This is a genomic window from Shewanella sp. SM95, from assembly GCF_025653595.1.
GTDB classification, from domain to species: Bacteria; Pseudomonadota; Gammaproteobacteria; order Enterobacterales; family Shewanellaceae; genus Shewanella; species Shewanella oncorhynchi.
The window spans coordinates 519,045-564,958 of sequence record NZ_JAKKSE010000002.1; the positions used below are offsets into that span (position 1 = coordinate 519,045).

Consider the following 45,914-nt stretch of genomic DNA (forward strand, 5'->3'; position numbering starts at 1 on the left):
ACAATGTACCAAGAGTCGATTGTCAATCCTGAAGGTTTCTGGAGAGAACACGGCAAGCGTATTGATTGGATAAAACCCTATACCAAAATTAAAAAAACCTCTTTTGATGATCATAATTTATCGATCAACTGGTTTTACGACGGCACCCTAAATGCTTCTGCCAACTGTTTAGATCGTCACTTAGCCGAGCACAGTGATCGCGTGGCGATTATTTGGGAAGGCGACAACGCCAGCGAACAACGCAAAATTACCTACGGTGAATTACATGCAGATGTGTGTAAATTCGCTAACGCATTACGCAGCCAAGGCGTGCGCCGCGGTGACATAGTCACGATTTACATGCCTATGGTGCCAGAAGCCGCAGTGGCTATGCTCGCCTGTGCCCGTATCGGCGCTGTGCACTCTGTGGTCTTCGGTGGTTTCTCACCGGATTCTATCGCCTCTCGCGTGATTGATGGCAAATCAAAAGTCATTATTACCTCAGATGAAGGTATGCGCGGTGGCCGTGCTATCCCATTGAAACGCAACATCGATGATGCCTTAAAAAACCCTGATGTCACTACTGTTGAAAAAGTCATAGTGCTTAAACGCACGGGCGGCAAAGTGGATTGGGTAGAAGGCCGAGATGTGTGGTGGCACTCACTGATGGAAACCGCATCTGAGTACTGTCAACCAGAGGAAATGGACGCAGAAGCGCCGTTATTCCTGCTGTATACCTCAGGTTCAACCGGTAATCCCAAGGGCGTATTGCACACCACTGGTGGCTACATGGTTTATGCGTCTATGACCCATGAATATGTGTTCGACTACAAAGCGGGCGAAGTGTACTGGTGTACCGCCGATGTGGGTTGGATCACTGGTCACTCTTATATGGTTTACGGCCCACTCGCCAATGGTGCGACTGTGCTTATCCATGAAGGCGTACCGAATCATCCAAGCCCTGCCCGTTTAGGCGAAATGATTGACCGCCATAAAGTGAGCATTCTTTACACGGCACCAACCTTAATTCGCGCGCTGATGGCCGAAGGTAAGCAACACTTCGATAAGTTCGATGGCAGCAGCTTGAGGATCATGGGCTCAGTAGGCGAACCCATCAACCCAGAAGCATGGCGTTGGTACCATGAGGTCATAGGTCATGAACATTGCCCTATCGTCGATACTTGGTGGCAAACTGAAACTGGCGGTATTTTGATCACGCCGCTACCAGGGGCGACCGACACTAAACCAGGCTCAGCGACCCGTCCATTCTTTGGTGTTCAACCCGCCTTAGTCGATAACATGGGGAATATTTTAGAGGGTGAGAACGAAGGTAACTTAGTGTTACTCGACTCTTGGCCGGGCCAAATGCGGACTGTGTATGGCGACCACGAACGATTCGTGCTGACCTACTTTAAAACTTTCCGCGGCATGTATTTTACCGGTGACGGTGCCCGCCGCGATGAAGATGGTTACTACTGGATAACAGGCCGCGTCGATGACGTAATCAACGTATCCGGCCATAGATTAGGTACGGCAGAGGTCGAAAGTGCGCTGGTATCACACGAACTGGTTGCAGAAGCTGCGGTAGTTGGCTACCCACACGATATTAAAGGCCAAGGTATTTATGCGTATGTCACGCTAACCCGCGGCACTGAAGAAACCGAAGAGCTACGTCAAGAACTGCGTCAATGGGTTCGTAAAGAAATTGGTGCGCTAGCCACCCCAGATCTCATCCAATGGGCAACGGGCTTACCTAAGACACGTTCGGGCAAGATCATGCGCCGCTTCCTGCGTAAGATTGCCGCTAACGAAGTGACCAACTTAGGGGATGCATCAACCTTGGCCGATCCAGCTGTGATCGAGACCTTGATTGAATCACGCTTGAATCGTACTGAGTAATATCCGAGTTACGAACAACGTCCACAACGCTTAGTCTATGCCCAATAGGCTAAGCGTAACCTGAACCTCCCTTTTGAAACCTCAGGTTAAAAGTGAACCCTGTTGAGAGAGTGTGTGTGATTGCTCCTTTCTCTAGCTTGCCCCTCCAACCAGGGGCATTTTTTTTACCTGTTATGTTAAGCTTGCGACCTCACTTTTATTCAGCATAGATTTTTTATCAGCGTGTCAGTCAAACTCAGAGACTATCAACAGCAAGCGGTTAATGCCGCCATCGCCCATTTTAGGCAAAGCCAAGCTTCCGCCGTACTCGTATTGCCCACAGGCGCCGGCAAAAGCATAGTGATCGCCGAATTGGCGCGCATCGCCAAAGGCAGGGTCTTAGTGCTCACCCACGTGAAAGAATTAGTCGCGCAAAATGCTGAGAAAGTCGGCCTACTCACGGCACAAGCCAGTATCTATGCGGCGGGACTCAATCAAAAAGCCACTGAGGGGAAAACCGTCGTCGCCAGCATTCAATCGGCGGCGCGGAGGTTAACCCAGTTCGATCAGCCGTTCTCATTAGTGATTATTGATGAATGCCACAGAGTCAGCCTTGAGAAAACCAGCCAGTATCAACAAGTGCTCAATCATTTACGCACGAAAAATCCCCAACTAAGATTGCTCGGCCTCACCGCTACGCCCTATCGCCTTGGCACTGGCTGGATTTACCAGCAGCACTATCACGGCAAAGTAGGATCTCCCGAACATGCAGTGTTCGAACATTGTGTGTTCGAGCTACCCATCAGGCCACTCATTAAGCAAGGTTACCTCACAGCACCAACGCTGTTTGATGGCCTCAGTGCCCAGTACGACTTCAGCCAACTTAAAGCAAACGAGAATGGCGAATATGCCGAAGCCGAGGTTAACGATTTACTGGGACATTACGGCCGCGCGACCACTGCGATTGTGAAACAACTCATTGAACTGAGCCAACATAGAAAAGGCATTATCATTTTTGCGGCAACGGTGCGCCACGCTAATGAGATTTTTGGCCTACTCAACCAAGCTCACGCTGCACAAAGTGCCATTATCACAGCACAAACGCACGACAATGAACGTGACGCGACGATTGAACGCTTTAAAGCCCAAGAGCTTAAGTTTTTAGTCAACGTTGCTGTGTTGACGACAGGCTTCGACGCGCCCCATGTGGATTTGATTGCAATTTTGCGCCCTACCGCCTCAGTCAGTCTGTTTCAACAAATGATCGGCCGTGGATTGCGAATCGCTGAAGGCAAAAAAGATTGTCTTATCATCGACTATGCAGCCAATGGTTATGACTTGTATTTCCCCGAGGTCGGCCAAGCTAAACCCAACAGTAAATCGGTACCTGTGCAAGTGCATTGCCCTGTATGCGATTTTGCCAATATATTCTGGGGACTCACAGACGACGATGGCGACATTATCGAACACTTTGGTCGCCGCTGTCAGGGCATAGTCGAACAGCAAGGTAAAAAGCTGCAGTGCGACTTTCGATTTAGATCTAAATCTTGCCCTGATTGCGGCGAAGAGAATGATATCGCGGCGCGCATTTGCCAGCACTGCCAATCGACCCTCATCGATCCCGATAAACGCCTACGCCAAGTGCTCAGCCAGCAGCACCATCATTTATTCCGCTGCCAGCATATGAGCCTCATCGACGATGACGGCAATCTGAAAGTGCAGTACCTCGATATCGACGGTAATGAATTCAATCGCCGCTTTAAATTACAAACACCGGCCCAGTGGCGAGCCCTATATGCCTTATTCATCTTTCCCCATAGCCGTACACCGGGATTAAAACCGAAAAAATACACTAAGGTGACAGAGTTAATCAGCGACGCGGATAAATTCCGCATGCCCGATCTCTTGCTGCTGAAGAAACATAAAAAAGGCTGGGATCTGCTCGAAAGCTATTTTGATTATCAAGGTCGCTATCAAACTGAAAATAAACGCGGCTGACATTATCAATTCACTTAGGCCTATGGTATAAAACGACTAAAGTAATCCTAAGGAGCTATTATGTTCGTTGTTATTTTTGGCCGTCCAGGCTGTCCTTATTGCGTTCGTGCTGTGCAATTATCTGAGCAACTCGTTGAAAAGCGTGATGACTTTAAGTTCAGATATGTCGATATCCATGCAGAAGGCATCTCTAAAGCAGATTTAGAAAAAACTGTCGGTAAGCCAGTTGAAACAGTACCGCAGATTTTTGTTGATGAGAAGCACATAGGTGGCTGCACAGATTTCGAGCAATATGTTCGTGAAAACAATCTGTTAGATTAAGCGCTATAGATATGTAATCCGCTTAATGCAAAAAGGAGACCTAAGGTCTCCTTTTTAGTCTTTATCACAACCCTGTGGGATTAGAGCTTTCCATAAGATAGTGCTCGGTATAAAACTGCCTAGAAAGCCCCCCCTGAATCCAGCGCACCGTTGTCATCATCACTGCACATAATGTCAGCTTTAATATAATCACCAAACTCAAGATACGTTTCTTTTTAAAGATGCAGCATTAGTCGAACTTGCTAATGCCAATAATTATGTTAGAAAAATATTTTGCAGTGGAATAAGTAAAAATGAAGATATTAAATTCGGTACTCAGTATTGGAGTTTAACGAGGGACATTCAGGAGGAAATTTGAGAGAGATACAGCTGAAAAAATAAGTGGTGGGTCGTGAAGGATTCGAACCTTCGACCAATTGGTTAAAAGCCAACTGCTCTACCGACTGAGCTAACGACCCATCTAGTGTTGCACTGATTTATGCACTTTCAGTAAAGTGGTGTGTCATTAAGGATTAGAACCATTCGACTGATTGGTTAAAAGCCAACTGCCCTCGCTTTATAAAAAATGCGACTGAGCTAACGACTAATCTAAGTATTGCGATAAAACGATTCACTTAGTGTGGCATTCATAATGCAGATAATAAGTGGTGGGTCGTGAAGGATTCGAACCTTCGACCAATTGGTTAAAAGCCAACTGCTCTACCGACTGAGCTAACGACCCATCGAGGTATAACGCTGATTTATGCACTTTCAGTAAAGTGGTGTGTCATTAAGGATTAGAACCATTCGACTGATTGGTTAAAAGCCAACTGCCCTAGCTTTATAAAAAAAGCGACTGAGCTAACGACCCATCTGGTGTTGCGCTGATTTATACACTTTCAGTAAAGTGGTGGGTCGTGAAGGATTCGAACCTTCGACCAATTGGTTAAAAGCCAACTGCTCTACCGACTGAGCTAACGACCCATCGAGGTATAACGCTGATTTATGCACTTTCAGTAAAGTGGTGGGTCGTGAAGGATTCGAACCTTCGACCAATTGGTTAAAAGCCAACTGCTCTACCGACTGAGCTAACGACCCATCGAGGTATAACGCTGATTTATGCACTTTCAGTAAAGTGGTGTGTCATTAAGGATTAGAACCATTCGACTGATTGGTTAAAAGCCAACTGCCCTCGCTTTATAAAAAAAGCGACTGAGCTAACGACCCATCTGGTGTTGCGCTGATTTATGCACTTTCAGTAAAGTGGTGGGTCGTGAAGGATTCGAACCTTCGACCAATTGGTTAAAAGCCAACTGCTCTACCGACTGAGCTAACGACCCATCTAGGTATTACGATAAAAATGTTCACTTATTTTGGCATCAGCAATGCGAATAATAAGTGGTGGGTCGTGAAGGATTCGAACCTTCGACCAATTGGTTAAAAGCCAACTGCTCTACCGACTGAGCTAACGACCCATCTGGTGTTGCGCTGATTTATGCACTTTCAGTAAAGTGGTGTGTCATTAAGGATTAGAACCATTCGACTGATTGGTTAAAAGCCAACTGCCCTAGCTTTATAAAAAAGCGACTGAGCTAACGACCCATTGTACCACTGACTATCTCATTAAATACCACTAACTTATTCTATTCATTAGAGTAAGTGGTGGGTCGTGAAGGATTCGAACCTTCGACCAATTGGTTAAAAGCCAACTGCTCTACCGACTGAGCTAACGACCCATTTACTGGTATTTCACGCCCCGAACGACCTCGCCGCTCTGAGGGCGCCTATAATACCTTTTTCATCTTCTCATGCAAGCGCAAATTCCCAATTTTTTGTCGTTTGCATGAAAAACAGACTAAGAGTATGTTTTTTAGTTAATTACGCTTTAATTGCAGCCAGTTGCTGCTGTGCAATGCGTGCTGCGGCGCTGTTTGCGTAATCTTTGACAACTTGTTGGTAGTATTGCATCGCACCAGCTTTATCACCGGTTTTCTCGGCGATCATGCCAAGCTTCACTAAACTATCGCCACGTTTATTAGAATCACTAAAACGATCAACCACAGTTTTGAAGGCTTGTTTGGCTTCTGCAAATTCGCTCTTATTAAATAATAGCTGTCCTAACCAATAGTTCGCATTCGCGGCATACACAGAGTCTGGGTATTGTTTGATAAAAGCACGGAAGGCAGGAATGGCATCGTCATACTTACGCTCTTTTAAGACTAAGTTAACGGCATTTTCATAACTTGCAGTTTCACTTAAACTACTTGCGGCAGCATTGGTCGATACCACAGAGGGGATAGATGTCGCTGCAGCTGCAGGTGCGGCAGATGCCTTTGAGGATAAATTAGCAAGCTCATCATATAACTGACGCTGACGCTCTTGCATCTGCTCAATCTGATAATTCTGTTGTTCGGTTAAACCGCGTAAATCGAGAACTTCCTGCTGCAGTGTATCAAGACGACGTTGCATCTCGAGCTCACTTTGTTGTCTCGATTTTACAATACGTTCGATACGAGCAAGTCTGTCATCACCCGAACCACCAGCAATATCTTCCACAGGAGCAGGCGCTGCAACTGCAGCGCCCGCACCAAGGAACATTGCCGTAATTAAGACGGCACGTTTCATTGTGTTACTCTCCGAGATTCAATCTTAGTAAACTAAAACTGCACGACGGTTTTTGCCAAAACCTTCATCAGTGCGAGAAAAATCAAGTGGTTTTTCTTCGCCATAGCTGACTACGCTCATTTGGCTTGGCTGTACGCCCATACCTTGTAGGTATTTAGCAACGGCTTTAGCACGACGTTCACCCAGAGCAATGTTGTACTCAGGAGTGCCACGCTCGTCCGCATGACCTTCAATCAGTACGCGCACACTTGGGTGCTCAACTAAGTAAGTACCATGAGCTTCTAATACAGCGGCGAATTCAGTTTGAACTTCACTGCGGTCGAAATCGAAGTAAATGATGTGTTCTTTTCTCAACTCTTCTAACTGCTGACGTTGCTGCTCTTCAGATGACAACATAGCACCCACACCACCAGTTTGAATGCCACCATTCAGTTCGCTACCTGAACCGTTTGTTGAGCCCATTGCATCAGTTTCTGATTCTGAAGTTGAGCTACATGCACTAATAGCCATAATTGGAAGTGCTACCAACATAGCTTTTAACAACTTATTCAGATCCATTACGTGTTCCTTATAAAATTAAATGTGATTAAATCAAGGTATAACATTAGAGAAACGGAGACCAAGAAGGTGATTTCACCTCGCCTTGACCCACGGGTAATCTCGCTTTAAAGCGTCCATCCGTAGAAACAGCTGCTAATACTTGCTTACCTTGGTGTGTAGTGCCATATATGACCATAGTACCATTAGGCGCCACACTTGGGGATTCATCCAAGCGTGTAGAGGTTAGCACCTGCATAAAACGCGTATTTAAATCCATACGCGCAATATTAAACTTACCGTTAGTACGGTTAACAAAAATCATACTACGTCCATCTGGCGTAATTGAACCGCCAAGGTTCCATTCACCTTCAAATGTTTCACGACTCACTTTACCTGAACTTAACTCTACGCGATAAATTTGCGGTCTACCACCACGTTCAGAGGTGAAAATCAACGACTTCCCATCAGGATACCATGATGGTTCAGTATCGATAGCATAGTGATTGGTAATACGCTTAATCGCTTTTGTCGCAATATCGATAACATAGATCTCAGGCTGACCATCCTTAGACAGCGTCACAGCCAAAGATTTGCCATCAGGAGAGAAAGCCGGCGCACCGTTAATACCAGGGAAAGAGCTCACTTTAGTGCGCACTTGGGTATAAAGGTCTTGTACGAAAATTTCTGCTTTTTTATTTTCAAAGCTAACATACGCCAAACGACGTCCATCAGGCGACCAAGTAGGTGACATTAATGGCTCAGGTGAGCGCAGTAACATTTGCTCGTTAAAACCATCATAGTCCGCAACCATCAACTGATAAGGTGCTTTTTGAGTATGATTGACCACGACGTAGGAGATCCGCGTTAAGAATGCACCGCGAATACCGGTTAACTTTTCATAAACGATATCGCTAATTCTATGACCATATTGACGAAATTGCGCTGCTGAAATCACAGTTTGGCGACTATCCATCAAAAATTCTGTAGCGCTGACTGAGCCTTTCAATGCTTGGTTTTGTGCTTTAACTAAATCGATTAAATCAAAGCTCACCAAATACTGATCGGTTCCGTAAGGTTTCACAGTACCTAACACCACAGCTTCTGCGCCAACGCTAGACCATGAACTAGGTTGAAACTGAGCCAAAGCACCAATATTGCGCTGAGGTAGTCCGAGCTCGTCTAAAGGTTTAAAGGTACCGCTACGAGCTAAGTCAGACATCACCACATCAGCAATCGCTTGTGGCGGTGCGCCAGGACCTTGCCATACAAAAGGCATCACAGCGATGGGACGCGCTGCGTCAACACCTTCTGTGATCACAATATCCAATGCCGCTTTCGCGGGGGTGGTGCACAGCAGAACTGCCAGTGCTAACCATTTTGCCAATATTTTCATGGTGCTCCTTTAATTAAACGTTGGTTCAACGATTAAGTTAATTTCTTTCATCAAGTTATAAACCGCAGGATCCGGAGACACAGGCAGTTTGCCCGCTTTCAAAATCGCCGCTTTTGCTGCACGACAAACGTTGGGATCACCACCTTTTGTTTGGCTGCTGATCACAAACCCATCATTCGCTAAACGCACAGAGACAGTACAAGTCTTTCCACGCATAGATTCATCCACTACCAAATTACGTTGAATAGTTGATTTTATCATTGCCTGATACTTACCGACTTCACTCTGCATCTGCTTATTCATGGTTTGCGACAGCGCCGCTTGCTCAGCCGCTAATGCATCAGCCATTTCCTGCTCTTGATCGGCAAGGGCTTTAGCATCCGCTTTAGCTTTAGCATCCGCTTTAGCTTTAGCATCCGCTTTAGCTTTGGCATCAGCTTTAGCTTTGGCATCAGCTTTAGCTTTGGCATCTGCTTTAGCTTTGGCATCAGCCTCCGCTTTAGCTTCCGCATCTGCTTTTTGCTTACGGTCAGTTTCAGCTTTCACTGCAGCAGCTTCTTCAACCTTGCGTTTTTCAGCGGCTTTTTGTGCGGCGTCTTCAGCAATCTTACGCTCCTGCTCTTTCAGCTTACGGTCAGCTTCGGCTTTGACCGCCTTTTCCTTTTCCTGCTGCTGTTTCACCTGGGCTAATTTGGTCGCTTCATTGGCTTTTTGAATCTCAATTTCCTGCTGCTTACGTTCTTGCTCTAGCTGTTTAATCTGAGCTTGTTCGCGCTCGCGTGCCTGTTTCGCTTCTTGAGCTTTGCGTTCAAGCTCGGCTTGACGTTCTTGCTCACGGCGTTCGGCATCACGCTTTTCTTGCTTAAGTTTCTCAACTTGATTAGCCACTTTTTGCTGATCAACCATAACAGCTTTGATTGCTGGTGCGCTAACTTGTTGCATAGGCTCAGGTTTGTGAGAAAAATCTATTCCTAATGCCAGAATAATTATCACGCCAATATGAATACCCGCTGAAATTGACAGAGGTAATGTTACATCTGACTTATCTGCCACCTATTTCTCCTTGGGTGAATCCGTCATCAAACCGACTGATGGCACACCAGCTTGCTGCAGTGTCACCATCAACTGAATCACTTTATCGTAAGGAATATTTCTATCGGCTTTAACCACAACAGGACGCTCAGGTTCAGTCACGATAAGTGCAGCCACTTCCGTTGCCAATTCTTCCAAATCCATAGGCACATTCGTTGAACCGCCTTTATTGAGGAAGTAATCACCGTCACCATCGATAGAAGCAACAATGGGCGGCTTACTGTCATTGGGTAACACTTCTGCCGCCCCTTGAGGCAGCTCCACTTTGACCCCTTGGGTCACTATGGGTGCTGTTACCATAAAAATAATTAACAGCACGAGCATGACGTCGATATAAGGCACCACGTTGATTTCAGCAACGGGGCGACGACGTTTGCGCTGATAAGCTGGTTGCATTATGCCCCTTCCTTCTCACTGTATGCTTGGCGATGCAAAATGCTGGAGAACTCTTCCATAAAGTTTGCGTAAGCCATTTCTAATTTATCGACTTGGGTCGAGAAACGGTTGTACGCAATTACCGCTGGAATTGCAGCAAATAAACCCATAGCCGTTGCAATCAAAGCTTCAGCAATACCGGGTGCAACCATAGCTAAGGTGGCATTTTCCATCGAACCAATAGCGATAAAAGAATTCATGATCCCCCATACCGTACCAAATAAACCGATATAAGGGCTAGTCGAACCAATCGTTGCTAATAACGGTAAGTTAGCTTCTAACTTTTCCATTTCGCGAGACAAGGTCACACGCATAGCTCGCGATGTACCATCCATGACGGCATCGGGCACTTTGCTATTTAATTTATTCAGGCGTGAATATTCCTTAAAGCCAGTCACAAATAATGACTCTAAACCGCTATTATCTGGACGGGATGATAATTCTTTATACAAACGGTTTAAATCAACACCTGACCAAAATTTGTCTTCAAACTTCGCCGATTTACTTTTTGCGGATGTCAGTAAGCTACGGCGTTGTAAAATCACCGTCCAAGACATCACCGACAAGCAAAGTAAAGTGAACATAACAAATTTCACTAATAAACTGGCTTGTAAAAATAACCCAACAATCGACATATCAGCTTGCACTGTCAAACTCCTGCACAATATTTAAGGGAATAGCTCGGGGACGCATACGTGATAGCGCAACACAAACAACCAGCACTGTGCCTTCACAATAACAGTCTCCCTGTTTATCGACCAAGCGTTGATGAAAGATCAACGAGGCCTTTTTCAACTCTATGACCTTAGTTTCAACAATAAGGTTCTGTTCAAAACGTGCTGCTTTGCGAAAATCGAGTTCCGCACGCTTTACGACAAAAGCAGTGTCGTCGGCTAATAACGCAGTCTGACTCACGCCAAGGGCTTTTAGCCACTCGGTTCGCGCGCGCTCAAAAAAGTTGAGGTAGTTCGAATGATAGACAACGCCACCAGCGTCGGTGTCTTCGTAATAGACTGAAATTGGCCAATGAAACATCATTTGAAAATAAGCAAATTTTGGTTGAAAAATTGACGCTTACTATACCTAGGGAAACAAGACTTGTGAATGACCCGATGAAGATATAGATAGGAATAGCGCGGGTTTCAGATGAATAGGGGCAATTGTAAAAGAGAATGGGGTCAAACGACCCCATTTTATTAACATAGTTAGTTATTTTGCGATAGCTTGTGGCAAGGTTAAGCCAAAACTCTGCCACAAGAAACTGTAGATGTCGGCAAATTCGTCGATCTTCATCGCCGTGGGCTTACCCGCTCCATGACCAGCATTTGACTCGATACGCATAATGACTGGTTTATTGCCCTGCTGTTTCTCCTGCAGCATGGCCGCAAACTTGAAACTGTGTAATGGCACAACACGATCATCATGATCCGCTGTCATTACCATAGTCGCAGGATAAGCTTGCGCTTTTACATTGTGATAGGGCGAATAAGCCAATAGCGCAGGGAATTGCTCTGCTTTATCGGCACTACCGTATTCACTCGTCCAAGCCCAACCAATAGTGAACTTGTGAAAACGCAGCATATCCAACACGCCCACGGCAGGTAATACGGCAGCAAAAAGTTCAGGACGTTGAGTCACAGCAGCGCCCATCAACAGACCACCATTACTGCGGCCATAGGCACCGAGTTTAGAGCTGTTGGTATATTTTTCGCTTACCAGATATTCAGCAGCAGCAAAATAGTCATCAAACACATTTTGCTTTTTGTCGAACATCCCCGCTTGATGCCAGCTTTCGCCATACTCAGCACCGCCACGTAAACTCGGCACGGCATAAATGCCACCCATGTCTAACCAAGCGATATTGGCAGGGCTAAAACGTGGTGTCATCGAAATGGCAAAACCACCATAGGCATAAAGTAATGTCGGATTTTGGCCGTTTTTCACTAAGCCCTTTTTATAGGAGAGCATCATAGGCACACGCGTACCGTCTTTGCTGCTATAGAAAACCTGTTCAGAAACATAGTCATCGGGATTAAACGAGACTTTGGGTTTAGCAATGACGGTTGAACCGCCAGTTTTAAAATCAAACTTATAGGTGGTTTCAGGCTGAATATAACTATTGAACACATAATAGAAATAATCTTTGCTGGCTTTACCAAAAGGCCCTGCCACATTGCCAAGACCAGGCAATGTCACATCTTGACGCTTCTGACCACCCATACTGTAAATCGATAATTGACCTAACACATCATGTAAATAACTCACCACTAAATGGTCATTAATAATGGCGACATTATTAATCGGATCTTTAGACTCAGGAATAATCGTTTGCCATTGCGATTTATCACTATTGCGGGTGTCAATCGCAATCACTTTACCATTAGGCGCCTCTAAATCGGTTTTGAAATAAAACACTGAACCATCATTACCGAGAAACTCATATTCAGCTTCTAATTTGAGGATCAATTCCACCACTTGGGATTTAGGCTCAAATAACGATTTATAGAAGAAACGATTACGCTTATCCGTACCTTGAGAAATCGACAGTAATAAGTATTCACCTTTCTCAGAGACATCAATACCAAAGCCCCAATCTTTATTCTGTGGACGCTCATAAATCAATAGATCTTGATGTTGGTCTGTGCCTAATTTGTGGTAATACACTTTTTGGTTAAAATTAACGTCAGCTAAGACATCCCCCCCTGCAGGGGCATCATAACGGGCGTAGAACACACCTTGGTTTTCTTTATCCCACACTGCGCTAGAAAATTTAATCCATTTCAGTTCATCGGCCAGTTTCTTACCGGTTGCAATATCAACGAACTGCCATTGTTGCCAATCTGAGCCAGAATTTGAAACGCCATAGGCTAAAATTTTACCGTCATTACTCACTGCCACGCCGGATAAGGCAACAGTGCCATCCGCAGACAGTTTATTTGGGTCAAGAACAGGCTTTTCAACACCATCTAAACCTTTAACATACAAAACCGATTGTGCCTGTAGGCCATCATTGCGGTAGTAAAATTGATTGTCGCCGTTTTCAAACGGAGCAGAGACTTTTTCGTAATTCCAAAGTTCTGTAATACGTTCGACCACAGCTTGTTTATTGGGGATCTTAGCGAGGTAGGCTTGACCAAAGTCTTGTTGTTCTTTTACCCACTCTTCAGTTTCAGGTGTATTGGCCTCCAGATGACGATAAGGGTCGGCCACCGCAACACCATGAATGGTTTCGACGAGGTCATCTTTTTCAGTGACAGGGTAAACGAGTTTAGTTGCGCTTGCCTGCTCAGTCGAATTTTGCTCAGGTGCATTGCCACTTTGGCAGGCACCGAGTGCCATCCCCAATGTGGCCACTAACAAACCTTGCTTTGCAAGGCGAAATCTTAATGCCATCGTGTTGTCGTCCTTCTTATGGTTTCGGGCTTAAGGCCTTTTCAGCAAGTACTATACAAGCAAAAAAAATCATGGCAATGGCGTAACTTAATATGAAGTTTTTTAAGCTGTATCGTGAATTTAACAAAATAGCAGCAAGGATAAACTTATTGAAGTGTATTATTATGCATTAATAGTGAGTTATAAGTTATTAATCAAGGTAAATAGTGACTTAAGTGATATAAATCACCTTTGTAGCCATTAGAATTACTAATGTTTATGGGCAATTTTTCTCGTTTGTTTTACAACGGGTTTCCCAATAGAATGTGCTTGTTTTCAGGAGATAACTGCTTGCAGATATCGAAAACAAAGAACTTTTAAACTGGTGTGTTCCCAACACTTCAGTTTCTTTTCTGGTTCTTATGCTTGACTTCCTTCCTTCAATTTGTTGATTGCAAATGCATTATTTTTGCGGCCCGCTTAGTTTAAGCGGGCTTTTTTTTAGCATTTCAAACACAATCCTGATTATTGCAACGGCCAAGTTTTATACTTCATCTATATTACTCGTACTTATCCCACTCTCGCTTTCTGCAGTACTTGTTGAGGTGGATATGTCATCACTACAAATTAAAAAATCTCATTATTTTTACCCATACGCGCAAATTGAGCGAATCATTCGATTAAAGTGGCATACTGCCTGAACTCTCCTTCTTTTAAAAACGACAATGCCAAGTCATAAACTTGGCATTGGAAAACACTTAAAACCTAGGTAAAACAAACACTACAAAGGTTTACTGATCCGTATAACAACACGACGGTTACGCGCCCTTTCATCCATATCATCATTGGAAGCCACGTGACGACGCTCACCATGCCCAAATGTGACAATACGATCTTGAGGAATACCACTGGCAACAAAGAACTCTTTTACCGACGCTGCTCGTGTATCCGACACTTTCTGGTTTACTGAACGGCCACCATAGCTGTCGGTATATGCATCCACCAGCACTAACTCTACCAAGGGATCATAGGCTAAATATTCTTGCACCCGAGACAGTTGTTGCTGGGAGAAACGAGTTAAATCGGTTCCGCCTTCATCGTAATTTAATACAGTAAAAGCGATATCTTCAAAGCTATAGGGCAATAAATGCGCTAGACAAGCTTTAAACTCAGTATATTTACGGCCAAAATTAGCTGAAGACAAACCCACAGCTATCTTATTCGACTCGTTATACCAATCAGCATAGTAAAACGTTGGTTCCATACCGCGACTCAACTCTGCCAACATAGACCAAGCTGCACGCTTAGGCACTTCACCGTTAAAGTACTTTTGATAATGTAATGAAGTGATCTCTTTTGATACCACACCAGGACGCCACTGCGGCGCGCGGCTAATTAATTTCGCCTGCGTCACTTGATCAGGTTTTACCCACATGTCTAAGGTAAAAGTCATATTCTGCTGTTTACCCGCTTCACTGGTAAAAATCGCTTTACCGTAAGAAGGAATATCATGCTCAAGGCGACAGACGATGGGAGTATTTTCACTCACTCGCCACTGGGAATCACTTAAAGAGGCGACATAATGGCGCAACTCTGCCATTGCAGTTGCTGGAACGCATAAAATTGATACTAATATCAGTTTTCGCCACATAGCCTTTACTCATGTTTAATCGGTTACATGGCTTTATCGGCAAACTATTTAGTTCCTTTAGCTCATAAAACCACCAATCAAGCATGACACACCCCAACACATTTAGCATAATAGCGCCCTGTGAATTTTCTTGAGTACTTTATGAGTGACATTTGCGACGCGAACAAATTGAAATACCGATTTCGAGGCTACTTTCCCGTAGTCATTGATGTCGAAACTGCGGGCTTCAACTCTCAAACCGATGCGTTGCTAGAAATTGCCGTCACCCTACTAAAAATGGACAATGAAGGTGTGATAGGAATCGATAAAACCCTACACTTCCACATTGAGCCCTTTGAAGGCGCAAATTTAGAACCCGAAGCGTTAGCATTCAACGGTATTGATCCCACTAATCCGTTACGGGGAGCAGTGAGCGAGAAAGAAGCCTTTTTAGAAATCTTTAAAGCCGTGAAGAAAGCCCAAAAAGCCTCCGACTGCCATCGCAGTATCATAGTGGCGCACAATGCGGCATTCGATCATGGTTTTGTGAGTAAGGCGATAGAACGTTGCGACTTAAAACGCTCGCCGTTTCATCCTTTTGCCACCTTTGACACAGCTACGCTTGCCGGACTCGCCATTGGTCATACCGTACTTGCCAAGGCATGCATTATGGCGGGTATTCCCTTCGATAATAAAGAAGCCCATTCGGCGCTATATGATACCGAACGTACCGCGGAGCTTTTTTGTCACATAGTGAATCGTTGGAAATCATTAGGTGGCTGGCCGTTACTGGCCGTGGATGCGCAGGATGCAAGTGGTACTGAGGCATAAATTTAGCGGTTCTCACTAGATCTTAAGCCATTTAAAAACAAAAAAGCTGCCATTGGCAGCTTTTTTCATTTAACAGGCGACTGTGATTAGAAAAGTACTAATTACAGTGAGCTTGCGTTTTCAGACAGGTAAGCAGCAACACCTTCAGTGCTTGCATTCATACCTTTATCGCCTTTTTCCCAGCCAGCAGGACAAACATCACCGTGCTCTTCATGGAATTGCAGTGCATCGATCATACGTAGCATTTCATCAACGTTACGGCCTAATGGCAGATCGTTAACGACTTGGTGACGAACCATGCCTTCTTTGTCGATCAAGAATGAACCACGGAAAGCCACACCCGCTTCTGGATGCTCAACATCGTATGCTTTACAGATTTCATGTTTAACGTCAGCCACTAGCGTGTATTTAACTTGGCCAATACCGCCTTTTTCAACTGGGGTGTTACGCCATGCATTGTGGGTAAACTGAGAATCGATAGACACACCAATCACTTCTACGCCACGCTTAGTGAACTCTTCCATACGGTGATCAAAAGCGATCAACTCTGATGGGCAAACGAAAGTGAAGTCAAGTGGATAGAAGAATACGACGGCTGGTTTGCCTTTGATGGCTGCAGTCAAGTTAAAGCTATCAACGATTTCGCCAGAACCTAATACAGCTGCAGCAGTAAAATCAGGAGCCTGACGGCCTACTAATACGCTCATTTTATATCTCCATCTATGAGTTGAACTAAGTGTAAGGCAAGATGCCTTCTAGCCAGTATGTTCTCAACCTAGGTCAAGTTAAATCCTTACTGATTAAAAGGTGTTCTTACCAATCAAATCCTTAGGCATTATAAGTCGTGTGCTGTGCCTTACAACCTATTTAAGACCAATATCACATTTTTCAAGGGTATTTCCGTTTTACCTGACTAAGGATAGAGCAATCAGTGTACCGAGTGTGCGGAGCAATCCACATTCAGCTAACAGACAAAAACCAGCATGATCACATTTTCAGATATTTTTCCGATAACGCCTCGGCAAACTGGACATCCACTGCCTTTGCAGTCGAAAATAGCTCCTTTGGCTTAAAGAATTAAGAAAATTGATAATGAATGCAGTCGTAATTGCAGTGTGCTTAATGTTAGCACTCAGTTTAGCTAGGGTGAATGTGGTTATTGCCCTGACCGTGAGCGCCCTCGTGGCGGGATTGGTAGGCGGAATGGATCTGCACCAAACTATAGATGCCTTTAATACAGGCTTAGGTGGCGGCGCACAAATTGCGCTCAGTTATGCATTATTAGGTGCTTTCGCTGTCGCACTATCGCATTCAGGCTTAACGACGCTGATTTCTAGAAGCATCATTAGTAGCCTTGGACAAGATCCTAATCCCACAAACACTAACTGGGTACGCTGGTTACTGCTGTTATCGCTACTCGTTATGTCGATGGCTTCACAGAATATTTTACCGATCCATATCGCCTTCATTCCGATTTTAGTGCCACCACTATTACATGTGATGACCAAACTGAACATCGACCGCCGCCTTGTGGCTTGTGTTCTAACCTTCGGCCTAGTCACCACCTATATGATTTTACCGATTGGTTTTGGTGGCATTTTCTTAAATGATATTCTGCTTTCCAACTTAACCAGCAATGGCTTAGCCGCTGCTCGCGAGCAAATTCCGCCAGCCATGTTAATTCCAGCGGCGGGTATGGTCGTAGGGTTACTCACAGCAGTATTCATCAGTTACCGTAAACCTCGGACTTACGACGAGGCAAAAGTGTTGGTCGCTGAACCTGAAGAAAATCTCAACAAACGCAATATCATCATTGCTGCACTAGCAATATTAGCCACTCTCGTCGTACAACTCGAAACTGACTCTATGATTTTTGGTGCCTTAGTCGGCTTCATGATTTTCAGTTTTTCGGGTGCCTTGAAGCATGTCGCCGACCAAGATATCTTCAACCAAGGTGTGCGAATGATGGCCAATATCGGCTTTATCATGATTTCAGCCGCAGGCTTTGCCGCTGTAGTGAAAGAAACTGGTGAAGTAGGTACGCTTGTGGCCTCGCTTAGTGAGATTATTGGTAACAATAAAGCCCTCGCAGCCTTCTTAATGCTACTGGTTGGTCTACTGATCACGATGGGAATTGGGTCGTCTTTCTCCACCATTCCAATTATCGCGACGATATATGTACCATTGGCATTAAGTTTTGGTTTTTCAGTAGCGGCCACAATCGCGTTAGTTGGCACTGCCGCCGCGCTGGGTGATGCGGGCTCGCCAGCATCAGATTCCACCTTAGGTCCCACTGCAGGTTTGAATGCCGATGGTCAACACGATCACATTCGTGACAGCGTGATACCAACATTTATCCACTACAATATTCCACTATTAGTGTTTGGTTGGATTGCAGCCATGGTGTTGTAAGTGTTATCGCAGATGTTTACATTACCGTATTAGAAAGTAACAACAGCGCGGCATTCTCCGCGCTGTTTTTTATCTCGGGTATTCACTTTATTGCGGGCAGCTGGTTAACTCAGTGATTCACTCGATAACTCACGTAATAATGAACGTGATAATTAAGGTGTCGGGTCAAGTTTGCGACTTCCTTGCTTATTCTTTTTATCCTCATATAACGCTTTATCCGCCGCTTGTAGCACTGCCTCAAAGGAAGCATAATCTTGCGAATCAGCCACACCACAAGAGACTGTCAGCACATTTAAAAACTGCCGCTCTGCGACCGCCTGACGTAAATGTTCAGCCAACAATAAGGCCCGTTCAAAAGTACAATTAGCCAAGATGACGACAAACTCATCACCGCCGGTTCTGATTAACAAATCATTTTCTCGAAATACACTGCGCATCGCATCAACAATTTGCATGATCGCCATATCCCCGAGTTTATGCCCATAGGTATCATTAATGGTTTTGATTTTGTCGCCATCCACGCAGATCACCGCATAATGCCCCTTAGTCGCGACATCAAACAGTGTGGTCTCATAGACTTTCTTATTATAGGTTCGAGTAAAAGCATCCAATAACATCGCTTCACTAAACCGTTGGCGCTCAGTATGAAGTTTCCTAAAACGATTGATATTTATTTGAACAAAGAAGATCACGATAGATAACAAAAACCACAGGGGTAAATTCCACACAATGAAACGAAATATACTGATTTTATATGTCAGTGAAGTCATGTTATCTAAATGATTTGTCATCGAATAAAACAAGAACTCCGGCGTCAGTTCAGCCCAAAGGCTATCTGTCGTGATCACCAACTCAGTACCATAATCCGTTTTCTGCAATTCAACATGTTTATTACGCATAAAAACCGACGTCATTAGGGCCGTGTCGGCAATAACATCACCGATGAAATGATTAGGATCATTAGATGATGAAATCGGTGATGCCATCGATAAAATGACTTTCCCACTGACTTCATCTTGATAAGGAATGGATAATACGATTCCATCGGCTAAGGACTCTGGGGTCGCGTCTTTCGCGCAATAGTGCAGACTCTGACAAAACTCATTCGTTGAAGTACGGTCTTTAATCAGCCGCGCTTTTACGTCCTCAGGAATTGGGGTGGCAAAATACATGGCATCACTGCGATAAAGTCCCACATACAGGAATATATCTTCGGCATTGGTCTTTTTACTGGAATAGAGATAATCAAAGTAGCGTAAGACTTGTTCTTCTTCTGCGGAAAGCACTCCCCCTTGCGGCAGCATTAATCTGGAAGGGTCAAGTTGAAAAAGCGCTAAAGAGGATTTATTGAAATCAATAATATCGTGCAGAGATAAGCTTTTACCGAGCAGTTCAATATAACTCGGTGTAAGTTGCTCATTTTTTACAAAAGACACAAAGGATTTATGCTCTCTATCGATTTTAATCGGTAATAGAATAAGTAGGAGTACGACAAACAAGAGGGTCGCAAATTCAAATGATCGACGCAATAATAACCAGTTGAGAGCCGAATTTCCCATAATTCCTCTTAATCCCTGTTCTACTGACAATGTACCTTGCACAAAACGTAAACTGCGATCAATAACATTGCAAAATAAGCCAATAAAAACAACTTCAATAGATAATTATTATTTAGCTTATTCTAAACTTTAGCAGCTTAAGATAAAGTTGTTATTTCTGTATTGAACAAAAACAAAAAGGGAGCCTAGGCTCCCTTACTGACCACATCCGCTCAATTGAGCATCAGCAACTCAGATTATTTAGCAACTTTGGCTATTTAGTACCAAAGATTTTATCGCCCGCATCACCAAGACCAGGCAGGATATAACCTTTCTCGTTTAAGCATCTATCGATAGCGGCAGTATATAATTCGATATCCGGATGCGCCGCTTCTAAGGCTTTAATGCCTTCAGGCGCAGCCACTAGCACTAAGGCCTTAATTGAAGTACAACCGCGCTTTTTCAATAAATCGACGGTCGCAATCATAGAACCACCTGTCGCCAACATAGGGTCGACAACTAAAGCGATACGCTCGTTCATGTCGCTGGCCAGCTTCTCAAAATAAGGCACTGGCTCAAGGGTCTCTTCATCACGGTAAATACCGACAACTGAGATACGCGCACTTGGAATGTGCTCGAGTACGCCGTCCATCATACCCAAACCCGCACGTAAAATTGGCACGACAGTGACTTTTTTACCTTTGATTTGATCGACCTCAACCGGACCATTCCAGCCTTCAATCGTCACCGTTTCAGTTTCGAAATCTGCGGTAGCTTCATAGGTTAATAAACTACCCACTTCGGCGGCTAGTTCACGGAAACGTTTAGTGCTAATGTCACCTTCGCGCATTAAACCGATTTTGTGACGCACTAAAGGATGTTTAACCTCGACAACTTTCATTTTTCTCTCCTGCTTATTTTTCGGCGTATTATTTTAGGCAAATTTTTCAGATTCTAGTTGATTTGTTTACTAGGTAAAACAGAAAGTTTTGCCATTCGGTCTAATCGTGAGCTATCTCGCAAGAATAATCCCCAATCGTCTAAGATACCTACTGTGATTTACTATTTTGTGACCAAACTCAAGACCTCTAAAAATAGAATATCTCGCATTCAGACCAAAAAAACTCCGCCGAGGGGCATAAATCCAAATCATGACTTTCGACCCCTAGCACAAGCTGGTAGAATACCGCCGCATAAAATCCAATAACGATGTACCCGAGAGGATCCCTCCGTGAGCACACCTACCCCACTGAGCTATAAAGATGCCGGCGTTGATATTGATGCAGGTAATGCACTGGTAAGTAACATTAAAGCAGCCGTTAAACGTACCCGTCGTCCAGAAGTTATGGGCAACTTAGGTGGTTTTGGCGCCCTGTGTGAAATCCCCACTAAATACAAACAACCGGTTTTAGTGTCTGGCACCGATGGTGTTGGGACTAAATTACGTTTAGCTATCGACTATAAAAAACATGACACTGTCGGCATAGACTTAGTCGCCATGTGTGTGAACGATCTGATCGTTCAAGGCGCTGAGCCACTGTTTTTCCTCGATTACTACGCAACAGGCAAGCTCGATGTTGAAACGGCAACGTCCGTTGTCAACGGCATCGGCGAAGGTTGTTTCCAATCTGGTTGTGCGTTAATTGGCGGTGAAACCGCTGAAATGCCAGGCATGTATGAAGGTGAAGATTACGACCTAGCGGGTTTCTGCGTGGGTGTAGTTGAAAAAGCCGACATTATTGACGGTAGCAAAGTGGCAGCGGGTGATGCGCTTATTGCATTAGCCTCAAGCGGCCCTCATTCAAATGGTTACTCTTTAGTACGTAAAGTATTAGAAGTGAGCCAAGCAGACCCTCAACAAGATCTCAACGGCAAACCGCTGATTGAACATCTACTTGAGCCAACCAAAATTTACGTAAAATCATTGCTCAAACTGATTGAAGCATCTGATGTCCATGCGATGGCGCACATTACTGGCGGCGGCTTCTGGGAAAACATCCCACGCGTACTGCCAGATAATTTAAAAGCGGTTATCCAAGGCGATTCATGGCAATGGCCCGCTGTTTTCAGTTGGTTAATGGAAAATGGCAACATTGCAGAATACGAAATGTATCGCACCTTCAACTGTGGCGTCGGCATGTTAGTCGCGCTGCCAGCCGATAAAGTGGATGCAGCACTTGCATTACTGGCTGCAGAAGGCGAACAAGCATGGCTTATCGGTGCTATCGCACATCGTGAAGGCAATGAAGAGCAAGTGGAGATCCTGTAATGCCCCAGAGCTGTCGTGTAGTTGTATTAATTTCCGGAAATGGCAGTAACCTGCAAGCGGTTATCGACGGTTGCGACGATAATCTGCAGGCCGAAGTTGTCGGAGTCATCAGTAATAAACCTGATGCCTATGGCCTAGTGCGCGCCCATCATGGCGAAATTGATACCAGCTGCGTGATAGCTCACCAAGGTGAATCTCGCTCTGAATACGATGCACGTTTAATGACAGTGATTGAAAAGTATCAGCCCGATTTAATCGTGCTGGCGGGATTTATGCGGATCTTAACCGATGATTTCGTGAATCATTACCTAGGTCGCATGATCAATATTCATCCTTCGCTGCTACCTAAATACACAGGCTTAAACACCCATCAACGTGCCATAGACGCAAACGATAGCGAACATGGTGCCAGCGTGCATTTTGTCACGCCAGAGCTGGATGCTGGCCCAGTGATATTACAGGCCAAAGTGCCTGTTTATGAAGACGATACGGCTGATATGCTCGCCGCCCGCGTGCATGAGCAAGAACATGCTATTTATCCGCTCGTGGTGAAATGGTTTAGTCAGCAACGTCTTAACATGCAAAATGGCCAAGCCTATCTCGATGGCAACCTTATCGGCCCAAGCGGTTACGCGCCTGATTAGTTTCGCTTTAAAGCAATGGTAGCGAGATCACAAATGGAGACCTTAGGGTCTCTATTTTTTTAACTATTTTCCACAAAAGCATTGTTTTCTGGGGCAATGTGGCATTAGATAACTTAACGAAAAGTGATTTTTGCTCGGCATGACAAGAGACTATTAGATGAAAAATATTATCTGCGATATCGATGGTGTACTACTGCACGACAATAAACTGATCCCCGGCAGCGACAAATTTATCCAGCGCATTTTAGAGCAAGGCAATCCGTTAGTGATATTGACTAACTATCCCGTACAAACGGGTAAGGATCTGCAAAACCGTTTAAGTGCCGCCGGTATTGATATTCCTGAAGAATGCTTTTACACCTCAGCCATGGCCACCGCCGACTTTTTAAAACACCAAGAAGGCAGCAAGGCCTATGTCATTGGCGAAGGCGCCCTCACCCACGAACTCTACAAAGCAGGCTTTACCATTACCGATATTAACCCCGATTTTGTGATTGTCGGTGAAACCCGCTCCTACAACTGGGAAATGATCCATAAAGCGGCAGGCTTCATCGCACGCGGCGCGCGCTTTATTGCCACTAACCCCGATACTCACGGTCCAGCCTACAGCCCTGCTTGTGGTGCACTCTGCTCACCCATCGAACGTATTACCGGTAAGAAACCTTTCTACGTGGGCAAACCGAGTGCTTGGATTATTCGCTCTGCACTTAATCATATTGATGGACACTCGGAAGACACTGTCATCATAGGCGACAATATGCGTACCGATATTTTGGCGGGCTTCCAAGCAGGGCTTGAAACCATTCTGGTCACTAGCGGCGTGAGTAAACTTGAAGATATCGACAAAGAACCCTTCCGCCCGAACCATGTGTTTGCCTGCGCTGGCGATATCGACGTTGTTTAAACAATTATCTAAACCTTTGTCTAACCCTGCGTAGCCAGTCATCCTTGCCAGTCGCTTAAACATTACCTATGCAACACGCCTCGCCCAAAGGCGTATTGCATAGGGTAAAGCAACATTAAGTAACATATTCGCCTTCTTCTCAGCCTTGTGGCTCACAGCGGCTTGCTTCATGATAAGTCTCGCTTCTGATTGATTAACAGAAATCTAAAATACCTTAATTAAAACAACAGTAGGATTAACCTATGCGACGTCTGTATCCCCTCTGTGCGTTGGCCATGCTCAGTGCCTGTAGTCCGAATGCATCACAGCCTGATGGCAACAGCACTTTGGCTGAACTCAAACCAGTGCAGTTTAATGAAGCGCGCTTTAGAAATGATATTAAAGCCCTGTCATCCGATGAATTTGAAGGTCGTGCGCCCACCACTCACGGTGAAAAACTCACCTTGGATTATTTGACCAAAGCCTTTACAGAGATGGGACTCAAGGGTGCTTACCAAGGCAGCTTTTTACAACCAGTGCCTATGGTGAGTTATACCGCAGATGAAGCGCAGCAAGTTACGCTGGCAGGATTACCCTTTAAATACCGAAAAGATCTAGTGCTCAGCAGTCGCCACGATAACGGTGGTATTAGTATTGAGAACGCACCATTAGTCTTCGTCGGCTATGGGGTGAACGCCCCTGAATATGGTTGGAATGATTACCAAGATCTCGACATGAAAGGCAAAATCGCGGTGATCTTAGTGAACGATCCCGGCTTTGCTCGCCCTGACTCGGGGAAATTCAACGGCAAAGCCATGACCTATTACGGCCGTTGGAGCTACAAATTTGAAGAGGCCAGTCGTCAAGGCGCACTCGGCGCACTGATTATCCATGATACCGAGCCCGCCTCTTACCCTTGGTCCGTGATAGAAAATAGTTGGACTGGACCACAGCAAGATCTGGTCCTCAGTAAAGCAGAACAAGATAGCCGTATCCAAGTCGAAGGCTGGCTTACATTGGACGCGGCTACGCAACTGTTCGATAAAGCCGGTTTATCACTGCCTAATTTAATGGCGCGCGCCGCCGACAGCTCAATCAATTTACCCCTTGAACAAACGGCCAACATCGCCTTTAAAAATAAAGCCGAATACGCGAATAGCTACAATGTGGTCGCCACACTCCCCGGCAGCACACAAGCCGACGAGCAAATCTTGTTTACCGCCCATTGGGATCACATAGGTAAAGACGAGACGAAAACAGGCGATAAAATTTATAACGGCGCCATGGATAATGCCTCAGGCACTGCCGGCATTCTCGAAATCGCCAGACAATTAGCCGACAATGCCAAACAAGGCCATGGTTTAGCGCGCTCGGTCACCTTTATTGCCACCACAGGTGAAGAACAGGGCTTACTCGGTTCACGCTATTACGCCGCCAATCCACTTTATCCTATCGACAAAACCGTGGCAGTGTTAAACCTCGACAGCACTAATATCTATGGCAAAACCAATGACTTTACCATCGTCGGCAAAGGTAAATCTGAGTTAGAAACTTATCTTATCGATGCGGCGAAACAACAAAACCGCATCGCCATGGGTGAGAAAAATCCCGCTTCGGGCGGTTTCTTCCGTTCAGATCATTTCAGCTTTGCCAAACTGGGCGTGCCAGCGGTATTTGCCGGCGGCGGTAGCAACCCCGTTGATGAAGCCACGGCTGCTTATAAAACCCAGATGCAAGCTACAATGAAAGGCTGTTATCACAATGTCTGCGATGAATATCGTGAAGATTGGGATTTAAGCGGCGCGCTGCAAGACTTGCAAATCTACTACCAAGTCACGCGCACATTGGGCAACAGTAAAGATTGGCCGGGATACTATCAAGGCACAGAATTCAATAGCCTGCGCCCAGCCAAAACGACGCTTGTAACGGACGCAAAATAACAGGCTAAGTCAGTGGCTTCTTGCGAGAGACAGTTGGGTTAGTCGTCTCTTATTGACGCCTGCTAGTAGAACCTGCGAAATAAAGCGCCAGCTGAATAAAGCGTCTCCTCCACCAGCCAAAGCGCCAAACAAGACCTACAAGCACGTGAACCATTCACGTGCTTTTTTTGTTTTCAGCTCACAAACAATGCCGTTATCGCGAAATATCCATCCTGCCACACAATTCTGAATAGTCTTATGCCATTGGTTGATGTCAAACTCGGCGCATTAATTGATTAAAAATAAAACACTTAAACGGTGCAACTCATTGTTTAAGGTCTTTTTTAGCGGTTTTTCTATCATCGATACTTTTTTAAAACACATTGTGAATTCCCCAAAACCCCCCATGCCAAATCAGATAATAAAAACAAATCATCAAAAATAATGCAAATTAAATGAATTATTCTCAAATAAAATCATTAAGCATAAACATCTAAATCAACAAAAACACCAATAAACAGATAAAACGTCAAAAATAGTGTTTGGCAAATACCTAAATTGCTGGCACATTAAACCTCAATTGAGACATCCTCAAATGACAGACAGTGTGGGAGTTGTACTATGTGTTCAATCTTTTCGATTTTAGATATCCAATCTGATGCCAAAGAACTGCGCCAAGTCGCGCTAGAAATGTCTAAGCTAATGCGCCACCGTGGCCCTGACTGGTCAGGTATTTATGCCAGTGATAAGGCAATTCTTGCCCACGAACGTTTAGCGATTGTTGACATTGAACACGGTGCTCAGCCACTGCTGACTGAAGATGGCAGTTTGATCCTCGCGGTCAACGGCGAAATCTATAACCACAAAGAATTGAAAGCCCAGTTAGGCGATAAGTACAGCTATCAAACCAACTCTGACTGCGAAGTGATCTTGGCGCTGTATCAAGAATACGGCACTGAATTTCTTGATAAATTAAACGGTATCTTCGCCTTTGTGTTATATGACAAAGCCCAAGATAGATACCTTATCGGCCGCGATCACATGGGTATCATCCCGCTATACACAGGCCGTGACGCTGCGGGTAACTTCTATGTTGCCTCCGAAATGAAAGCCTTGATGCCAGTGTGTAAAACGGTAGAGGAATTCTTACCGGGCCAATACTTATACTCAAGCGATGCCGCCGCAGTGAAATACTACACCCGCGATTGGCAAAGCTATGATGCGGTTAAAGATAACCCAGCCAGCCAAGAAGAATTGCGTGACGCATTAGAAGCAGCGGTCAAACGTCAATTAATGTCAGACGTGCCCTATGGTGTGTTGCTGTCGGGCGGCTTAGATTCATCGATCATTTCCGCCGTGACGCAAACCTTTGCTAAACGCCGCATTGAAGACGATGGCGAAACCAACGCTTGGTGGCCACAGTTACATTCCTTTGCCGTCGGCCTTGAAGGTGCGCCGGATTTAATCGCCGCCAAAAAGGTCGCCGAAGCGATTGGTACGATTCACCATGAGATCCATTTCACCTTCCAAGAAGGCTTAGATGCGATTAAAGAAGTGATCTATCACTTAGAAACCTACGATGTCACCACCATACGAGCTGCCACGCCAATGTATTTAATGGCGCGTAAAATCAAAGCGATGGGCATTAAGATGGTGTTATCGGGTGAAGGTGCTGACGAGCTATTTGGCGGCTATTTATACTTCCATAAAGCGCCAAACGCACAGGCATTCCACGAGGAGTTAGTCCGCAAACTCGATAAACTGCATCTGTTCGATTGTCTGCGAGCCAACAAAGCCATGGCCGCTTGGGGATTAGAAGCTCGCGTGCCCTTCCTCGATAAAGAGTTTATGGATGTGGCGATGCGCATCAACCCTGAAGCGAAAATGTCTAAGGATGGCCGTATTGAGAAACACATTCTGCGTAAAGCCTTTGAGCATAAATTGCCAAAAGAAGTGGCATGGCGTCAAAAGGAACAATTCAGTGACGGTGTGGGCTACTCTTGGATTGACGGTTTGAAAGAACAAGCGGCAGCGCGGGTGGATGATTTACAATTGGCAAACGCGAAATTCCGTTTCCCATACAACACGCCAGAAACCAAAGAAGCCTATTTCTATCGCTGCTTCTTTGAGGAACATTATCCACTGAGCGGCGCTGCAGAAACGGTTCCAGGCGGTAAATCCGTCGCCTGTTCAACGCCAGAAGCATTGGCTTGGGACGAAAGCTTACGTGGCATTATCGACCCATCGGGCCGAGCAGTCCGCTCAGTGCACACCTCAAGTTATTAATAGCCTAACGTTGAAGAACTAGGTTAGTAAACTGAGCTGATGAGCTAGATTAATCATATAAATTAATTAGATTGATAAACTGGTTAAAACTGCAAACCACAAGCGCCACCCTAGGGTGGCGCTTGTATTTTAATGCTTTTTACTTTTATTGCTTACTCACGTACAAAATGGTGACTTAGCTAAAATACCAAACTAGGCCGACAACGCACTGAATGGCTTGATTTGAGAGTGAGTTTGAGTGTGGGTTTGAGTGTGAGCGTTGGTTTGCACTTGAGTTTGAAAATAAGCATTACTCTGCGTCAACGCCATCGGATCTAGGCTTAAAAACTGCTTTCCAGCACTCAGCCCCGCATGATAATCATGGCGTAAATCCGCATCGGTACTGCCCAGCAATTTACTTTGCAAATTTTCAGCAGCAAAAATCTGCACTATCTCCACATCCTCTGGCGGATTAGCGATGAAATCCAATTCATCCTGATAGGCTTGTTCGTGCTGCACTAAGTAATCTATGGTTTTCGGACAAAAGCCAGAAACACAAATCCAAGATTTTAATTTGTGAACCCAAGCCGATTGCGCCTGAAAATCCTCGCTCACAGTACGGATCACCACAATTTTGCGGGCACCACGACGATAGGCCTCACGCACAGGTAAAGGCGCTGCTAAACCGCCGTCGAGATAAAAATCACTATCAATACCTTCGCTTAATGCTGTGCCGTGACCAGAGGCGCTATGATTAGCCGCGCCGTTATTACAGGCGTTGTCACTCAGCCAAGGCGTGAGTTTCACCCCTTGTTTATATAAAAATGGTAATGCGCTAGAAGCTTTTAGCAATTCGCGCCACTGGCCTTTACTGCTTGGACTTAAAAAATAACCTTTGCGATCACTGGCATTAGTGGTGGTGATCAGTAACTGCCGATGACCGAGTGAGGCTGTCGCCGCGTTAAGATCTAATTTAAACATCCCTTGTCGCGTCTGCTCAAAATACCAATCTAAATCGACTACATTGCCGCCGACTAACCCGCGACCGAGTCGATAGAAGCGTTTATGGCGCGATAAACCGCGGATTAAGCGTTTGGCATAACCCTTTTGGCGGGCCAAAAAACTACTGAGATTCTGTGAACCTGCTGAGGTACCGATAAACAAATCAAAGGGATCGAATCCGCCATCAAGCCAGGCATCGAGCACGCCTGCGGTGAATATACCCCGCTGACCACCACCTTCTGCAATCAGGGCCACCAGTGGGCTAGCGTTAGATTGAGTGTCTTTGGAGGCTAAGTGGCTGACGGCGTGCATAGGGAAACCTTATCGAATAATTCATATAAGGCGAGTCTAAACAAGCTGAATCAGAAAGGATAACGGATAGAAACTATCATCTTAATAGGTAAACACTATTAAGATGATAAGTCACACAAGGTTAATCCATGCTCAAGGCACGAATACAGACAGAGAGCTACGGCGGTTATTCGCACAAGATTAACCCATTCGCTCCAGCTTGCTTATCATCCTTAACGAACAAGCTATTTTTACATCAATGCATTAAAACTTATGACTCAGTTCAAGCGTGATATTACGCGGCTCACCAGGGAAATGGCCATTACGCTCGCTAAAACCACTGACGGCATATTCTTTATCAAAGATATTTTTAAGATTTAAGCGAACTTGAGTTTGATCCCACTGGGTCGTCCAGCTCATGTCAAAAATCGTATGGGGCTTCACCGTTTGGCCATCGAGGCTGAACTGCTCGCCCACATAGTCCATACCAAAAGCAATCGCCGAATCGAGTGCATTGATATCGTAACGGGTCCATATCCCTGCTTGATGGCGCGGCGCATTGGCAAAGTGCTTACTATCAAACGTATTAGTTAAACTGTCGTTCGTTACCCCTTTAACCACTTCGGTCTCGTTATAGGCATAGTTTGCCGTGACGGTCAGGTTATCGGTTAAATCCCCCACCAGCGTCCATTCAAGGCCTTGACTGTGTACTTCACCCAAATTAAGTAAAGCGGGAATACCATCGTCATCGCCAGTATCTAAAGGGTTAGCTTGGGCGACATTTTGTTTTTCAATGCGATACACAGCAAGCGTGGTCATAAACTGGCCATCAAGCCATTCATTTTTCATCCCAAGTTCAATTTGATTGCCCGTTTCTGGATCGAGGAAACCGTCACCAATATCTTCTGCTTGATTGGTTAAAGATGCTGGATTGAAGCTCTCTGAGTAATTCAAATAAAAGGACATTGAATCGATTGGACGATAATTAAGCCCTGCTCTTGGCGTTATCGCGTTATCGCTGAAGGAGAACCCGGTATTTTTATCATAATCATCAAACTGGCTAAAACGCAGACCGGCAATTAATGACCACTGTTCATTAAAGTGCAGATGTTCCTGTACATAAATGCCGTAACGGTTAGCGCGGGTACCATCGGTATTTTTATCCTTCAAGTTGTAACTATTAGGGTCGGTATCACCATAGTTAAGGTCAAAAATATTCAAGTTACCAACACCATCCTTATCAGTCGCCAATTTGTACTGATATTCAGTTTCGACATAGTGATAGTCGCCGCCGAACAGGAATTCATGTTCAAAACCTAAAGCATCGAATGCATAGACAAAATCATTGGTTAAACTAATTTCATCATTAGCCCGTGCTTGAACTCGGTATTCACGCTTAATGGTGCCATCACCCATAATGGGCTTTTTATTGGCATCTAAGGTCGCCCAACCTCTCGATTCATGATATTGCTGCGTGGAATCATTATTCAGATAACGGATCTGAGTCTTGACCGAGAAATTATCGGTAAATTGATGATCGAGAATCGATTGCAGCACCAGTGCATCCATCTTCTGGAAGTCACTCTTCTCATTGGCATTATAGGATGGCGCAACCAGGAAGTTACCGTCATTATCGACAGGAACGCCGCGCAATCGATTGCCACCTAAATCCTGCTTAATAATATCGAAAGTGGTAGTGAGCTTAGTATCATCACTGATTTCGTAGAGTAACCCACCCGCCACTTCGGCATTTTGGCTATCGGCATTATTTCGAAAGCTATCTTCCTGCTGATAATAGGCGCCAAAGCGATAGGCAAGATTTTGGGTTAAGCCACCGGTGAAATCCAGCGAGCCGCCCATCATATCCTCGCTGCCCGTACTTAAGGTCAGCTCTTTACTCTCGACAAAGGTTGGTTTTTTAGTGACATAGTTGATCATGCCGCCGGGTTCACCGCCGCCATAAAGTGCGGATGCAGGACCTTTTAACACTTCAACCCGCTGCACGTTAAAGAGTTGCGGCACAGAAAATCCCGAATAGGGATCGCCCCTTACCCCATCATAAAAAACGTTGGCATCGTCGCGGAAACCGCGAAAGGTCACGCCCGAATAACTAAACTCACTCACGCCCGCGATAGAGCGGTATAAATCGGTAATATTGCGCGCCGCTTGGTCGACGATTAACTGCTCGGTCAGCACTTGCACCGACTGCGGCAATTCCATCACATTAATCGCCGTCTTAGTGCCAACTGTCGTTTCTTTATCGACGTACATTTGCATTGCACGGCCATGGACAGCAATACGCTCAGGTGCTGCGAGTGTTATCTCCCCATCGGCTGCGGATTGAGTCGATGCAGGACTGGGGACTGGTGAGCTCGTAGACAAGGTCTGCTGTGGAGCCTCTTTATCGAGTACGGTTTCAGCGGCAAATGCCGACTGATGTTGAGCGAGTGCAAGTGCGATTAATGAGTAGGCGAAACGAGTCTTCACAGAATGTCCCCAGCGCGAGCGCATAAAAATGGCATAAACCAAAGGGTTTACAAATGTATTCAAACGAATTGGCCGTCATTATAAAGAATGATTTACGAATGACAATAATTATCATTTGAATTTACATAAATGTGAAATCTGTTAGGTAAATAGCTAGCGTCAGCTCACAAAACCCTTGTTGTGTTTGGTTATGACTAAAACGAAAAGAGCGTCAGTAGCACGGACCTTAGATAGAAGTTTTAATGTGGGACAAGCAAGAGACTCACAGTATCGAGCTCAATACTGGCGTGGAACCTAAGAATGAAAACAAGTTAAAGATTTAAACTATACAAAAATAAAAACCAGTGACAATGCGCTGGTTTTTGAGCTGTTCTTAAGCAAAGGCTTCACTCAGCCTATAAGGTGAATGCTTAAAAGATTGCTTCATCCAATTGCGTTAGCATTTCACTCGCCTGCTCGATTTGCTTACGCAGACTGCGACCTTGCACCGCCCAGTAAGCCATGTAGAAATCAGCAGTTTTCAATTTAGCTTGGTAAAATGCAGTTTCTTCAGTGCCCTGCTCCAGCGTCACTAATGCCACCGCGGCACTTCTGGCCCACATCCACGCCAGTGCAGTCACTCCGAATAACTCCAGATATGCCATGGAGGCTGCGCCGATAATGTCTGGATTGGTCGCAGCATGGGTCGCTAAATAACCGCTAGCCTTTTGTAAATCACCCGCACAATCCATTAAACCACTCACGTAAGGTTGCATCGCCGCATTGGTGCTATGCGACTTAATAAACTCAGTCACTAACGCCGACCATTGCTGCATCGCCGCCCCGCGGTCGCTAAGCAGCTTACGCCCCACTAAATCCAATGCCTGAATACCGTTAGTGCCTTCATAAATCAGTGCAATACGGCTATCACGCACAAATTGCTCCATACCCCACTCGTGAATATAACCATGTCCGCCAAACACTTGCTGTGCATCGACACAGGCATTAAAACCACGGTTAGTGATAAAACCTTTCACCACTGGCGTGAACAGTGCCGCTAATTGGGAGGCAACTTTGGCTTTGGCGGGATCGGTATGACGCTCAGCTTCATCGAGCCACAAAGCTTGTTGTCCAACTAAGGCTCTTGCGCCTTCATTAAAGGCTTTTTGCGACAGCAACATGCGGCGCACATCGCCATGAACCAAAATCGGATCGGCGGCTTTTTCTGGGGATTTTGCACCGCTTAAGGCGCGGCTCTGTAATCTGTCTTTGGCATAGGCCAGCGCATTTTGATAGGCGATTTCAGACACGCCTAGCCCTTGCACGCCAACCCCTAAACGCGCTTGGTTCATCATAGTAAACATGGCTCGCAGTCCTTGGTGCGGCTCGCCGACAAGCTCACCCAATGCACCTTCAAATACCATAACACAGGTTGAGTTACCGTGAATGCCCATCTTATGTTCAAGGCCACTGGCATATAAAGTGTTCGGTGCGCCTAAGCTACCATCGCCATTCACTAATACTTTAGGCACGGCGAACAAAGATATGCCCTTCACGCCTTCAGGTGCATCGGGCAAACGGGCTAATACGAGGTGCACTATGTTGTCGGTGAGTTGGTGCTCGCCTGAGGAGATAAAAATCTTCTCGCCAGTAATGGCAAAAACGCCTTCGGATACTGGCACGGCTTTCGTGCGTAATAAGGCTAAATCAGTCCCCGCGTGGGACTCGGTCAAATTCATGGTCCCAGTCCATTCACCGCTAACCAGTTTACTCAAATATTTTTGCTTGAGCGCATCACTGCCGTGGGCATGGATGGCGGCATAGGCGCCATGGGTCAAACCGGGATACATGGCAAAGGCCATGTTGGTTGCCGTTTGTATCTCAGTGGCAAAAATCCCCACGACTTCTGGCAGGCCTTGGCCGCCATATTCAGGATCGCAGGTCAGCGTCGGCCAGCCATTATCAACAAACTGCTGATAGGCATTATCAAATCCTTCCGGGGTAATCACCTTGCCATCTACCAACTTACAGCCTTGCAGATCGCCGACACTATTGAGCGGTAACATCACTTCAGTACTAAAGTCGGCCATACCTTGCAGGATCGCATCGACAAGATCTGGATCGATTTCATCGAACCCCTTGAGAGCATCTTGCTGATAAATATGTAACATTTCATTGAGGATAAATTGATAGTCGCGCAGCGGCGCTTGATAAACTGGCATAATCGCTTCCCTTTTCTTGTTAGACTGCAACTCAACTAAGTGATCTGACCACTTTGGTGCTCTGACCACTTTAGCTAAATCTGCCGAAAAAGAAAGCACCTCAGTATCTGCCACAGACTTTTGTTTACACAAACGAACAGCGAAACCGTAAATTGATCGCAACAAAGCCTTATGTTATCGCGGAAAACTTTGTAAGCTAACTGCCTGTTTTTCTGATATGTCAGCAGAGTTAAGGATATTGTTACTATGGGTTCTGTCACTACTAAAAAGCACGCCAACGGGCTCGATTATGTCGAAGTGAATACGGCGTTATGTCAGGCAAGAATTTTTTTGCAGGGCGCGCAAATAGACTATTTTCAACCCGTAGGCAAACCACCTTTGCTGTGGGTTTCATCGGCTGACGATTATCAACCCGGTAATGGGATCCGTGGCGGAGTACCCGTATGCTGGCCTTGGTTTGGCATGAGTAGTGAAGCGAACTTTCCCCAACACGGTTTCGCCCGTACCCGAATTTGGGCGCTGGAATCGGTAGAAATGCGTAATCAGTTAGTGGATTTACGTTTTAGCTTAAAAATCAGTGAGCAAGATAAAATCTATTGGCCGCATAACACTGAGGTCAGCGTGTTATTCACCCTCAGCGACACCCTAAGCATTAGTCTTGTGAATACCAACTTAGGTACTGAACCCGTTACACTTACCCAAGCGTTGCACAGCTATTTCCCGATTGAGGATATCCACCAACTCAAAGCCAGCGGTTTTAGTGGGTCAAAATACATCGAATTTGCACAAGGGCCTTATCCGCAAACCACGGATGAAGTGCTGTTTAATCGCGAGACAGATCGTGTCTATACCGATCTCGGCCCAGTGCAGTTATTGCATACGCCGCAGGGGATAATCGAAGTCAGCCGCGAGAACAGCCAATCAGCGGTATTATGGAACCCATGGATTGAAAAGTCACAACGCCTGGGCCGATTTAATCCAGAGGATTATCTGACCATGGTCTGCCTAGAAGCGGCCAATGTATTAGAAGATAAAGTCGTGCTTGCTCCAGGTGAAACCCACAGTTTAGTGACCCATATTCGCTGGAAAGACTAACGATTAAATATCCTAGCACTTAATGTCCTAGTCAAAAAACGATACACACAAAAATGCCCAGTCCTATTTGCCAACGCAATCGGGACTGGGCATTTTTATCATTGCAAAACCTATCACTGCGAAACCAGAGTTTTATCACTACGAAACCTAAGTTTTTATAACGATGAAACTTAAGGTAAAACTTATTTCGCCGTTTTTTCTAAGCGCGCCAACAAGCTAGACGTATCCCAACGGTTACCGCCCATGCCCTGCACTTCTGAATAAAATTGATCGACTAACGCGGTTAAAGGCAAGTGTGAACCGTTGCGGCGGGCTTCTTCTAAGGCGATTCCTAAGTCTTTACGCATCCAATCGACGGCAAAACCAAAATCATAGCTCTGGCCCCACATGGTTTTATAGCGATTTTCCATCTGCCAGCTTTGCGCCGCGCCTTTGCTGATCACTTCAATGACTTTCTCGCCATCGAGTCCCGCTTTACGGGCAAATTGCAGCGCTTCCGCCAAACCTTGCACCACACCCGCGATACAAATTTGGTTCACCATCTTAGTTAACTGACCTGCACCAACCTCACCTAAACGTTCGGCGCAGCGGGCAAAGGCTTCAATCACGGGTTTAACACGCTCAAATACCGCTTCATCGCCGCCGACCATCACAGTCAAGGCGCCATTTTCAGCGCCCGCTTGACCGCCAGACACGGGCGCATCGAGGAAATCAATGCCCTTTTCCGCTAACACTTGATGAAGCTCACGAGCGACATCGGTCGAAGCCGTAGTATGGTCAACCAGCACAGTGCCCTTTTCCATCCCATGAATAACGCCATCACTGCCTAATACCACTTCACGCAGGTCGTTATCATTGCCCACGCAAGTAAACACAATATCTTGACCCTCTGCCGCTTCCTTTGGTGTTGGACAGCAGCGGCCACCATAGGTGTCGACCCAAGTTTGCGCCTTGGCAAAAGTACGATTATAAACAGTGACCTCATGGCCTTTGTTCAGTAAATGCCTCGCCATGGGATATCCCATTACGCCTAAACCAATAAATGCGACTTTTGCCATGAGCTGATCCTTAAATAGATAAACAAAATGAATCGATTCAAAATAGTGGCCGCAGTTTAACATTCATCAACGGTAACGTCAGAATGAAATCGGAGCGAGTGATAAACGCACTTTTCGCTACAAACAACAAAGACGCCTTAAGCGCCTTTGTTGATTTAATTTATGGGGCTATTTCACCACGTGGGCTTCCATTTCAGCGCCAATCTTTTTACGCATTTCCATCAAGCGCAGCGCAGAATCGCGCAAATGAATATCATGTTCAGTCTGTGGTATCCACTCAGGCACTGGCGTTGGCTGGCCATGTTCATCAACAGCTACCATGATCACAATGCAGTGGGTAGTGAGATGACGTTCAGAGACTTTAGGATCGCCGGCCCGCACATCGATACCGATATGCATAGAAGTTTTACCCGTATAAATCACTTTTGCGCTGACTTCAACGATATTGCCCACCAAAATGGGTTGCACAAAACGAATACCGCCCGCATAAGCAGTAATACAATATTTACCGCTCCAGCCCGCTGCACAGGCATAGGCCGCGAGATCGATCCACTTCATCACAGCGCCGCCGTGAACTTTACCACCAAAATTCACATCCGCAGGCTCTGACAAAAATCTCAGGGTACTTTGTCTATCTATACCAGCCATATAACCTCAACTTATTCAGCCACTGTGGCTCAATGTTTCGTGCAATAGGCTGAGTTTACGATAGAAAGCGCCATTAGCGTAAAAATAATTACGATTGACCTCGTCAAAAAATTCGATTTAACCAAAGTGGCTAATAAGCACGCAGCAAAGCAATAAACTCGGCAACGCTAAACGATAAATCCATAGCTGAAATTCACTACTGACGAAACGCGTACCCTTAGCAAAAGTGTAAACGCCTAAGCCAAACATAAAGAAACCCAGCACTTCGAGGCCCGAAGACATATTGCTATCGCCACCGACGTTAATCGCCGTCACCAATAAGGCAAACCAAACCACCACGTAAGCAGCGATTGCTAAGGTAAAAGTCTTGATCCCAATGTCCATGTTTGGATGCCACACTTTAAACTCACCACGGATCAATTCGGTCAGATTGGCAGTTAATGCGCCAATGAGGGGAACAAGCGGGATCACCGCGGGATTTAACATGACACACTCCATTAAGATTGAATATGTCTGTCATTATCTGTGGTCACTAGAATTAAACAAGCTTGATGAACAAATGTTAACACTATGGATATCATACTGTTAGAAAGTGACATCTATCACAATAAAGCCATAAGATAACGGAGTTCAACTCACATGAGCAATGAATTTGACCCATAAAAAATGCGCCCTCAGGCGCATTTTTTCACTGTTTTTTAAACCATAAATGCGTGTTTTACACTTTCTTGAACAGTAATGAACCGTTAGTCCCACCAAAACCGAAGGAATTACACAGAGCATAATCCATCTTCACGTCACGGGCTGTGTGGGCGACAAAGTCTAAGTCACAACCTTCATCTGGATTATCCAAGTTGATGGTTGGCGGTACGGCTTGGTCGCGCAGTGCTAGCAAAGTGAAAATCGCTTCAACCGCACCCGCAGCACCTAACAGGTGACCCGTCATCGATTTAGTCGAGCTAACCAGTACTTTATAAGCGTGGTCGCCAAATACTGACTTAACCGCTGCCGCTTCCGCTTTATCACCTGCTGGCGTCGACGTACCGTGGGCATTGATATAACCAATTTGCTCCAGTGATAACTTAGCGTCATTAATAGCATTGACCATAGCCGCCGCAGCGCCTGCTCCGTCACTTGGAGGCGATGTCATGTGGAACGCATCACCGCTCATACCAAAACCGACTAATTCGCCGTAAATGGTCGCACCGCGCGCTTTTGCGTGTTCGTACTCTTCCATCACCATCACACCAGCGCCATCACCGATCACAAAACCATCACGGTCTTTATCCCATGGACGGCTCGCCGCAGTCGGATCGTCATTGCGTGTCGATAATGCTTTCGCTGCACCAAAACCTGCCACGCCTAAAGGAGAAGTGACATCCTCAGCACCGCCCGCAACCATCACGTCTGCATCGCCATAGGCAATGGTACGCGCCGCGAAACCGATATTATGCACACCCGTAGTACAAGCGGTCGTCACGGCAAAATTTGGACCTTTCATGCCAAACATGATCGACAAGTGGCCCGAAATCATATTGATAATGGTACTAGGTACGAAGAAAGGAGAAACCTTACGCGGGCCACCATTCATCAATGCGCTGTGACCTTGTTCAATCAACCACATACCGCCCATACCCGCACCAATAGCAGTGCCGACACGACCAGGGTTTTCTTTGCTCATGTCCAGACCAGAGTCTTGGATAGCTTGGATGCCAGCCGCCATACCGTATTGAATAAAGAGGTCCATCTTACGGGCGTCTTTTTTCGTTACGTATTGCTCAACATCGAAATCTTTTACTGAACCACTGAAACGAGTGGTAAATTCACTGGCATCAAATTTGGTTATCGGTGCAATACCACTCTTACCCGAAAGCAAAGCCTTCCAAGTAGTATCGACAGTATTGCCCACTGGAGTTACTAACCCCAAACCGGTTACCACTACACGACGTTTAGACACGGCAGTCACCTTTAAATGCTAATTTGTTAATTCAGATAGAGGACACAGGGTTTTCTATCATTAGACAATTTCTTAAATAACTTTTATTTAGAAAAATTCGCCAATCTGCGGCGAGCATCTCGTGGATAACAATTAAAACACGATCCAGAGACGATTGAATGGCACGGAGGCAGAATTTGACGGGGGTAAAACAAAAACAGGCGGCAAAAATGCCGCCTGTCTTCAAGAATTCAGAATTACTGATTCTTAGAAACGTAGTCGATCGCTGCTTGAACAGTAGTGATCTTTTCAGCTTCTTCATCAGGGATCTCGGTATCAAACTCTTCTTCCAGAGCCATAACCAACTCAACAGTGTCCAGAGAATCTGCACCCAGATCGTCAACGAAAGATGCCGCTGGCTTAACGTCTTCTTCTTTAACGCCCAGTTGCTCTACAATGATTTTCTTTACACGTTCTTCGATGTTGCTCATTAGTTTTCTTTCCTATTCAAATTACGCACTTGCGTAAGATTGCGAGTAGTTTATTAGATTTGGCTGACAATGCAAGCTTAGTTTTCGTGGTCTAACCACGAAATTTCACTATCAATTGATACAGATCACTACTCAGTTGCGACAGAAATCCCTGCCATTCGCCCTTAAACCATGTACATGCCGCCATTCACATGCAAAGTTTCGCCTGTGATGTAAGCGGCTGAGTCCGAGGCCAAAAAGAGCACTGCATTGGCAATTTCTTGCGCTTGCCCTAATCGTTCCATCGGAACCTGTGACATGATAGCTTTTTGCTGCTCTTCGGTCAGCTCATCTGTCATATCGGTCTGGATAAATCCAGGAGCGATAGCATTAACTGTAATTTGACGAGATGCAACCTCTCTTGCAAGAGATTTTGTAAATCCAATCAAACCCGCCTTTGCTGCCGAGTAGTTAACTTGACCTGCATTGCCCATGGTGCCTACCACTGAACCGATATTGATGATTCGGCCAAAGCGCTTTTTCATCATGGTACGCATCACAGGTTTTGACAGTCTAAATAACGATGTCAGGTTGGTGTCGATAATATCCTGCCATTCATCATCTTTCATCCGCATCAGCAGATTATCACGGGTTATACCCGCGTTGTTGACTAGAATATCAACATCACCCGCTTTTTCTTTGATCGAGGCGAATAAATGTGTAACAGATTCACTATCTGTGACATTAAGCACTAAACCAAAACCTTTGTCACCCAGATATTCTTGGATCGCCGCAGCGCCCTTCTCACTGGTTGCGGTTCCAATAACCACGGCGCCCGCTTCGACCAATGTCTCAGCGATCGCACGGCCAATACCGCGGCTCGCGCCTGTCACCAAAGCCACTTTGCCTGTTAAATTCAGGTTGAAACTCATATAAACTCCTTACTCAGTTAATGCTGCTAATGAAGCAACATCATTAACCGCTTGGGCTGATAGTGATTTATTAATTCGTTTTGCTAATCCTGTCAATACTTTACCAGGACCACATTCCACCAGTTGGGTAATGCCTTTTTGGGCCATTAGCTCAACAGTTTCGCTCCAGCGGACAGGACAATATAACTGACGCACTAACGCATCTTTAATGTCATCAGCAGAGGTGGGTGATGCCACATCAACGTTATTAATCACTGTAATTGTTGGGGTATTAAACTGTACATCGTTTAATGCCACGGCCAGTTTATCCGCCGCAGGTTTCATTAATGCGCAGTGTGATGGCACGCTGACAGGTAGAGCCACCACCATTTTAGCGCCTGCTGCTTTACAAGCTGCTGCAGCGCGCTCAACTGCGTCTTTTTGACCTGCAATGACCACTTGACCAGGACTGTTAAAGTTAACTGGACTCACCACGTCACCTTGAGCCACTTCGGCGCAGGCATTAGCGATACTCTCGTTGTCCAAACCGATAATCGCATACATAGCACCCGTGCCAGCTGGAACCGCTTGCTGCATCAGTTGACCACGTAATTCCACCAACTTAATCGCGTCTTTAAAATCCATCACACCGGCGCAAACTAAAGCAGAATACTCGCCTAAGCTGTGACCCGCTAGTATAGCAGGCATAGGTTTGCCTGAAGCCACGTAGGTACGCCAAATCGCCACGCTCGCCGCTAACAGGGCTGGTTGAGTTTTATCGGTTTCATTTAAGCTTTCAACAGGACCTTGCTGAACCAATGCCCACAGATCATAACCTAAGACGTCACTCGCCTCAGCAAAGGTCTGTCCAACAACAGCATGAGATTCGGCAAGCTCGGCTAACATGCCTAGGGCTTGTGAACCTTGGCCCGGAAATACAAAAGCAACATTTTCCATATTAAAATTACCTATGGCTAACTTAATTTATTGAAAAATCATGTGGAACACACATGTAGAACTTAGAAACGAATGAGCGCACTGCCCCACGCAAATCCAGCACCAAAGGCCTCAAGCAGCAGTAGTTGTCCGCGCTGAATACGGCCATCACGTACGGCTTCATCCAATGCAATGGGCACTGACGCGGCAGAAGTATTACCGTGTTTAGCTAAGGTCAATACGACTTTATCAAGACTCATATCGAGCTTTTTAGCGGTAGCATTGATAATTCGGAAGTTGGCTTGATGTGGCACTAACCAGTCAATTTCTGACTTATCGATATTGTTAATGCGTAACGTCTCAGTCACGACATGGGACAATTGAGTCACAGCCACTTTAAAGACATCGTTGCCTTTCATGGTCATAAAACCGACCGCTTCAGAGGTTTCGCCTTTACGTGGTGGGAAAGCGCATTTCAATAAGTCACCTTGGCGACCGTCGGCATAAATGTGGGTCGAAATGATCCCTGGCGTTTCGGATGCGCCTATCACAACCGCGCCCGCACCATCACCAAATAAAATAATCGTTGAACGATCTTCTGGCTCACATAAGCGAGACAGTACATCGGCACCAATCACTAATACTTTTTTAGCCGCGCCCGTTTTTACAAATTGATCGGCAACAGATAAAGCATAAACAAAGCCTGAACACGCCGCTGCGATATCAAAAGCTGGAATGGTATGCACGCCAAGCATGGCTTGAATTTCACAGGCCGCAGCCGGAAAAGCATTGGGAGCACTGGTGGTGCCGCAAACGATCATGTCTAAATCTGATGCTTCTATGCCAGCCATTTCTAGCGCTTTTAATGCCGCTTGGTAGCCCATAGTTGAAACGGTTTCATCGAAAGCCGCAATGCGACGTTCTGATATACCTGTACGTTCAACAATCCATTGGTCAGTGGTTTCCACCATTTTTTCCAAATCTTGATTGCTACGCACCTGCACCGGTAGATAACTACCAGTTCCGAGAATTTTTGTATGCATAAGGAGGGATCAGTTATTTATATCTATAATAATTGATTTACTTTACATGCTGTTGAACTTGCTATTAATTTCAACTTAAGCCATGTCGATAAATCTTGATTTTGTACGCTGTTTTGTACACATCTAAAAGTTAGCCAGATTTGTACGCACTAATGTTTATCGCCGCAAAGTAACATAAAAAAACTGCTGACAATAGAATTTATACCGCAAAACTGGTCTGCTTTGCTATGCAGTCTTGTCGCAAAGTTACATTAAGAATCAGACAACATCACATTAATTGAAGTGATATTTTCATGAGCAAAGAGTAATTGTGACTTAAGTCAGAAATAATCATCTTCATGTATGTAAGGGATTGGTGAGTTAACTGAAGATTCGCCCCAGTAACCAAATGCACTACCCCCAACAGGCATGCTGCCAGCTCCTTTGGTCAACACTCCGCAAGTAAAAGTCCCATCTGACTTAAGCCAAATTCCGACAGGGAAAGGAGTAAAACTTAGCTTTGCTGCTCCAATCAATCTGGCCTGATACATCGGTTTTTTTGTGGCGAAGTTTGGGAATTGCTGCGGATTTGAATCGCCGATCGCATGCCAACCAGCTGAGCCTGGTGGATTTGCTAATGGCGTAGGAGAGATGAGATAGCCTCTTGGCATTTCTGGTGGGTTTGCTGAACTGAATGCCACGCCACCATCGTCACCATAAAACGCTAAACCCCAGCTTGGAAGAGTTTGCAAGGGTGAACCAAAGGCAATAATTTTAACTGTGCCAGATCTTGGCGGTTCGTCATTATAAGTCGAGCCAACATTATACAAACCTCCTGCTCTTAAACACTTAACGCGCCAATATCCACCACTTGAATAAACGTAAGATGCCATGGCGTTGTAACCAGTATCGCTGACATAAACACTTGGAGGCGTTTCTGTTGATGCAATCGCGGTTGAAACATCTATTTCTCTATCTGCATTAGTAATTGTGTATTTAAATCTTTCTACGTTTAAACGGTTAGCATTTGATAAGGCCACCGCGACACCTCCGTCAGCAAATAAGATCCCGTAGTTATCTGGAACATTGGCAACAGGGTAATACGCATAAACATTAAATTTTACTACCGAGTTATTTAGCGGGGAGTCTGCGCCACCATACCAAAGGCTTTGTGATAGCGTTACCCTTCCACCGTCGCACTTACTGCTAACTATGTACCCCGTGTAAACAGTGCTACCAAAGCTAACATAAGAGGTGTGCCTGACAGCGGCGCCAGCAGGCTGAATAAACAGCCTGCAGCCATTTGGTATGACAAAGTCTTGTACAACATCTGCGGCAGATAGATATTTTACTGTAAACTCAATTGTTCCTTTAAATGCCATTGGATACCATCCGCTGGTGATATCTATGGTTCTATCTTGAGCGTAAAGCGCTAATCCATAACTCATATAAGTTTGCCAAGTCTGATTTTAAGTGTGCCAGCTGCGTCATAGACATCGATTCTTTCATTGGTAATTCTCATTCGTCCTTGTCCAGCTTGATAACCATTTATCTCAAAAAGCCCATTTTTATCAAGCTTCCAACCAATCGAGTTTGCAACATAGTTTGTTGATTGGATATAACTGCCGATCTTGGCATTTGAGATAGTTCCATCACCAATTACCGCGTTATTAATAAATACCTGACCGCCCTGAACCGTAAAAGGTGTTGTGATGGTGGATGTGCCAGTGATTTGATTAACGATGGCAAATCTATCAGCAGTAAAGAGTACCTGCGATTGCATGCCTGCAGGCGTGTTCTCAACGCCAATAGCCATACCCGCACCGTAATACTTACCATCTGCGGTTACGCCTACTTTTACCGAGTACATGGCTTGCAGTTTGCCATCTAATTCTGCAAGAGCCGTCGATGTTTGCTGAACTGCAGCTGATGCGTTATTAGCTGTTGCCTGAACTGTCGTGATCTGTGTTGCTAATGCGCTATCGGCATTGGCGCGCGCGGTTTGCTCAGTCTGAATCGCTGCAGCGTTTTGCGTAACGCCTTGTTGAGCTGCGTTCGCGGCGGCTTGGGCAGCTGCTGCGGCGCTGGCGGCATCGGTCGCGGCCTTGTCAGTAACGGCAACCCATGCTGAACCGCTCCAACGTTTAGGTGTGTTGGCATTGCCTGTGGTATCGATCCACAGGTTTTGCGCTAAGCGATCAGCTGCTGCAGGGGCCGTAGACTGAATAAGTACCTTGCCTTTGGTACCTGCCAAACCTGCTGCGTCAGCAGCGGCTTGGGCAGCTGAGTTCGCGGCACTTTGCGCATTAGATGCTGCGGTATTAGCTGCGGTCGCCGAGGCCTGAACTGTGGTAATCTGTGTTGCTAATGCGCTATCCGCATTGGCTCGCGCTGTTTGCTCGGTTTGAATCGCTGCAGCGTTTTGCGTAACGCCTTGTTGAGCTGCGTTCGCGGCGGCTTGGGCAGCAGCTGCGGCGCTGGCGGCATCGGTCGCGGCCTTGTCAGTAACGGCAACCCATGCTGAACCGCTCCAACGTTTAGGTGTGTTGGCATTGCCTGTGGTATCGATCCACAGGTTTTGCGCTAAGCGATCAGCAGCTGCAGGAGCCGTAGACTGAATAAGTACCTTGCCTTTGGTACCCGCTAAACCTGCAGCGTCAGCCGCAGCTTGAGCGGCTGAGTTTGCGGCCGTTTGCGCAGTTGATGCTGCGGTATTAGCTGCGGTCGCCGACGCCTGAACTGTGGTGATCTGTGTTGCTAATGCGCTATCAGCATCAGCCCGAGCGGTTTGCTCTGCCTGAATCGCTGCAGCGTTTTGGGTGACGCCTTGCTGGGCAATATTTACAGCGGCTTGAACAGTAGTAATGTTTTGTGCCAAAGCACTATCAGCATCAGCGCGGGCGGTTTGCTCTGCCTTAATTAAGGCGCCATTGGCATCCACAGTAGCGGAAATGCTGATGATCTGATTAGCGAGCGATTCGTCGGCTGTCGTCCTAGCCATTTGCTCAGTAATAATTGCTGCAGTGTTTTGATCCATAGTCGCAGCAACACTTGCAATACTTTTCGCCAACGCCTCATCAGATGAAGCCCTTGCATATTGCTCAGACCACACGCCAGCAAGTACAACTGTAGTTCCCGCATTCCAGCTCATATCGCCAGCAAGAGGTGGGTTTACTTGCGCAAATATACCCGTTTTGCGCAACACCTTGCTGCGCTGCGTTCGCGGCGGCTTGGGCAGAAGCTGCGGCGCTGGCGGCATCGGTCGCGGCCTTGTCAGTAACGGCAACCCATGCTGAACCGCTCCAACGTTTAGGTGTGTTGGCATTGCCTGTGGTATCGATCCACAGGTTTTGCGCTAAGCGATCAGCAGCTGCAGGAGCCGTAGACTGAATAAGTACCTTGCCTTTGGTACCAGCCAAACCTGCTGCGTCAGCAGCGGCTTGGGCAGCTGAGTTCGCGGCACTTTGCGCATTAGATGCTGCGGTATTAGCTGCGGTCGCCGAGGCCTGAACTGTGGTAATCTGTGTTGCTAATGCGCTATCCGCATTGGCTCGCGCTGTTTGCTCGGTTTGAATCGCTGCAGCGTTTTGGGTAACGCCTTGTTGAGCTGCGTTCGCGGCGGCTTGGGCAGCTGCTGCGGCGCTGGCGGCATCGGTCGCGGCCTTGTCAGTAACGGCAACCCATGCTGAACCGCTCCAACGTTTAGGTGTGTTGGCATTGCCTGTGGTATCGATCCACAGGTTTTGCGCTAAGCGATCAGCAGCTGCAGGAGCCGTAGACTGAATAAGTACCTTGCCTTTGGTACCCGCTAAACCTGCAGCGTCAGCCGCAGCTTGAGCGGCTGAGTTTGCGGC

36 protein-coding genes, 10 tRNA genes and 1 pseudogene (1 of these 47 only partly in view) are annotated in these 45,914 nt (G+C 45.8%); 11 read left to right on the forward strand and 36 right to left on the reverse strand.

Annotation, left to right across the window (positions count from 1 at the left end; translation table 11 throughout):
- The 3 genes from acs to L5M29_RS05065 form a co-directional block, all read left to right on the forward strand.
- Positions 1-1,878 carry the 3' portion of an acetate--CoA ligase gene (gene acs, locus L5M29_RS05055; RefSeq protein ID WP_011846554.1) on the forward strand. 75 nt of this gene lie to the left of the window's left edge, so 1,878 of the gene's 1,953 nt are visible here — the last part of the coding sequence; its start codon lies beyond the left edge, outside the window; the stop codon is at positions 1,876-1,878.
- Positions 1,879-2,100: 222 nt separating this feature from the next.
- Positions 2,101-3,855: a DEAD/DEAH box helicase gene (locus L5M29_RS05060; RefSeq protein WP_263166551.1), complete on the forward strand. Its 1,755-nt coding sequence runs from the start codon at positions 2,101-2,103 to the stop codon at positions 3,853-3,855.
- 60 nt (positions 3,856-3,915) lie between these two features.
- Positions 3,916-4,176, forward strand: a complete 261-nt coding sequence (locus L5M29_RS05065) for a GrxA family glutaredoxin (protein ID WP_028760344.1) — start codon at positions 3,916-3,918, stop codon at positions 4,174-4,176.
- 382 nt (positions 4,177-4,558) lie between these two features.
- On the opposite strand, the gene L5M29_RS05070 is transcribed toward L5M29_RS05065, so the two are convergent.
- The 19 genes from L5M29_RS05070 to motY form a co-directional block, all read right to left on the reverse strand.
- Positions 4,559-4,634 (reverse strand) — tRNA-Lys (locus L5M29_RS05070).
- A 187-nt stretch (positions 4,635-4,821) separates the two neighbouring features.
- Positions 4,822-4,897, reverse strand: a tRNA-Lys gene (locus L5M29_RS05075).
- 38 nt (positions 4,898-4,935) lie between these two features.
- Positions 4,936-5,026 (reverse strand) — tRNA-Lys (locus L5M29_RS05080).
- A 37-nt stretch (positions 5,027-5,063) separates the two neighbouring features.
- Positions 5,064-5,139: transfer RNA gene (locus L5M29_RS05085), tRNA-Lys, on the reverse strand.
- Positions 5,140-5,177: 38 nt separating this feature from the next.
- Positions 5,178-5,253, reverse strand: a tRNA-Lys gene (locus L5M29_RS05090).
- Between the two features lie 38 nt (positions 5,254-5,291).
- Positions 5,292-5,382 (reverse strand) — tRNA-Lys (locus L5M29_RS05095).
- 37 nt (positions 5,383-5,419) lie between these two features.
- Positions 5,420-5,495, reverse strand: a tRNA-Lys gene (locus L5M29_RS05100).
- Positions 5,496-5,554: 59 nt separating this feature from the next.
- Positions 5,555-5,630, reverse strand: a tRNA-Lys gene (locus L5M29_RS05105).
- A 37-nt stretch (positions 5,631-5,667) separates the two neighbouring features.
- Positions 5,668-5,757 (reverse strand) — tRNA-Lys (locus L5M29_RS05110).
- Positions 5,758-5,815: 58 nt separating this feature from the next.
- A tRNA-Lys gene (locus tag L5M29_RS05115) sits at positions 5,816-5,891 on the reverse strand.
- Positions 5,892-6,033: 142 nt separating this feature from the next.
- Positions 6,034-6,780, reverse strand: a complete 747-nt coding sequence (gene ybgF / locus L5M29_RS05120) for a tol-pal system protein YbgF (protein WP_028760345.1) — start codon at positions 6,778-6,780, stop codon at positions 6,034-6,036.
- 24 nt (positions 6,781-6,804) lie between these two features.
- The gene (gene pal, locus L5M29_RS05125; RefSeq protein ID WP_028760346.1) at positions 6,805-7,338 is read right to left on the reverse strand and encodes a peptidoglycan-associated lipoprotein Pal; all 534 of its coding nucleotides are present in this window, start codon (positions 7,336-7,338) and stop codon (positions 6,805-6,807) included.
- Between the two features lie 46 nt (positions 7,339-7,384).
- A complete protein-coding gene (gene tolB, locus L5M29_RS05130; RefSeq protein ID WP_028760347.1) occupies positions 7,385-8,713 on the reverse strand; it encodes a Tol-Pal system beta propeller repeat protein TolB in 1,329 nt (442 codons plus the stop codon).
- 9 nt (positions 8,714-8,722) lie between these two features.
- Positions 8,723-9,766, reverse strand: a complete 1,044-nt coding sequence (gene tolA / locus L5M29_RS05135; protein ID WP_263166553.1) for a cell envelope integrity protein TolA — start codon at positions 9,764-9,766, stop codon at positions 8,723-8,725.
- On the reverse strand, positions 9,767-10,201 hold the full coding sequence (gene tolR / locus L5M29_RS05140; protein WP_113938780.1) for a protein TolR: 435 nt from the start codon (positions 10,199-10,201) through the stop codon (positions 9,767-9,769). It lies immediately after the preceding gene.
- Positions 10,201-10,887, reverse strand: a complete 687-nt coding sequence (tolQ, locus tag L5M29_RS05145) for a protein TolQ (RefSeq protein ID WP_028760350.1) — start codon at positions 10,885-10,887, stop codon at positions 10,201-10,203. The genes tolR and tolQ overlap by 1 nt, the downstream gene beginning before the upstream one ends.
- Complete coding sequence (gene ybgC / locus L5M29_RS05150) at positions 10,877-11,278, reverse strand: tol-pal system-associated acyl-CoA thioesterase (RefSeq protein ID WP_006081251.1); 402 nt, start codon at positions 11,276-11,278, stop codon at positions 10,877-10,879. The genes tolQ and ybgC overlap by 11 nt, the downstream gene beginning before the upstream one ends.
- Before the next feature lie 171 nt (positions 11,279-11,449).
- On the reverse strand, positions 11,450-13,633 hold the full coding sequence (locus L5M29_RS05155; protein ID WP_173496538.1) for a prolyl oligopeptidase family serine peptidase: 2,184 nt from the start codon (positions 13,631-13,633) through the stop codon (positions 11,450-11,452).
- A gap of 760 nt (positions 13,634-14,393) precedes the next feature.
- Complete coding sequence (motY, locus tag L5M29_RS05160; protein ID WP_113938782.1) at positions 14,394-15,263, reverse strand: flagellar protein MotY; 870 nt, start codon at positions 15,261-15,263, stop codon at positions 14,394-14,396.
- 141 nt (positions 15,264-15,404) lie between these two features.
- On the opposite strand from motY, the gene rnt reads away from it, so the two are divergent.
- Positions 15,405-16,073 carry a ribonuclease T gene (gene rnt, locus L5M29_RS05165; RefSeq protein ID WP_113938783.1) on the forward strand — a complete coding sequence of 223 codons (669 nt, stop codon included), beginning with the start codon at positions 15,405-15,407 and terminating at the stop codon, positions 16,071-16,073.
- 101 nt (positions 16,074-16,174) lie between these two features.
- Here rnt and L5M29_RS05170 read toward each other — a convergent pair whose 3' ends face one another.
- Complete coding sequence (locus tag L5M29_RS05170) at positions 16,175-16,780, reverse strand: peroxiredoxin C (protein WP_006081247.1); 606 nt, start codon at positions 16,778-16,780, stop codon at positions 16,175-16,177.
- Positions 16,781-17,165: 385 nt separating this feature from the next.
- Here L5M29_RS05170 and L5M29_RS05175 point away from each other — a divergent pair, with 385 nt between their 5' ends.
- The gene (locus tag L5M29_RS05175; RefSeq protein WP_028760354.1) at positions 17,166-18,485 is read left to right on the forward strand and encodes a Na+/H+ antiporter family protein; all 1,320 of its coding nucleotides are present in this window, start codon (positions 17,166-17,168) and stop codon (positions 18,483-18,485) included.
- Positions 18,486-18,637: 152 nt separating this feature from the next.
- Here the strand turns inward: L5M29_RS05175 and L5M29_RS05180 are convergent, their stop codons facing one another.
- Both L5M29_RS05180 and upp read right to left on the reverse strand, forming a co-directional pair.
- Positions 18,638-20,044, reverse strand: a complete 1,407-nt coding sequence (locus L5M29_RS05180) for a GGDEF domain-containing protein (RefSeq protein ID WP_173496536.1) — start codon at positions 20,042-20,044, stop codon at positions 18,638-18,640.
- 253 nt (positions 20,045-20,297) lie between these two features.
- Positions 20,298-20,924 carry a uracil phosphoribosyltransferase gene (gene upp, locus L5M29_RS05185; RefSeq protein ID WP_011789711.1) on the reverse strand — a complete coding sequence of 209 codons (627 nt, stop codon included), beginning with the start codon at positions 20,922-20,924 and terminating at the stop codon, positions 20,298-20,300.
- 330 nt (positions 20,925-21,254) lie between these two features.
- Between upp and purM the strand changes: the two genes are divergently transcribed.
- From purM to asnB, 5 genes are all read left to right on the forward strand, one after another.
- On the forward strand, positions 21,255-22,292 hold the full coding sequence (purM, locus tag L5M29_RS05190) for a phosphoribosylformylglycinamidine cyclo-ligase (RefSeq protein WP_113938786.1): 1,038 nt from the start codon (positions 21,255-21,257) through the stop codon (positions 22,290-22,292).
- Positions 22,292-22,936, forward strand: coding sequence for a phosphoribosylglycinamide formyltransferase (gene purN / locus L5M29_RS05195; RefSeq protein WP_028760357.1), 645 nt, complete (start codon positions 22,292-22,294; stop codon positions 22,934-22,936). The genes purM and purN overlap by 1 nt, the downstream gene beginning before the upstream one ends.
- Before the next feature lie 157 nt (positions 22,937-23,093).
- Positions 23,094-23,840, forward strand: coding sequence for an HAD-IIA family hydrolase (locus L5M29_RS05200; protein WP_028760358.1), 747 nt, complete (start codon positions 23,094-23,096; stop codon positions 23,838-23,840).
- 242 nt (positions 23,841-24,082) lie between these two features.
- Positions 24,083-25,759, forward strand: a complete 1,677-nt coding sequence (locus tag L5M29_RS05205) for a M28 family metallopeptidase (protein WP_263166554.1) — start codon at positions 24,083-24,085, stop codon at positions 25,757-25,759.
- A gap of 600 nt (positions 25,760-26,359) precedes the next feature.
- Complete coding sequence (asnB, locus tag L5M29_RS05210) at positions 26,360-28,024, forward strand: asparagine synthase B (protein WP_105252850.1); 1,665 nt, start codon at positions 26,360-26,362, stop codon at positions 28,022-28,024.
- Between the two features lie 192 nt (positions 28,025-28,216).
- Here the strand turns inward: asnB and L5M29_RS05215 are convergent, their stop codons facing one another.
- The 3 genes from L5M29_RS05215 to L5M29_RS05225 all read right to left on the reverse strand — a co-directional run bounded on the left by L5M29_RS05215 (position 28,217) and on the right by L5M29_RS05225 (position 33,984).
- A complete protein-coding gene (locus tag L5M29_RS05215; RefSeq protein WP_263166555.1) occupies positions 28,217-29,317 on the reverse strand; it encodes a patatin family protein in 1,101 nt (366 codons plus the stop codon).
- A gap of 243 nt (positions 29,318-29,560) precedes the next feature.
- Positions 29,561-31,807, reverse strand: a complete 2,247-nt coding sequence (locus L5M29_RS05220; RefSeq protein WP_263166582.1) for a TonB-dependent siderophore receptor — start codon at positions 31,805-31,807, stop codon at positions 29,561-29,563.
- Between the two features lie 386 nt (positions 31,808-32,193).
- Positions 32,194-33,984: an acyl-CoA dehydrogenase C-terminal domain-containing protein gene (locus L5M29_RS05225; RefSeq protein ID WP_263166584.1), complete on the reverse strand. Its 1,791-nt coding sequence runs from the start codon at positions 33,982-33,984 to the stop codon at positions 32,194-32,196.
- Between the two features lie 246 nt (positions 33,985-34,230).
- On the opposite strand from L5M29_RS05225, the gene L5M29_RS05230 reads away from it, so the two are divergent.
- Positions 34,231-35,079, forward strand: a complete 849-nt coding sequence (locus L5M29_RS05230) for a D-hexose-6-phosphate mutarotase (RefSeq protein WP_263166557.1) — start codon at positions 34,231-34,233, stop codon at positions 35,077-35,079.
- Between the two features lie 182 nt (positions 35,080-35,261).
- On the opposite strand, the gene L5M29_RS05235 is transcribed toward L5M29_RS05230, so the two are convergent.
- From L5M29_RS05235 to L5M29_RS05285, 11 genes and pseudogenes are all read right to left on the reverse strand, one after another.
- Entirely contained in the window at positions 35,262-36,137 is an 876-nt protein-coding gene (locus L5M29_RS05235) for an NAD(P)-dependent oxidoreductase (RefSeq protein WP_263166558.1), read from the reverse strand.
- A gap of 168 nt (positions 36,138-36,305) precedes the next feature.
- A complete protein-coding gene (locus L5M29_RS05240) occupies positions 36,306-36,785 on the reverse strand; it encodes an acyl-CoA thioesterase (RefSeq protein ID WP_006087464.1) in 480 nt (159 codons plus the stop codon).
- A gap of 117 nt (positions 36,786-36,902) precedes the next feature.
- Entirely contained in the window at positions 36,903-37,271 is a 369-nt protein-coding gene (locus L5M29_RS05245; protein ID WP_028760367.1) for a hypothetical protein, read from the reverse strand.
- Between the two features lie 232 nt (positions 37,272-37,503).
- Positions 37,504-38,742: a beta-ketoacyl-ACP synthase II gene (gene fabF / locus L5M29_RS05250; RefSeq protein ID WP_006087466.1), complete on the reverse strand. Its 1,239-nt coding sequence runs from the start codon at positions 38,740-38,742 to the stop codon at positions 37,504-37,506.
- A 236-nt stretch (positions 38,743-38,978) separates the two neighbouring features.
- Positions 38,979-39,212, reverse strand: coding sequence for an acyl carrier protein (acpP, locus tag L5M29_RS05255; RefSeq protein WP_006081231.1), 234 nt, complete (start codon positions 39,210-39,212; stop codon positions 38,979-38,981).
- Between the two features lie 164 nt (positions 39,213-39,376).
- Entirely contained in the window at positions 39,377-40,123 is a 747-nt protein-coding gene (gene fabG / locus L5M29_RS05260; protein WP_006081230.1) for a 3-oxoacyl-ACP reductase FabG, read from the reverse strand.
- Between the two features lie 9 nt (positions 40,124-40,132).
- Complete coding sequence (fabD, locus tag L5M29_RS05265; protein WP_263166560.1) at positions 40,133-41,059, reverse strand: ACP S-malonyltransferase; 927 nt, start codon at positions 41,057-41,059, stop codon at positions 40,133-40,135.
- 62 nt (positions 41,060-41,121) lie between these two features.
- Positions 41,122-42,081 carry a beta-ketoacyl-ACP synthase III gene (locus L5M29_RS05270; protein ID WP_028760369.1) on the reverse strand — a complete coding sequence of 320 codons (960 nt, stop codon included), beginning with the start codon at positions 42,079-42,081 and terminating at the stop codon, positions 41,122-41,124.
- Positions 42,082-42,401: 320 nt separating this feature from the next.
- On the reverse strand, positions 42,402-43,508 hold the full coding sequence (locus L5M29_RS05275) for a hypothetical protein (protein ID WP_263166562.1): 1,107 nt from the start codon (positions 43,506-43,508) through the stop codon (positions 42,402-42,404).
- Positions 43,505-45,211, reverse strand: coding sequence for a DUF1983 domain-containing protein (locus L5M29_RS05280; RefSeq protein ID WP_263166563.1), 1,707 nt, complete (start codon positions 45,209-45,211; stop codon positions 43,505-43,507). The genes L5M29_RS05275 and L5M29_RS05280 overlap by 4 nt, the downstream gene beginning before the upstream one ends.
- Positions 45,162-45,914 (reverse strand): annotated as a pseudogene (locus L5M29_RS05285) (carbohydrate-binding protein); the annotation flags it as partial. The pseudogene L5M29_RS05285 and the gene L5M29_RS05280, both read right to left, overlap by 50 nt.

Bases quoted from the DNA above. Each gene is read 5' to 3' on its own strand.
- L5M29_RS05275 (WP_263166562.1), bottom strand. From the start codon at position 43,508: ATGAGTTATGGATTAGCGCTTTACGCTCAAGATAGAACCATAGATATC.
- L5M29_RS05215 (WP_263166555.1), bottom strand. From the start codon at position 29,317: ATGCACGCCGTCAGCCACTTAGCCTCCAAAGACACTCAATCTAACGCT.
- L5M29_RS05280 (WP_263166563.1), bottom strand. From the start codon at position 45,211: ATGAGCTGGAATGCGGGAACTACAGTTGTACTTGCTGGCGTGTGGTCT.
- motY (WP_113938782.1), bottom strand. From the start codon at position 15,263: ATGTGGCGAAAACTGATATTAGTATCAATTTTATGCGTTCCAGCAACT.
- acpP (WP_006081231.1), bottom strand. From the start codon at position 39,212: ATGAGCAACATCGAAGAACGTGTAAAGAAAATCATTGTAGAGCAACTG.
- L5M29_RS05155 (WP_173496538.1), bottom strand. From the start codon at position 13,633: ATGGCATTAAGATTTCGCCTTGCAAAGCAAGGTTTGTTAGTGGCCACA.
- asnB (WP_105252850.1), top strand. From the start codon at position 26,360: ATGTGTTCAATCTTTTCGATTTTAGATATCCAATCTGATGCCAAAGAA.
- L5M29_RS05240 (WP_006087464.1), bottom strand. From the start codon at position 36,785: ATGGCTGGTATAGATAGACAAAGTACCCTGAGATTTTTGTCAGAGCCT.
- L5M29_RS05235 (WP_263166558.1), bottom strand. From the start codon at position 36,137: ATGGCAAAAGTCGCATTTATTGGTTTAGGCGTAATGGGATATCCCATG.
- L5M29_RS05170 (WP_006081247.1), bottom strand. From the start codon at position 16,780: ATGAGCGTATTAGTAGGCCGTCAGGCTCCTGATTTTACTGCTGCAGCT.
- L5M29_RS05245 (WP_028760367.1), bottom strand. From the start codon at position 37,271: ATGTTAAATCCCGCGGTGATCCCGCTTGTTCCCCTCATTGGCGCATTA.
- L5M29_RS05180 (WP_173496536.1), bottom strand. From the start codon at position 20,044: ATGGGAAATTCGGCTCTCAACTGGTTATTATTGCGTCGATCATTTGAA.
- L5M29_RS05065 (WP_028760344.1), top strand. From the start codon at position 3,916: ATGTTCGTTGTTATTTTTGGCCGTCCAGGCTGTCCTTATTGCGTTCGT.
- L5M29_RS05270 (WP_028760369.1), bottom strand. From the start codon at position 42,081: ATGCATACAAAAATTCTCGGAACTGGTAGTTATCTACCGGTGCAGGTG.
- fabD (WP_263166560.1), bottom strand. From the start codon at position 41,059: ATGGAAAATGTTGCTTTTGTATTTCCGGGCCAAGGTTCACAAGCCCTA.
- pal (WP_028760346.1), bottom strand. From the start codon at position 7,338: ATGGATCTGAATAAGTTGTTAAAAGCTATGTTGGTAGCACTTCCAATT.
- ybgC (WP_006081251.1), bottom strand. From the start codon at position 11,278: ATGATGTTTCATTGGCCAATTTCAGTCTATTACGAAGACACCGACGCT.
- rnt (WP_113938783.1), top strand. From the start codon at position 15,405: ATGAGTGACATTTGCGACGCGAACAAATTGAAATACCGATTTCGAGGC.
- L5M29_RS05220 (WP_263166582.1), bottom strand. From the start codon at position 31,807: ATGCGCTCGCGCTGGGGACATTCTGTGAAGACTCGTTTCGCCTACTCA.
- L5M29_RS05205 (WP_263166554.1), top strand. From the start codon at position 24,083: ATGCGACGTCTGTATCCCCTCTGTGCGTTGGCCATGCTCAGTGCCTGT.
- L5M29_RS05225 (WP_263166584.1), bottom strand. From the start codon at position 33,984: ATGCCAGTTTATCAAGCGCCGCTGCGCGACTATCAATTTATCCTCAAT.
- fabG (WP_006081230.1), bottom strand. From the start codon at position 40,123: ATGAGTTTCAACCTGAATTTAACAGGCAAAGTGGCTTTGGTGACAGGC.
- L5M29_RS05175 (WP_028760354.1), top strand. From the start codon at position 17,166: ATGAATGCAGTCGTAATTGCAGTGTGCTTAATGTTAGCACTCAGTTTA.
- tolB (WP_028760347.1), bottom strand. From the start codon at position 8,713: ATGAAAATATTGGCAAAATGGTTAGCACTGGCAGTTCTGCTGTGCACC.
- ybgF (WP_028760345.1), bottom strand. From the start codon at position 6,780: ATGAAACGTGCCGTCTTAATTACGGCAATGTTCCTTGGTGCGGGCGCT.
- purN (WP_028760357.1), top strand. From the start codon at position 22,292: ATGCCCCAGAGCTGTCGTGTAGTTGTATTAATTTCCGGAAATGGCAGT.
- upp (WP_011789711.1), bottom strand. From the start codon at position 20,924: ATGAAAGTTGTCGAGGTTAAACATCCTTTAGTGCGTCACAAAATCGGT.
- L5M29_RS05230 (WP_263166557.1), top strand. From the start codon at position 34,231: ATGGGTTCTGTCACTACTAAAAAGCACGCCAACGGGCTCGATTATGTC.
- L5M29_RS05200 (WP_028760358.1), top strand. From the start codon at position 23,094: ATGAAAAATATTATCTGCGATATCGATGGTGTACTACTGCACGACAAT.
- tolR (WP_113938780.1), bottom strand. From the start codon at position 10,201: ATGCAACCAGCTTATCAGCGCAAACGTCGTCGCCCCGTTGCTGAAATC.